The sequence below is a fragment of the Bradyrhizobium sp. BR 10289 genome (genome assembly GCF_019455385.1).
Taxonomy (GTDB): Bacteria; Pseudomonadota; Alphaproteobacteria; order Rhizobiales; family Xanthobacteraceae; genus Bradyrhizobium.
Map to the genome: position 1 here is coordinate 1 of NZ_JACOFR010000043.1, position 43207 is coordinate 43207.

At 64.6% G+C, this 43207-nt stretch carries 43 protein-coding genes; 27 read left to right on the top strand and 16 right to left on the bottom strand.

Annotation, left to right across the window (positions count from 1 at the left end):
- The 7 genes from HYH08_RS36765 to kaiC form a co-directional block, all read right to left on the bottom strand.
- Positions 1–796: branched-chain amino acid ABC transporter permease (locus tag HYH08_RS36765; protein ID WP_220014711.1), on the bottom strand; the 796-nt coding region annotated here is incomplete at its 3' end.
- A gap of 181 nt (positions 797–977) precedes the next feature.
- A complete protein-coding gene (locus tag HYH08_RS36770) occupies positions 978–2108 on the bottom strand; it encodes an ABC transporter substrate-binding protein (protein ID WP_220014712.1) in 1131 nt (376 codons plus the stop codon).
- A gap of 55 nt (positions 2109–2163) precedes the next feature.
- On the bottom strand, positions 2164–3042 hold the full coding sequence (locus HYH08_RS36775) for a shikimate dehydrogenase (RefSeq protein ID WP_220014713.1): 879 nt from the start codon (positions 3040–3042) through the stop codon (positions 2164–2166).
- Positions 3043–3174: 132 nt separating this feature from the next.
- Entirely contained in the window at positions 3175–4113 is a 939-nt protein-coding gene (locus tag HYH08_RS36780; protein WP_220014714.1) for a LysR family transcriptional regulator, read from the bottom strand.
- Between the two features lie 69 nt (positions 4114–4182).
- The gene (locus HYH08_RS36785) at positions 4183–5661 is read right to left on the bottom strand and encodes a sensor histidine kinase (RefSeq protein WP_220014715.1); all 1479 of its coding nucleotides are present in this window, start codon (positions 5659–5661) and stop codon (positions 4183–4185) included.
- A 5-nt stretch (positions 5662–5666) separates the two neighbouring features.
- A complete protein-coding gene (locus HYH08_RS36790; protein ID WP_220014716.1) occupies positions 5667–5954 on the bottom strand; it encodes a circadian clock KaiB family protein in 288 nt (95 codons plus the stop codon).
- Positions 5955–5957: 3 nt separating this feature from the next.
- Complete coding sequence (gene kaiC / locus HYH08_RS36795; RefSeq protein ID WP_220014717.1) at positions 5958–7655, bottom strand: circadian clock protein KaiC; 1698 nt, start codon at positions 7653–7655, stop codon at positions 5958–5960.
- A gap of 263 nt (positions 7656–7918) precedes the next feature.
- On the opposite strand from kaiC, the gene HYH08_RS36800 reads away from it, so the two are divergent.
- The gene (locus HYH08_RS36800) at positions 7919–8131 is read left to right on the top strand and encodes a hypothetical protein (RefSeq protein ID WP_220014718.1); all 213 of its coding nucleotides are present in this window, start codon (positions 7919–7921) and stop codon (positions 8129–8131) included.
- A gap of 60 nt (positions 8132–8191) precedes the next feature.
- Here the strand turns inward: HYH08_RS36800 and HYH08_RS36805 are convergent, their stop codons facing one another.
- On the bottom strand, positions 8192–8368 hold the full coding sequence (locus tag HYH08_RS36805) for a hypothetical protein (protein ID WP_220014719.1): 177 nt from the start codon (positions 8366–8368) through the stop codon (positions 8192–8194).
- A 167-nt stretch (positions 8369–8535) separates the two neighbouring features.
- Here HYH08_RS36805 and HYH08_RS36810 point away from each other — a divergent pair, with 167 nt between their 5' ends.
- The 7 genes from HYH08_RS36810 (at position 8536) to HYH08_RS36840 (ending at position 13976) form a co-directional block, all read left to right on the top strand.
- Positions 8536–9264 (top strand): helix-turn-helix transcriptional regulator, encoded by a 729-nt coding sequence (locus HYH08_RS36810; RefSeq protein ID WP_220014720.1) that lies wholly within the window; start codon positions 8536–8538, stop codon positions 9262–9264.
- A gap of 83 nt (positions 9265–9347) precedes the next feature.
- A complete protein-coding gene (locus tag HYH08_RS36815; protein ID WP_220014721.1) occupies positions 9348–10004 on the top strand; it encodes an acyl-homoserine-lactone synthase in 657 nt (218 codons plus the stop codon).
- Position 10005: 1 nt separating this feature from the next.
- The gene (locus HYH08_RS36820) at positions 10006–10224 is read left to right on the top strand and encodes a hypothetical protein (RefSeq protein ID WP_220014722.1); all 219 of its coding nucleotides are present in this window, start codon (positions 10006–10008) and stop codon (positions 10222–10224) included.
- A gap of 395 nt (positions 10225–10619) precedes the next feature.
- A complete protein-coding gene (locus HYH08_RS36825) occupies positions 10620–11537 on the top strand; it encodes a branched-chain amino acid ABC transporter permease (RefSeq protein WP_220014723.1) in 918 nt (305 codons plus the stop codon).
- Between the two features lie 13 nt (positions 11538–11550).
- Positions 11551–12495, top strand: a complete 945-nt coding sequence (locus HYH08_RS36830) for a branched-chain amino acid ABC transporter permease (RefSeq protein ID WP_220014724.1) — start codon at positions 11551–11553, stop codon at positions 12493–12495.
- Positions 12488–13255: an ABC transporter ATP-binding protein gene (locus tag HYH08_RS36835; protein ID WP_220014725.1), complete on the top strand. Its 768-nt coding sequence runs from the start codon at positions 12488–12490 to the stop codon at positions 13253–13255. Before HYH08_RS36830 ends, HYH08_RS36835 begins: the two co-directional genes overlap by 8 nt.
- Positions 13248–13976 (top strand): ABC transporter ATP-binding protein, encoded by a 729-nt coding sequence (locus HYH08_RS36840; protein ID WP_228748314.1) that lies wholly within the window; start codon positions 13248–13250, stop codon positions 13974–13976. The genes HYH08_RS36835 and HYH08_RS36840 overlap by 8 nt, the downstream gene beginning before the upstream one ends.
- 191 nt (positions 13977–14167) lie before the next feature.
- Here the strand turns inward: HYH08_RS36840 and HYH08_RS36845 are convergent, their stop codons facing one another.
- Positions 14168–15604, bottom strand: a complete 1437-nt coding sequence (locus HYH08_RS36845; RefSeq protein WP_220014726.1) for a glutamine synthetase family protein — start codon at positions 15602–15604, stop codon at positions 14168–14170.
- 193 nt (positions 15605–15797) lie between these two features.
- Positions 15798–17156, bottom strand: a complete 1359-nt coding sequence (locus HYH08_RS36850) for an aromatic ring-hydroxylating dioxygenase subunit alpha (RefSeq protein ID WP_220014727.1) — start codon at positions 17154–17156, stop codon at positions 15798–15800.
- A gap of 111 nt (positions 17157–17267) precedes the next feature.
- On the opposite strand from HYH08_RS36850, the gene HYH08_RS36855 reads away from it, so the two are divergent.
- A complete protein-coding gene (locus HYH08_RS36855) occupies positions 17268–18053 on the top strand; it encodes an IclR family transcriptional regulator domain-containing protein (RefSeq protein WP_220014728.1) in 786 nt (261 codons plus the stop codon).
- A gap of 6 nt (positions 18054–18059) precedes the next feature.
- Here HYH08_RS36855 and HYH08_RS36860 read toward each other — a convergent pair whose 3' ends face one another.
- Both HYH08_RS36860 and HYH08_RS36865 read right to left on the bottom strand, forming a co-directional pair.
- On the bottom strand, positions 18060–18452 hold the full coding sequence (locus HYH08_RS36860) for a group II truncated hemoglobin (protein ID WP_220014729.1): 393 nt from the start codon (positions 18450–18452) through the stop codon (positions 18060–18062).
- Between the two features lie 57 nt (positions 18453–18509).
- Positions 18510–19418: a helix-turn-helix transcriptional regulator gene (locus HYH08_RS36865; RefSeq protein WP_220014730.1), complete on the bottom strand. Its 909-nt coding sequence runs from the start codon at positions 19416–19418 to the stop codon at positions 18510–18512.
- 120 nt (positions 19419–19538) lie between these two features.
- On the opposite strand from HYH08_RS36865, the gene HYH08_RS36870 reads away from it, so the two are divergent.
- From HYH08_RS36870 to boxB, 5 genes are all read left to right on the top strand, one after another.
- Positions 19539–21080: a benzoate-CoA ligase family protein gene (locus tag HYH08_RS36870; RefSeq protein WP_220014731.1), complete on the top strand. Its 1542-nt coding sequence runs from the start codon at positions 19539–19541 to the stop codon at positions 21078–21080.
- Positions 21081–21110: 30 nt separating this feature from the next.
- Positions 21111–21929, top strand: a complete 819-nt coding sequence (locus tag HYH08_RS36875) for an alpha/beta fold hydrolase (RefSeq protein ID WP_220014732.1) — start codon at positions 21111–21113, stop codon at positions 21927–21929.
- Positions 21930–21947: 18 nt separating this feature from the next.
- Complete coding sequence (locus HYH08_RS36880) at positions 21948–22475, top strand: DUF309 domain-containing protein (RefSeq protein WP_220014733.1); 528 nt, start codon at positions 21948–21950, stop codon at positions 22473–22475.
- Between the two features lie 110 nt (positions 22476–22585).
- A complete protein-coding gene (gene boxC / locus HYH08_RS36885) occupies positions 22586–24274 on the top strand; it encodes a 2,3-epoxybenzoyl-CoA dihydrolase (RefSeq protein ID WP_220014734.1) in 1689 nt (562 codons plus the stop codon).
- A 101-nt stretch (positions 24275–24375) separates the two neighbouring features.
- On the top strand, positions 24376–25827 hold the full coding sequence (gene boxB, locus HYH08_RS36890) for a benzoyl-CoA 2,3-epoxidase subunit BoxB (RefSeq protein WP_220014735.1): 1452 nt from the start codon (positions 24376–24378) through the stop codon (positions 25825–25827).
- Positions 25828–26021: 194 nt separating this feature from the next.
- On the opposite strand, the gene HYH08_RS36895 is transcribed toward boxB, so the two are convergent.
- Positions 26022–26822 carry an SDR family oxidoreductase gene (locus HYH08_RS36895; RefSeq protein ID WP_220014736.1) on the bottom strand — a complete coding sequence of 267 codons (801 nt, stop codon included), beginning with the start codon at positions 26820–26822 and terminating at the stop codon, positions 26022–26024.
- A 53-nt stretch (positions 26823–26875) separates the two neighbouring features.
- Entirely contained in the window at positions 26876–27934 is a 1059-nt protein-coding gene (locus HYH08_RS36900) for a polysaccharide deacetylase family protein (protein ID WP_220014737.1), read from the bottom strand.
- Between the two features lie 165 nt (positions 27935–28099).
- Here HYH08_RS36900 and HYH08_RS36905 point away from each other — a divergent pair, with 165 nt between their 5' ends.
- Positions 28100–29494 (top strand): OmpA family protein, encoded by a 1395-nt coding sequence (locus tag HYH08_RS36905; protein ID WP_220014738.1) that lies wholly within the window; start codon positions 28100–28102, stop codon positions 29492–29494.
- A 2-nt stretch (positions 29495–29496) separates the two neighbouring features.
- Positions 29497–29793, top strand: coding sequence for a hypothetical protein (locus tag HYH08_RS36910; protein ID WP_220014739.1), 297 nt, complete (start codon positions 29497–29499; stop codon positions 29791–29793).
- Positions 29794–29843: 50 nt separating this feature from the next.
- On the opposite strand, the gene HYH08_RS36915 is transcribed toward HYH08_RS36910, so the two are convergent.
- Positions 29844–30101, bottom strand: a complete 258-nt coding sequence (locus HYH08_RS36915) for a hypothetical protein (RefSeq protein WP_220014740.1) — start codon at positions 30099–30101, stop codon at positions 29844–29846.
- Between the two features lie 579 nt (positions 30102–30680).
- Between HYH08_RS36915 and HYH08_RS36920 the strand changes: the two genes are divergently transcribed.
- The 8 genes from HYH08_RS36920 to phoB all read left to right on the top strand — a co-directional run bounded on the left by HYH08_RS36920 (position 30681) and on the right by phoB (position 38518).
- Positions 30681–31736 carry a lysylphosphatidylglycerol synthase domain-containing protein gene (locus tag HYH08_RS36920; RefSeq protein WP_220014741.1) on the top strand — a complete coding sequence of 352 codons (1056 nt, stop codon included), beginning with the start codon at positions 30681–30683 and terminating at the stop codon, positions 31734–31736.
- A gap of 45 nt (positions 31737–31781) precedes the next feature.
- Positions 31782–33068 carry an ATP-binding protein gene (locus tag HYH08_RS36925; RefSeq protein ID WP_220014742.1) on the top strand — a complete coding sequence of 429 codons (1287 nt, stop codon included), beginning with the start codon at positions 31782–31784 and terminating at the stop codon, positions 33066–33068.
- Positions 33069–33212: 144 nt separating this feature from the next.
- On the top strand, positions 33213–34226 hold the full coding sequence (gene pstS / locus HYH08_RS36930) for a phosphate ABC transporter substrate-binding protein PstS (protein WP_220014743.1): 1014 nt from the start codon (positions 33213–33215) through the stop codon (positions 34224–34226).
- A 179-nt stretch (positions 34227–34405) separates the two neighbouring features.
- Positions 34406–35395: a phosphate ABC transporter permease subunit PstC gene (pstC, locus tag HYH08_RS36935; RefSeq protein ID WP_220014750.1), complete on the top strand. Its 990-nt coding sequence runs from the start codon at positions 34406–34408 to the stop codon at positions 35393–35395.
- Between the two features lies 1 nt (position 35396).
- Positions 35397–36242 (top strand): phosphate ABC transporter permease PstA, encoded by an 846-nt coding sequence (pstA, locus tag HYH08_RS36940; protein WP_220014744.1) that lies wholly within the window; start codon positions 35397–35399, stop codon positions 36240–36242.
- Positions 36239–37060: a phosphate ABC transporter ATP-binding protein PstB gene (gene pstB / locus HYH08_RS36945; protein ID WP_220014745.1), complete on the top strand. Its 822-nt coding sequence runs from the start codon at positions 36239–36241 to the stop codon at positions 37058–37060. The genes pstA and pstB overlap by 4 nt, the downstream gene beginning before the upstream one ends.
- Positions 37061–37071: 11 nt before the next feature.
- A complete protein-coding gene (gene phoU / locus HYH08_RS36950) occupies positions 37072–37788 on the top strand; it encodes a phosphate signaling complex protein PhoU (protein ID WP_080133536.1) in 717 nt (238 codons plus the stop codon).
- A gap of 22 nt (positions 37789–37810) precedes the next feature.
- Positions 37811–38518, top strand: coding sequence for a phosphate regulon transcriptional regulator PhoB (gene phoB / locus HYH08_RS36955; RefSeq protein WP_008143479.1), 708 nt, complete (start codon positions 37811–37813; stop codon positions 38516–38518).
- 238 nt (positions 38519–38756) lie between these two features.
- On the opposite strand, the gene HYH08_RS36960 is transcribed toward phoB, so the two are convergent.
- On the bottom strand, positions 38757–39269 hold the full coding sequence (locus tag HYH08_RS36960; protein ID WP_080133535.1) for a GcrA family cell cycle regulator: 513 nt from the start codon (positions 39267–39269) through the stop codon (positions 38757–38759).
- Between the two features lie 455 nt (positions 39270–39724).
- Between HYH08_RS36960 and HYH08_RS36965 the strand changes: the two genes are divergently transcribed.
- From HYH08_RS36965 to HYH08_RS36975, 3 genes are all read left to right on the top strand, one after another.
- Entirely contained in the window at positions 39725–40933 is a 1209-nt protein-coding gene (locus HYH08_RS36965; protein WP_220014746.1) for an aspartate aminotransferase family protein, read from the top strand.
- Positions 40933–41856 carry an ornithine carbamoyltransferase gene (gene argF / locus HYH08_RS36970; RefSeq protein ID WP_220014747.1) on the top strand — a complete coding sequence of 308 codons (924 nt, stop codon included), beginning with the start codon at positions 40933–40935 and terminating at the stop codon, positions 41854–41856. Before HYH08_RS36965 ends, argF begins: the two co-directional genes overlap by 1 nt.
- A 167-nt stretch (positions 41857–42023) precedes the next feature.
- On the top strand, positions 42024–43031 hold the full coding sequence (locus HYH08_RS36975; RefSeq protein ID WP_220014748.1) for an Hsp33 family molecular chaperone: 1008 nt from the start codon (positions 42024–42026) through the stop codon (positions 43029–43031).
- The last annotated feature ends 176 nt before the right edge of the window (positions 43032–43207 follow it).

The following is a 43207-nucleotide window of genomic DNA, read 5'->3' on the forward strand; positions in this document are numbered from 1 at the left end:
CGGCGGCGCGGTACTGCGTCGAGACATAGGCGGCCGCGAGGTTGTCGAGCACGCCGATCAAGAGGCCTCCTGCAATGGCGCCGCGTACCTGGTTGAAGCCGCCGACGATCGCGGCGATGAAAGCGGCCTGGCCCAGCACCTCGCCGGAAGAGAACTTCGCGAGATAAATCGGCGTGATCAGCAGCGAGGCCAGCGCGACCAGGAAGGCGTTGATCAGGAAGGTCAGCAGGATCATGCGCTCGACGGGAACGCCGATGATGCGCGCCACCGTCGGATTCTGCGCCGCCGCCTGCATCTGGTGGCCGAGCGAGGTGCGGTTGAGCAGCGTCGTCAGGCCGACGACGGCCAGAATGGCGACAATGAGGACGCCGATGCTTTGCAGCGAGACGGCGTGACCGAGGATTGAGACGTCGCCAGTCGGCACGATCGAGGGGAAGGGCGAGGCTTCTGCGCTGAAGAACTGCTTGACCGCTTCCTTGATGCCGATCGCCAGCGCCATGGTCGCGATCGCCAGCGGCAGCACGCCGTGGCGCAGCATCGGATCGACCAGCAGCAGCTTGAAGCCGAGGCCGAGCAGGATCATCGAGAGCAGGATGCCGAGGATGATCGCGAGCCAGAACGGGGCGCCGGCATGCATCGCCGCCAGCATCAAAAACGCCGGCAGCATCACGAACTCGCCTTGCGCGAAATTGATGGTCTGCGAGGTCTGCCACAGCAGCGTGAAGCCGACCGCGACCAGCGCATAGATCGCGCCGGTGGCGAGGCCCGCGACTAGAAGATCGAATAGATTCGACATGTTCCGCTCTCGCCTATCCCTCGTCCGGCTCTATCGTCTCCCTCGCCCCGCCCTTGCGGGGAGAGGGCGGGGTGAGGGGCTCTCTTCGAGAACTCATCGCCCACCATTTTCGTGGACGCAGCCCCTCACCCCAACCCTCTCCCCGTAAGAACGGGGAGAGGGAGAAGAAGGGCGAAGCGCTTCACTTCACCTTCGGCAGCACCTGCTTCACCACCTGCTTGCCTTCGACCACCTGGACCAGAAAGCTCTGGCGGTCGATGTCGCCGGTCTCGTTGAAGGTGACGTCCATCAGAATGCCCGGCTCCTCGGTCGCCTTGATCGTCAGGCCATGCAGCGTGTCGGCGAAGGCCTTGGAATCGACCTTGCCCATCTTCTCGGTGGTGGCCTTCACCATGTAGATGGCGAGATAGCCCTTCAGGCCGTTATGGTCGGGGACGTAATTGTACTTCTTCGAAAACTTCTCGCGGAACGTCTTGATCAGATCGACCGGCGCATCGGTGGTGAGGCCGACATGGCCGCGCGCGCCGTTGGCGGCATCGCCGGCCAGCTCGATCACCTTCTGGCCGATCAGCGTGGTCTCGCCCATCAGCGGCGCGGTGACGCCCTGGCGCTTCAGCTCCTTCAGGATGCGCGCGCTCTCTTCCTCGTTGAGATAGACGAACACCGCGTCCGGATTAGCGGCCTTGATCTTGCCGACGTCGGCGGCGAAATCGGCCTGGCCCGCTTCCGTCGAGAGGTCGGCGACGACCTTGGAGCCGAGCCGCTCGAGCTCCTTCACCACGACGTCACGCCCGCCGCGGCCAAAATCGTTGTTGACCCAGACCACCGCGACCGTCTTGGCCTTCATCTCATCGTGGATGTATTTTGCCACCTTCGGCATCGAGGATTGCTGGCCGAACGAGGTGCGGAACAGGAACTTGTTGCCACCTTGCGTCAGCTCGGCGGCTTCGCCGCCCATGATCTGCGCGATGCCCGCTTCCGCCGCGAGCGGCGCCGTCACCTTCACCGAGCCGGAATAGCCGGGTCCGAGCAGCACGTAAGGTTCGGCATCGAGCGCCTTCTGCACCTGGGCGCGGGCGACGCCGGGGTTGGACTGCGAGTCGGCGTGGGTGATCTCGAGCTTACGGCCGAGCACCCCGCCCTTGGCGTTGATCTCCTCGATCGCGAGATCGATGCCGTTCTTCCAGTTGGTGCCGACCGTGGCGCCGCCCCCCGAGAGCTCGGCGACGTCGGCGAGCTTGATCGCCTGGGCGAAGGCGCCCGTGGTCGTGATTGCGGCGAGCAGCGCGCCCACCAACAGTGTCGATTTCATTGTCCTGTCCTCCCATTTCGATTTTGCCAGCGGCCTTGTGTCCGGCCGCTTCACCTCAAGCTGACTGATAGGCTGCGCTCCGTGCCGCCATCACCTCGTCGAATGCCTCTCCCATGATCTCGGTCGATGGGGCAAGGCCAGTGAACAGTTCGAATGCGTCGGCGGCCTGGTAGATCGCAAGCTCGCGCCCGGTCATGATCCGCGCACCCTTGGCGCGCCCCGCCGCCAGCAGCGGCGTGATCAGCGGCGAATAGACGGCGTCGGCGACCCACAGGTCTTCGCGCAACAGTGCTGGCGGGACAGGCGTATCCCGGTTCGGCAGCATGCCGACCGGCGTGCCGTTGACGAGGCCGGTTGCGCCATCGACCGCGTCTTCCACGCTTCGCGCCACCCGCGCGCCGCCGTGCGGGGCCAGCAGTACGGCGAGCTTTTCCGCCCGAGCCGGTTCGCTGTCGAAGATGCGCAGATCGGTCACATCAAGGCTCGCCAGCGCAAAGGCGATCGCCTTGCCGACGCCGCCGGTGCCGATCACGGCAACTGCATTTCCTGAAGGGGCCAGCAGCGGCTTGACCGCCCGCGCGAAGCCGGTCGTGTCGGTGTTGTGGCCGATCAGCCGGCCGTTCTTGACGACGATAGTGTTGACCGCCGCCATGGTCGCGGCCGTTGGCGCCAGCTCGTCGAGCAGCGGGACCACGGCTTCCTTGTAGGGGAAGGTGACGTTGGTGCCGGCAAAGCCGAGGCGCCGCAGGCCTTCGAGCATCATGGCGAGCTCGGCTGCGTCGGCGCCGGCCACCTCGATCAGCTGATAATGGCCGCGCAGGCCCAGCGCCTCGGCGGCGCGCTCATGCATGGCAGGGGAGGCGGAGTGGGCGATCGGCGCGCCGATCAGGCCGGTGAGGAGCTTCTTGCTGGCGGCATATCCGCGCTTCGACATGGTTCGCTATCGTCCCGTTGGCAGCCTTCGGTCCCGGCCATTAGCGGGGAAATCCGTGCCATTCCAAGGGGGACGATAGCCTTTCCATTGCCTAACACAATTACCCTTTTATCCTGCAAACCTAACATCATGTTATTTCTTGCGTCCGCGCCCCGGCGCCGCCCTGCCGTTGCCGCGGGCCGGCTCGACCGCGCGCATCTCGGCGCGCAGGGACTCGATGAAATACTCGACGTGCAGCGACAGCGGTGCGCCACGCTTCACCGCGATATAGGTGTCGAACCGCGTCGGCTCGGCGATCCTGATCAGTTCGATGCCGGGATAGCCGCCATGGGCCACCGTGAACTGGTCGATGATGGCGATGCCGAGCCCCGCCTTCACCAGCGCGCAGACCGTGGTGCCGAAGCGCGCGCGGATGGTGATGTTGTAGTCGAGCCGATGGCGCGCGAAGATCTCGGCCATGATGCGGCCGTAGGGGTCGTTCGGATCGATGCCGATCAGCGGATAGCGGGTGATCTCGGCCGCCGTGACCTGCTTGCGGCCGGCCAGCTCGTGGCCCGGCGGCACGATGCAATAGAGCTCGCCCGAGGCCAGCGGCATGAAGTCGAGCCCGGAATGCTCGAGACGATAGCTCATCGCGACGCACTCGCCGCGGCCGAGCATGAGATAGTCGATGGCTTCCTCGAGCTTGAGGATGTTGATGTCGATGCCGAGGTCCGGATAGCGTCGCCGCACCCGCTCGATCGCGCGCGGCACCATCACCTGCGAGATGCTGGGCACCGAGCCGATGCGCAGCTCCGACAGGCCGCCACGGCCGATCTTGGAGATGATCTCGGAGAGATCGTCGACCTTCTTGTAAACCCCGTTGATCTGCTCGAAAATGGTCTCGGCTTCCGGCGTCGGGAAATAACGCCCGTTCTGGCGCTGGAAGAAGCGGATGCCGAGCGAGCGCTCGGTGTATTTGACGAGCCGGCTGATCCCCGGCGCCGACACGTTGAGCAGCTTGGCCGCGCCGGCAATGGTCCCCGTCACCATCACGGCACGGATCACTTCAACCTGGCGCAACGTCATCATCCCTGAGATGTCCCGGATTGTCTTGCGGGATCATCTCACGGATGCGGCAATCTCATCCAGCGGCAAATGTCAGGAATGGAAATGACCGTATTTCGGGATCGAGATCTGGCAGACCACACCGGTCGGCAGGAATTCGAGCTTCGTCCCGCCGCCCGGTCCGCTGCCGAGGCTACGGGAAATCAGCGTCTGGCCGAAGCCTGACTTGGTCGGCGCGGTGACCAGCGGGCCGTCGCGCTCCTCCCATTCGATCAGCAGTGCGCCGTCTTCGGCAAGACCGACCCGGCGAACCGACAATTTGCCGGATCGGGTCGAGAGGGCGCCGTACTTCACGGCGTTGGTCGTCAGTTCATGAAAGACAAGGCCGAGCGAGACTGCCGTTTTGGAATCAACGGCGATATCGAGGCCTTCCATCGTGATACGACCGCCCGAGAGTGTCGTGTAAGGCGCGAGCTCGACGCTGAGCACGTCCTTGATCTGGAGATTTTCCCAGGACGCGTTCGACAGCAGCGTGTGGGTCGCCGCGAGTGCCTGAATGCGGCCCGCGAAGGATTTTTGAAAATCCTCGATCGTGCGGACGTGCGAGGCCGTGCGTGCCGAGATGGCAAGCACCATCGCCAGGGTATTCTTGACGCGGTGGTCGAGCTCGCCCATCAGCAATGCCTGCCGTCGTTCCGCCGCCTTGCGTTGCGACAGGTTGATCAGCGTCACGACACAGCCTTGTGTCCTGTCTCCGGAGACGATCAGCGGCGCCGCGCTGATCAGGACGTCGGTCACGTCGGCTGACGACGTCTTCACCGCCGCCTCCAGCCCCTGAACGGGGGTGCCGCTGGCCGCCATGGCAACGATGTCTGCGCCGGACATCAGTTCGGTGGCGTCGGCGAAGGTCAGCTCAATCGCATCCTCGAAGCTCTTGCCGATTGGCGCCTCGGCGCAGATCCGCTCGGCGGCAGCGTTGATGTGGGTGACGTTGCCGGCGCGGTCGCAGACGATGACGGCTTCATTTGCAGATGCCAGGATGGATCGTGCCAGCCGTTCTGATTCCTTCGCGGCGGCGCTCTGCTCGCGTTCGCTGATGTCGGTAAAGGTGATCGCGACGCCGCTCACGATACCGAAATCGATCGGCGTTCCCGTGAGCAGGAAACTTCGGTCGGCATTGCCGATGCGCACGTGGATCTCGGCGGATTGGCGCTCCTTAAGCGCCTGTGTCAGCAGGCGGCGGAACGTGGTCTGGTTCACCGGGTCGAACAGGCCGAGCAGCGCCTGGCCCGAGAGCGCGTCGGCCGGGCGGTCCAGCAAGGTGCAAAGCGCCTGGTTGGCATAGATCAGCTGGCCTTCGCGGTCGAAAGCAGCCGCACCGATGTCCATCGCTTCCATGAAAGTGCGGTAGGATTGCTCGCCGCCTTCCAGGGTGAAGACCTGCTCGGTTGCTCCGCCCTTGATGACCACGGCATCGATCTCGCCTTCGCGAATGGCCCGGAGCGTCTCCTCGGCCTCGTAAAGCCGAGCTTCGAGTTCGTCCCGGGTCAACGCGGATACGAGCGACACCACCGTCATCATTCCTCAACCGACAGATGCACTAGAACCTTTTGGGTGTCGGAAAGGTCCCCGATGATCTTGCGAATCGGCACCGGGAGCGCCTTCACCAGGGTCGGGATCGCGACGATGCCGTGCTCGCGCGCAAGCTGCGGCTGCTTCTTGAGGTCGATGACCTCGACCCTGTACTTGCCGGCGAGGTGCTCGGAGCAGATCTTTTCGAGATTGCGGATCGCGGCGAGCGATTTCGGCGTCTCGCCGGCGACGTAGAGAACGAGCTTCACGGGCTCGCTGGGTGCTTCGGCCATAACTCAGTCCTGCTTCGTCGTGCCGGCAGGGAGCTCCACCCCCCGTCCACGCGCCATTGCAGTGGCATCGTCCCGGCTTTGTTTGAGATAGAGGTCTTCGGCCTTGACGAGCCGCTTGAGCTCGGCCTCGTCCGCCTCGATATCGGCGTTCAGCGCCTCGATCTGCGCGAGTGCGCGCCGCCGCCGCTGGGTCACCTGGCCTTGCAGGCGATCGACTTCGGCGCGTCGCTCGGCTTCCGCGCGGCGGGCGCGCGCTTCCTCGCTGCGCCGGGCCGAGCCGGTCAATGCGCCGCCATCGCCGAGATAGGGCTCCAGCAGGTGGATGCCGCTGCTCGACATGACGAACTCGCGGACCTGGTTGGAATGGGCGATGCCGCGCGCCTTCAGCAGATAAAGCTCGCGGTTGAATTCGCCGTTGGCCTCGCGATTGAGCAGCAGGATCCAGCCATCCATCAACGAGGACAGGCCCGCATCGGTCGCGGCCTGCTCGACGCTGGCCAGATGCGTGAAGACAGCGGTGATGCCGTTGGACTTGAGGTAGTCCACGACGCGCAGCAGCATCGCCTGGATCTCGGCGATGTCGGCCGAGCCGGTGAAGGCGGAGATCGGATCGAGCACGACGAGCTGCGGCTTGAACCTGTTGATCTCGCGCAGCATGATCGCGAGGTGCATTTCCAGCGAGTAGAACGTCGGCCGTGCCGCGATATACCGCATCTGGCCCGACTTCAGCCATCTGCCGAGATCCGTACCGATCGACCTCATGTTGCGCACCGTCTGCGCCTCGGACTCCTCGAATGAGAGATAGAGCACGCGCTCGCCGCGCTTGCAGGCGGCATCGGCCATCATGCAGGCGAGCGAGCTCTTGCCGGAGCCGGCGACACCGGTGAGCAGGATGCTGCTGCCGCGATAGAAGCCGCCACCGGTCAGCATGGCATCGAGGTCGGGCACGCCGGTCGAGATGCGCTCGTCGAACACCTTGTGGCCGAGGCCGAGCGAGGAGACCGGCAAAACGGAGAAACCGTCCTCGTCGATCAGGAACGGATACTCGTTGGTGCCGTGGGCGGTGCCGCGATACTTGACGATGCGCAGCCGCCGCGTCGAGATCTGGTTGTCGACCCGGTGATCCAGCAGGATCACGCAATCGGAGACATATTCCTCGAGGCCCTGCCGGGTCAGGCTGCCGTCGCCGCGTTCGCCGGTGATGACCGCGGTCAGGCCCTTCTGCTTGAGCCAGTCGAACAGGCGCCGGATCTCGGCGCGCAGGATGGCCGGGTTGGAGAAGGCCGAGAACAGACTCTCGATCGTATCGAGCACGATGCGCTTGGCGCCGATCGTGTCGACGGCGAATTCGAGACGCAGAAACAAGGCTTCGAGGTCGTAATCGCCGATCTCGGCGACTTCCGATGGATCGATCGCGATGTGCTCGATATGGATCTTCGACTGATCGATCAGGCCCTGGAGGTCAAAACCGAGCGACTCCACATTGGCGACGATGTCGACCGGGCGCTCCTCGAACGTCACGAAGACGCCGGGCTCATCGTGAAGCCGGGCGCCGTTGAAGAGAAAGGTCGACGCGAACAAAGTCTTGCCGCAGCCGGCCGAACCGCAGACGAGGGTCGGCCGTCCGGTGGGAAGGCCTCCCAATGTCAGATCGTCAAAGCCTTCGATGCCGGTGGGAGATTTCCCGATACCCTCAGTCATGCCCTATCCTGGTTCCCGCCGCATTTTCTAAGCAAAGAACGTTGGGACGCCTAGGGGGCAGCGGGGAAATTTGTCCGCGTCAAATTGGGAACAAATCGCCTGGACCGATGTTGTCGCTTTCCTTCGATGTCGGCAGCAATTGACCGCAGGAAATCGAGGCCGCGTGCTCGGCCGGCGCGGGCGTTCAAAAGTGAACATACAATCCTACCGCCATGTAGCATCAGCGGCCAGATCCCGCCGCCGGTGCGGCTCGAGAGGGCGAGATGAGCGAGTTTGAAGGTCGGCTCCTAACCGTGCTGGACACTGCGCTGGAAGCTGCATTCAGTCACGTCAGGCATGGCGGCGATCACGAGACGCGCAAGCTCATCGCGGCACGTCTCGCAGACGCGGCTCGCTCCGGCATCACGGCGCTGGACGAATTGACATCCCTCGGACGTCGCGCGCTCGTTGATCTCCAGAACCGATCGTCGGCTTAGGTCACACGGTTTGCTGCCGGTGGAGAGGACCATCGGTGCGGCGTTTGCTGCGACAGCGTTCTAGCTGGCCGGGCCCTCGGGCGATGCGGCGTCCGCGAGCGCGCTGCGTTCGCTTCGCAGCACCTCGCGCGCATACTCGATGATCTTCTGCTTGTTTGCCGTTTCGTGGACGGCGAAAAACACGCGGTTCAATTCCAGGCCGAGCACGCTGTTGAGCGCGATGTCCTCGTCTTCCATCGTGGTTTTCCCGCTATAGACGCCTTTAGGTGTATCTTGACGGCACTTCTTCCACAAGTAGATTAAGGCTTCGGAGCAGGCGGGCACCGCAATACTACGGGAGCAGCGAATTGAGGCAGCCCCCCAATACGTGCTATACCGAACGGCGAAGGGCAGGAAACGCACCGATGTCCGCCGTCGATTATGGCCGGGAAGCGCTCGACTTCATCGAAAGCCTGGATACCTATCGTAAGGTTCCAGACGCCATGCAGGCGCTTGAAACGGCCTTCGGCCGCTTCGGCTTCGAGACCATTATCGTGACGGGCTTGCCGAATCCCGAGCAGCGCTTTGCGCAGATGGTGCTCGCCAAGCGCTGGCCGGCGGGATGGTTCAGCCTCTACACCCAGAACAATTACGATCGCTTCGATCCCGTGGTGCGGCTGTGCCGGCAATCGGTCAATCCGTTCGAATGGTCGGAAGCACCCTACAATGCCGAGCTCGAGCCGAACGCGGCCGAGGTGATGAACCGCGCCACCGATTTCCGCATGTCGCGCGGCTTCATCGTGCCGATCCACGGGCTCACCGGCTACGAGGCCGCAGTGTCGCTCGGCGGCGTTCATCTGGACCTCAACGCCCGCAGCAAGCCGGCATTGCACCTGATGGCGATGTACGGCTTCGACCATATTCGGCGCCTGCTCGAGCCGACGCAGCATCCGTCGACACGTCTCACACCGCGCGAGCGCGAGGTGATCTCGTGGGCCTCGCAGGGCAAGTCGGCCTGGGAGATCGGCGAGATCCTGCACATCACGCAGCGCACCGCCGAAGAGCATCTTGCAACCGCCGCGCGCAAGCTCGGTGCCGTCAACCGTACGCATGCGGTTGCACTGGCGATTCGGAACAAGATCATCAATCCTTAAGCGCCGTACTGGGAAATTTCCCAATACCGACGCCCGCTCTTTTCGAAGATTCTTCTCCCCATTGAGGCTCAATGGGGGTTTTCATGATTCACGCAATTTCCTCGGTCAATCGCCACCTTTACGAAGACGTACTCGAGCAGCACTTCCGCATACGCCACGATATCTTCGTCGAGGAGCGGCGCTGGGAGACGCTCCGCCGGCCCGATGGTCGTGAGATCGATTCCTACGACAATGAGGATACCGTCTATCTGCTCGCGCTGGAGGGGCGGCGCGTCGTCGGCGGTCACCGGCTCTATCCGACCACCAAGCCCTCGATGATGAGCGAGGTGTTCCCGCATCTGGCCTCGGTTCGCGGCTGCCCCGCCGATCCGCTGGTCTGGGAATGGTCACGCTACTTCGTTGTGCGCGATCGCCGCGATGGCACCCTCAACCTGCAACTGATGGCGGCGGTGCAGGAGTTCTGCCTCGGCCAAGGTATCGCGCAGGTCAGCGCGATCATGGAAACCTGGTGGCTGCCGCGCTTCCATGAAGCCGGCTTCGTCGTCACCCCGCTCGGCCTGCCGGCCCTGGTGGAGAATGCCTGGACCATGGCGGCGACGATCGACATTCGCCGGCAGACGCTCGACGCGCTGCATGATCGCATCGGCACCGCTTCGATCGTGCAACAGGACGGCCCGCGTCTGGACGCCGTCGCCCGTGCCAACCTCTGCGGCCTTGCCGCGCAACGAAAGAGCGCCTGAGATGTCGAACATGATGCGGGACAGCCAGATCATGGCGCAAACCAAGGACGAGAATCTCGGCTACATGTCCGACATGGCCCTCGAACTCGCTCAGATGGCGGAGGACTCCGGCCTGACCACGCTCGCTTACCTCTTCCGGATGGCGGCACTGGAGGCCTCGACGGCCAACAGCATGCTCGCCGAGCCGGACGAGATTCCCCAGCAGATGACGTCGCACTAGACGTAGCCTGCTTTCATTCCTGACCACCTTCAAACCCTCCCCCGGCTCGCCGCGGGGAGGGTGATCGTTTGGGTGCGGCAGGTCGCCTCATGCCGCGCCGCAGCCTTTTTGCATCGCGAGGCGCATATCGGCGCCCCCTTGCTGCAGGAAGAAGCGCGGGATGCCTAAAATCCCGTATTGCCCCGAATTGTTTTAAGCCTAAAATGTTTTCTCGATCGTGCTGCCGCATGCACCCGCATGCAACAAAGTGCATTTCTGGTGTCAAATCGCTCTTGCCTCGGAACGATACTGCCATTACCCATTTTTCGGCCTTGATGAGGCAGGGGGAGCTCTTTCACTGATGGCGAACGTGTTCGAACATCGGCGCGATTCCGCGTGCGCCTGAAAGAGTTCTGATGCTGCTCGTCGTCGAACAGTTCTTGAACGGATTGCAGTTCGGCCTGCTGCTGTTCTTGCTCGCCGCCGGCCTGACGCTGGTGTTCGGGATCATGGATCTCGTCAACCTCGCGCACGGCTCGCTCTACATGATGGGCGCCTATTTCGCCGCGACCTTTGCCGCCTGGACCGGCAGCTTCTTAGCTGGTGCGCTGATGGCGCTGGGCGCGACGCTGGTGCTCGGCATCGTGCTCGAAATGTCGGCGCTGCGGCATCTCTATGGGCGCGACCATCTCGACCACGTGCTCGCGACCTTCGGCCTGATCCTGTTCTTCAATGAAGCCGTGCGGCTGATCTGGGGCCCCGCGGGCCTCGCACTGCCGCTGCCGGCATGGCTCACGGTGCCGGTGCCGATCCTGCCCGGCATTCATTATCCTGCCTATCGCCTCGCCATCATCATCGTCGCGCTGCTGGTGGCGCTATTGCTCTATCTCGGCGTGATGCGCACCCGCATCGGCATGCTGATCCGGGCCGGTGCCTCCAACCGCGAGATGATCGGTGCGCTCGGCATCAACATCAAGCTGCTCTACACGCTGGTGTTCGGCCTTGGCGCCGCGCTTGCCGGTCTCGCCGGCCTGATGCAGGCGCCGATCCTCACCGTGCAGATCGGCATGGGCGAGAACATCCTCATTCTCGCCTTCGTCATCATCGTGATCGGTGGCATCGGCTCGATCCGCGGCGCATTCCTGGCTGCGATCTTCGTCGGCATGATCGACACGCTCGGCCGCGCCTTCCTGCCCAATCTTCTGCGGCAGGTGCTGAGTGGCGCCGCCGCCTCCACCGCCGCGCCCGCGCTGTCCTCCATGCTGATCTACCTCTTGATGGCGATCGTGCTGGTGGTGCGGCCGGAGGGGCTGTTTCCGGCCAATCGCCGATGAAGAGCTTGCGTCGATGAAGGCTTCCACGTTGAGCAAGGCCGTCACGGCCGTGATGCTGGTCGGCCTCGTGCTGCTGCCGCTGTATTCGTCTCTCGCCGGCAACGTCTTCATCCTGACGCTGTTCACCCGCATCGTCATCCTCGCCCTGGCGGCGGCGAGCCTCAATCTCATCATGGGCTTTGGCGGCATGATGAGCTTCGGCCACGCCGCCTATCTCGGCATCGGCGGCTATGCCGTCGGCATGCTCGCGCAGGAGGGCATAGGCTCCGGCTGGATCCAGTTCCCGGTCGCGCTCGCGGCCTCCGCGATCTACGCGCTCGTGATCGGCTCGCTGTCGCTTCGTACGCGCGGCGTCTATTTCATCATGATCACGCTGGCCTTTGCGCAGATGGCCTATTACGTCGCCTCGGGGCTGGCCCGCTACGGCGGCGATGACGGCCTCACCGTCTATAAGCGCAGCGATTTCTCCGGGCTGATCAACCTTGGTAACCGCACGCAGTTCTATTATCTCTGCCTCGCCTGCCTTTTCGGCGTCATGCTGCTGATCTGGCGCATCGTCAATTCGCGTTTCGGCCTCGTCGTCCAGGGCCTGCGCTCCAACGAGCAGCGCATGCAGGCGATCGGCTTTCCGGCGAAACGCTACCAGCTGGTCTGCTTCGTCATCTCGGGCATGATGTGCGGCCTTGCCGGCGCGCTGCTCGCCAACAACACCGATTTCATCAGCCCGGCCGTGATGTACTGGACCCGCTCCGGCGATCTCATGGTGATGGTGATCCTGGGCGGCATGGGCACGCTGTTCGGCCCGGTCATGGGCGCGGTGGTGTTCCTGCTGCTGGAAGAATTCCTGTCGCAGATCACCGAATATTGGGCGCTGATCATGGGCCCGCTGCTGCTGCTGATCGTGCTGTTCGGCCGCGGCGGCATCATGGGCATGCTGGGGAGGGCCAGCCGTGGCTGAACCGCTGCTCCGCGTCGAAAAGCTGGTACGCCGCTTCGGCGGCATTGTCGCGACGGACAACGTCTCGCTCGACGTTGCCAGCGGCGAGCTGCACGCCATCATCGGCCCGAACGGCGCCGGCAAGACCACGCTGATCAGCCAGCTCACCGGCCATCTCGAACCGCATTCCGGCAGCGTCTCGCTGGCCGGGCGCGACATCACCTATCTGCCCGCCTATCGCCGCTGCGCGCTGGGCCTCGCCCGCTCGTTCCAGATCACCTCGCTGCTGCTGGATTTCACCGCCGCCGACAACGTCGCGCTGGCCGCGCAGGCGCATGCCGGCACCTCGTTCCGCTTCTTCGCCAATGCGCGCAAGGAGCGATCCTTGCGCGATGCCGCGCACGCCGCGCTCGACCGCGTCGGGCTGTTGCACCGTGCCGACGTCCTGGTGTCCAGGCTCAGCCATGGCGAACGGCGCCAGATCGAGCTTGCTGTCGCACTCGCCAGCAAGCCGAAACTGCTGCTGCTCGACGAACCGATGGCCGGTCTCGGCGTCACCGAGTCCCAGGGCATGGTGAAGCTGCTCCAGGAGCTGCGCAAGGAAGTTTCGATTGTGCTGGTCGAGCACGACATGCCCGCGGTGTTCGCGCTCGCCGACCGCATCTCGGTGCTGGTCTATGGCCGCGTCATCGCCTCCGGCGATCCCGACGCGATCCGCGCCAATGAGGATGTCAAGCGCGCCTATCTCGGCGATCAGCATGTGGTGACGCACCATGGCTGAAAAGATGATGGCTGACACCCTGCTCGACGTCGACGGCATCGAGACCTGCTACGGCCTCTCTCAGGTTTTGTTCGGCTTGTCGCTGTCGATCAAGCCGGGCGAGATGGTCTCGCTGATGGGCCGCAACGGCATGGGCAAGACCACGACGATCCGCTCCATCATGGGCCTGACGCCGGCGCGCGCCGGCACGATCCGCTTTGCAGGCACTGACGTGCGCCAGCTTCCGCCGTACCGGATCGCAAAACTCGGAATCGGCCTGGTCCCCGAGGGCCGCCAGATTTTTCCGAACCTCACCGTGCGCGAAAACCTCGTCGCCGCCGCCGCCGATCGCTTCAATAGCCCTAATCCCTGGACCCTCGCCGCGATCTACTCGCTGTTTCCGCGGCTCGCCGAGCGCGCCGTCAACATGGGCAACCAGCTCTCCGGCGGTGAGCAGCAGATGCTCGCGATCGGCCGCGCGCTGATGACCAATCCGAAGCTTCTCATTTTGGATGAAGCCACCGAAGGCCTCGCGCCGCTGATCCGCGACGAGATCTGGAATTGCCTGTCGCTGCTCAAGAGCCGCGGGCAGTCGATCCTGGTCGTCGACAAGAACGTCGACCACCTCGCCCGCATCTGCGACCGCCACACCATCATCGAGCGCGGCAAAACGGTGTGGAGCGGCACGTCCGACCAGCTGATGGCCGAGCCGGATCTGCAGCATAAGTATTTGGGGATTTGAGGAGCGGTCAGAGGCAGGGCCGCGCGGGCCTCATGCGGCCTGTCGTCCCTGCGAACGCAGGGACCCATACCGCGGAATCCATCGAGAGCGGATATTCGAAGTCCCGAATGACCAGTCTTCGCCAAACTACTCCCTGAGGTTATGGGTCCCCGCGTTCGCGGGGACGACAGCGGAGAGAGACGTCGCCTTACTCAGAACACCTCGAAATATTCGCGGTGCTCCCAGTCCGTCACCTCGCCCAGGAAGCGGTCGATCTCGGCGTTCTTGATGTGCGTGTAATAGTCCACGAACTCCGCACCCAGCTTTTCGCGGAAGAACGGATCGTCCTTCAACGCGCTGACCGCATCGCGCAGGCTCTTCGGCAGGAGTGGAGCCTTGGTCTCGTAGGGCGTATCGGCCGACGGGCCGGGATCGAGCTTGCGATCGACGCCGTCGAGGCCTGAGAGCACCTGCGAGGCCATATAGAGATAGGGATTGGCGGCGGGCTCGCCGATGCGGTTTTCCAGACGCGTTGCGGCATCGCCCGGGCCGCCGAGCACGCGGATCATCACGCCGCGATTGTCGCGGCCCCAGATCGCGCGGTCCGGCGCCAGCGAATAGGAGCGATAGCGCTTGTAGCCGTTGATGGTCGGCGTCGTGAAGACGGTCGAGGCGCGGGCGTGGTCGAGCAGGCCGGCGAGATACGACCTGCCGAACGCGCTGAGCGGCTCGGTGCCGTCCTTCGTCATGAACAGGTTCTCAGCCGTAGCGCGCGAGACGATCGACTGGTGAAGATGCCAGCCGCTGGCGAACACGTTCGGCAGCTTCGGCCGGCACATGAAGGTGGCATGATAGCCGTGGCGCCGCGCGATCTGCTTCACGGCGCTCCGAAACAGCACCATGTTGTCGGCGGGCTCGATGCCCTTCCTCGGCGCGAAGGTGAACTCGCATTGGCTGGGGCCGAACTCGACCTCGACCGAGCGCAGCGGCAGCCCCAGCGCGACGATGTCGCGGCGCAAAATCTCCAGCACCGGCTCCATCTGATCGAAGCGCTGCTCGGTGAGATATTGATAGCCGTGGCTGAGCAGGCTCACCGAAGGGGGCGTACCGGGCTGTCCCGCATCCTCCGCACGCATATGCGCGTCGTCGAGCTTGAAGATGTGGAATTCGACCTCTAACCCGGCGACGAAATCGTGGCCGCGGCCAGCGAGCTCGTCGAGCACCTTGCGATAGAGCGAGCGCGTCGCGAATGGCACGGGACGGCCGTCCTGGAAATGGAGGTCGCACAGCACCCAGCCCGTTGCCGGCGCCCAGGGCAGCACGCGAAACGTGGTGGTATCAGGCACCATCAGCACGTCCGCCGCGCCCTCCATCTCCTTCATGCCGAACCCGCCCCCCGCGGTGAAGACCGGAAACACCGTGCGGTGCGAGGTGTCTTTCGCAAGCATGGTGGTGGTGATGGAGCAGCCGCTTTCCAGCGAGGCGATCGCCTCGGCGGCGATGATGGTCTTGCCGCGCAGGATGCCGTGCTGGTCGGGGAAGGCGAGGCGGATGACTTCGAGGTTCTTCTCCTCGACGATGCGACGCATGCGCGCTGCGGCGTCTTTCTGCTCATCCGACCACAGCGCATGACGCGCGACGAAAGTCACTGCTATCTCTCCTTGATACTCTGCGCGAGCATAGTCCACACTGTCATCGTCCGCGAAGGCGGACGATCCAGTATTCCAGAGACGGTCGTGTATCCACGAGGGGCCGCGGCGTACTGGATGCCCCGCCTTCGCGGGGCACGACAGCGGAGAACGTAGAGCCGCCGTCGCGGCCCGCCCGCAGCGAATGGCATCGTCACTCCGCTGCCGTCAGCCGGTGCACGTTGTCCGCGATCTCCTTCGGGACCGGTGCCGTCCACGGCGCACCGCGGCGGCGCTTGACGTCGACTTCCATCCAGTAGGTCTCCCAGCCCCGCGTCGGCCCGATGCCGTCCATGGTCGCCGGACCCTGGATCGAGCGCGCATTGGCCTCGTCTAGGAACAGCATCGGCTTCTCGCCGCCGCCGACCTTCTCGATCTCGGCCCGCAGCAGGCGGCGATATTGCACGATCGCCTTGTCGCTCGAACCGAGATGCTCCTTGGTGCGGTCCTGGATCGCGCCCATCGATTCCACCGCCCATTGGTCGTGGACGTTGATGTCGTTGCCCATGCCGGTATAGGTCGCGGTCTGCTGCTCGTGCGGATCGAAGCCGTAATCGTTGCTGCGGTTCTTGCGCGAGGTGTAGTCGGGCAGTTCGTAGAGTTCGAGCCGCTGGTCGCGCATCTTCTGCTTGTCGACCGGGTTCGAATAGCTGGTGAAGATGGCGTACCAGTAGCAGTTCTCGTCGTCGACCGGTACGTGCCATTGCGTGATCGTCATCTCCGTGCTCATGGGAATGACGAAGCCGTGCGGGAAGAGCTGGTTGGTGACGCGCACATGGGTGCGCTCCTCGTCGATCTCGCGCAGCGCAATCAGCCGCAGACCGTATTCGGTGTGCTCGACATTGATGATCGGGCGGTCGTATTCGCGCAAAATCTTCGTCATCGGCAGATCCGAGCCGGCCGAGGCGCCGCGGAACTGCTTGCCGTAAGCGGTGGAGGTGTCCTCGTCCTCGAAGAAGCGATGCAGATAGGAGGCGTGCGCGGGATCGATGCCGACCTCCAGCGCCTGCAGCCAGTTGCAGGCCATATGGCCTTTGAATGCGAAGGTGTGCGTGCCGGGCGCAACGAAGCAGTCGATCTCCGGGAATGCGGGCGGGGCGCCTTCGCCGAGATAGGCCCAAAGGATGCCGCTCTTCTCCACCACCGGATAGGAGCGCTGGCGGATGTTTTGGCAGAGCTTCGAATCCTTCGGCTCGGCCGGCGTCTCGATGCACTGGCCGGTGGCGTCGAACAGCCAGCCGTGGAAGGCGCAGCGCAGGCCGCCATGCTCGAGTCGTCCGAAGGCGAGGTCGGCGCCGCGATGGGCGCAATGGCGATCGATCAGGCCATAGCGCCCGATTTCGTCGCGAAACAGCACCAGGTTTTCGCCAAGCAGCCGCACGGGGCGGATCGGCCGCTCGCCCTGGAGTTCGTCGACCAGCGCAGCCGGCTGCCAGTAGCTCCGCATCAGCTTGCCGCACGGATCCCTAGGCCCGGTGCGGGTGATCAGGTCGTTCTGCTCCTGGCTCATCATGGCAGTAGCATCCTTTGTGGAGTGGCGTGTGTTCGCCTATTGAACGAATGGGCGAATTATGACATGCCTTCAAAAGGCGGCAAGCACTATTTTGCAGGACCATCCCGACCCATGCCCAAGCTGAAGCGGACTGAGAGCGACGAGCGTGCGACGGATTTCGTCGAAGCCCTCGATCGCGGGTTGCGCCTGCTTCAGTGCTTTGCCACGACGACGGGACCGATGACCCTGAGCGATCTCGCCCGTGCCGCCGCACTGCCGCGCGCGACCACGCGGCGCATGCTGTTCACGCTTCAGCGCGGCGGCTACGTCTCCGGTGACGGAAAACTGTTCTCGCTGACGCCTCATGTGCTGACGCTGGCGGCGTCGTATCTGCGCTCCAACCAGCTGGTCGCCGTCCTGCAACCGGTGCTCGATCGCGTCGCCAGCGCGGCGAACGAGATCTCCTCGCTCGCGGTGCTCGACGGTGACGACGTCGTGTTCGTCGCGCGCAGCAGTCCGGCGCGGATGTTCTCGGGTGGCCTGGAGATCGGTTATCGGCTTCCGGCCTTCTGCACCTCGGTCGGCCGCGCCATGCTCGGCCAGCTCGACGATGCCGATCTCGCCGCGCGCCTCAAGGCGGTGAATCGCGAGGCACTGACGCCGCAGACCGAAACCGATCCCAAGGCGCTGCTCGCGCGCATCGCCGCTGACCGGGCGCAGGGCTACTCGCTGGTCGACCGCGAAGCCGAGCCGCATTTTCGCTCGATCTCGGTGCCGGTGCGCCGTTACGACGACGTGATCGTCGCGGCCATCAACATGGGCGCGCACGTCGATCGCGTGCCCGCACAGGAATTGATCGAGCGATTTTTACCGCTGCTGCGCGAGGGCGCGGAATCGGTGCGGTCGCAGCTGCTGTAAGCCGAATTATCGATTGCGCATCCAGTCGGCGAGCCCCGATATCGCCTTGTCGAGGTCCTGCCGTGCAGCGGCGTCCGTTACCGTCTCTTCCATCGCGCCGCGCATGCAAAGCAGCCAGGCGTCGCGTTCGGCATCGCCGATGGCAAAGCCGATGTGCCGCTGCCGCAGCCGCGGATGGCCCTTCTCGGGGGTATAGAGTTTGGGACCGCCGGTCCATTCGGTGAGATAGCGCTTCAGCACGTCCCTGATCAGGCCGAGGTCGTGCGCGTGCATGGCGCGGATCACTTGCGCCTCCGGCAGCGTGTCCATGCGATCGTAGAAGCGGTCGACCAGAAGATCGATCGTGGCACGGCCGCCGATCCGCTCGAACATGGAGATGGCGACGTCACTGTCGGTCATGACTCAATCCTAAGCTTGTGGGCTCGGATATATTGTCATTCCAGCAATAGGCCAACCCTACAGCGCCACGCTCCGCAGGCCGAAGTTGCGGGCTTCGTTCTGCAGCACCGGGCGCACGGCATCGATCAGCCTTGCAGCGGCCGCGTCGACCGACAGCCCTGCCGTATCCACCACCGCCGCCGCGCGCGAATAGAGCGGCTCCCGGCTCAGCAAAATGTTGCGCAACTCGGCCATGGCGGAGCGGTCGTCGGCCATCGGGCGCAGATCGCCCTGGCGGCGCACGCGGGCCATGTGCTCTTCGGGCTCGGCCTTCAGCCAGATCGTGTAGAACGAGGTCAGGATCTGGTCGAAGGTCAGGGGCTCCGAGACGATGCCGCCGCCGGTCGCCAGCACCATCAGCTCGTTGCGCGCGAGCAGTTGCTGCAGCGCGGCCTGCTCCATGCGCCTGAAACCTTCCTGGCCGTAGAGCGCGATGATCTCGGCAACCGAAAGGCCGTTCTGCTGCTCGATCTCCTTGTTGAGCTCGACAAAGCTCCAGCCGATCTTCTTCGCCAGCATTCGCCCCAGCGTCGACTTGCCGGCGCCGCGAAGGCCGATCAGCGCGATGCCGCAGAACGGCGCGCGTCGCGGCGCCGATGCGTTGCCCCCGGCGAGCAGATCCTTGGCTTGCGCGATCTGCGCCGGCGTCGCCTTACGCAGGAGATCGCGGAACATCTGCCAGTCCGGCGTCGGATCGGCTGAGGGCAGCAGATCTTCGAGATGCGCGCCCATCGCGTCGGAGACGCGGCGGAGCAGCACGATGGAGACATTGCCCTTGCCGCTCTCGAGCTGCGCGATGTAGCGCTCCGAAATCCCTGATACCTTGGCGAGCACTTTGCGCGACATGCCGCGCAGCGCGCGCATGGTTCGCACGCGCTGGCCGAGCTGTTCGAGAAAGCGGGATTCGGCGTCCGGACTGTCGGTCATGAGCCTTCTTTACAGGGTCCTGCGGCGCGTTGTAATGAAACATAGTGCGTGCTGGCATTGACAGCAAGCCGTCACAGTGTCTTTCTATGAATTATAATTCTAAATTCGGGGGAGACGACCGTGAGCGAGGGATCCTACAACGCGGTGACCTGGCTGCTCGACCGTAACGTCGAGGAGGGGCGCGGCAACAAGCTCGCCTTCGACGACACCGTCTCGCGGCTGACCTATGGCGAGCTCCAGCAGCAGACCCGGCGCGCCGCCAACATGCTGCGCCGGCTCGGCGTCCGCCGCGAGGAGCGCGTGGCAATGATCATGCTCGACACGATCGATTTCCCGATTGTGTTTTTGGGTGCGATCCGCGCCGGCATCGTGCCGGTGCCGCTCAATACGCTGCTGACCGCGGACCAATATGCCTACATCCTTGCGGATTGCCGCGCACGCGTGCTGTTCGTGTCCGAGGCGCTCTATCCCGTCATCAAGGACGTGGTCGGCCGCATGCCGGATCTCGAGCACGTCGTGGTCTCCGGCGCCAAGCAGAACGGCCACAAGCAGCTCGCGGAAGAAATCTCCGGCGAGAGCGACCAGTTCACCACCGCCGCGACGCATCCCGACGAACCGGCGTTCTGGCTCTATTCGTCCGGCTCGACCGGCATGCCCAAGGGCGTGCGCCACATCCATTCGAACTTGCAGGCGACCGCGGATACCTATGCGAAGCAGGTGCTCGGCATCCGCGAGAGCGACGTTTGTCTCTCCGCCGCAAAGCTGTTCTTCGCCTACGGCCTCGGCAATGCATTGACCTTCCCGATGTCGGTCGGCGCCAGCGTGATCCTCAACAGCGAGCGCCCGACGCCGGCGCGCATGTTCGATTTGATGAACCGCTACGAGCCGACGATCTTCTACGGCGTACCGACCTTGTTCGCGGCCATGCTCAACGACGAGACGATGAAGAGCGAGCGCGGCGGCGGCGCCTTGCGCATCTGCACTTCGGCCGGCGAGGCGCTGCCGGAATCCGTCGGCAACAGCTGGAAATCGCGGTTCGGCGTCGACATCCTCGACGGCGTCGGCTCGACCGAGCTGCTGCACATTTTTCTCTCGAACGCGCCGGGCGACATCAAGTACGGCTCCTCCGGCAAGCCGGTGCCGGGCTATGCGGTGCGGCTCGTCAACGAAGCCGGGCAGGACGTTGCCGACGGCGAGGTTGGCGAACTGCTGGTCGATGCGCCCTCCGCCGGCGAGGGCTACTGGAACCAGCGCCACAAGAGCCGCCGCACCTTCGAGGGCCCGTGGACCCGCACCGGCGACAAATATGTCCGCGACGCCGAGGGCCGCTACACCTTCTGCGGCCGCGCCGACGACATGTTCAAGGTCTCCGGCATCTGGGTCTCGCCCTTCGAGGTCGAGAGCGCACTCATCACGCATCCCGCCGTGCTGGAAGCCGCCGTCGTGCCCGAAGCCGATCCGGAAGGGTTGCTCAAGCCCAAGGCCTTCGTCGTGCTGCGGCCGGGCGCAAAGACGAGCGATTTGCAGGAGATGCTGAAGGAGCACGTCAAGCAGAAGATCGGCCCCTGGAAATATCCGCGCTGGATCGACGTAGTGGACTCCCTGCCGAAAACGGCAACGGGAAAGATCCAGCGGTTCAAATTGCGCGAGGGCGCGAACTGAGCGCCCGCGTGAACGAACGAGAGTGACAGCATGACCAAGCTCACCCCCACCGGCTTCCTCAGCATCGGCACGGCCAGCCTCGAATACAAATGGCTCGCGCCGCAATCGGCCGATGCGCCCACCATCGTCATGCTGCACGAAGGGCTCGGCTCGGTCGGCCTGTGGAACGATTTTCCGGAGAAAGTGCAGCAAGCCACCGGTGCCGGCGTCTTCGTCTATTCGCGCGCAGGTTACGGCCAGTCGAGCCCGATCGCGCTGCCGCGTCCGCTCGATTACATGCAGCGCGAGGCGTTCGACGTGCTGCCGAAGATCCTTGACGCGATCTCCTTCAAGCGCGGCCTGCTGCTCGGCCATTCCGACGGTGCCTCGATTGCGACGATCTATGCCGGGGCGCATCAGGATCACCGCCTGCAAGGCCTCGTGCTGATCGCGCCGCATTTCATCGTCGAGGACATCTCGGTCAAATCGATCGCCGCGATCAAGACCACGTTCGAAACCACCGACCTCAAGGCAAAACTGGCGCGCTGGCACAAGGACGTGGACAACGCCTTCTACGGCTGGAACGGCGCCTGGCTCGATCCGAAATTCCGCGATTGGGACATCTCGGAATACCTCGCCTATATCCGCGTACCCATCCTGGTCGTGCAAGGACGGGACGACCAATATGGGACGCTGCGACAGCTCGAAATCGCGCGGGAAGAGTGTTACTGTCCGGTAGATTTGAAAATTATTTCAGAGGCGGGCCATTCCCCGCATCGTGAAGCGCCGGGGGCGACGCTTGACGCGATTGAGCAATTTGCAAGAGCGGCCCTGCGCGACGATCAGGGACTTCAAGGACACGCCGCATGATCATGCGGAGGCACATCCATGAATGTGCCTTCACATGCAGGCGGTCCGTTGCCATGGCCACGATGGGCCTATGTGCCGGGCGAGACCGGCGGTGTCGATGCGGATTCCGAGACGCTTGACCTCGCCAAGGCGCTGGTGCCGCCGGCCTTCCGCGGCTATGTGCCGGCGCGCCATCCGGCGCTGCGCTACGGCTTGTCCCTCAACGACCGCGGCTATTTCTGGGAAGCGCAGGAGGTGCTGGAGGCGGTGTGGGCCGCAGCACCGCAAGGCGGCCGCGAGCGCATTCTGCTGCGCGCCTGCATTCTCGTCTCCAATGCGAATCTGCGTCTGCGGATGCAACGGTCGCATTCGGCCGCGCGCCTGTTCGGCGATGCGCTGGCGGAGCTGCGCGCCCTCAGCACGCGCAAGGCGGCGGTGGGCGGCGATGGCTTCGTCGAGAGCTTTCCAATTCCCGCTCTGACCGCGCTGCTCCAGGCCAAGCTCGGCCGACCCCAGCTCTCCAAGGCCGACTGGATCGCGCTCAGCGCCGTCGTGCGGTCCCAATAGCCCACATGCAACAAAGTGCATGCATCGAGTGTTGAGGGCTAGACGTGTCCGGAAAGATGCACTATTGTGCATCTAACGGTAAACGTCAGAAACAAGCTCAAGGGTGGCCCATGGCCGGGGAAGATCGGCGCCTCGCAGGCGGCGCGACATTCATCGATTTCCAGACCGAACCGTCCCGCTACAAGCACTGGAAGCTGGCGGTCGATGGTGACGTCGCGACGCTGACCATGGACGTCGACGAGAACGGCGGCCTGTTCGAGGGCTATCTGCTCAAGCTCAATTCCTACGACCTCGGCGTCGATATCGAGCTTGCCGACGCGATCCAGCGCCTGCGCTTCGAGCATCCCGAGGTGAAGGTGGTGGTGATGCGCTCGGCCAAGAACCGCGTGTTCTGCGCCGGCGCCAATATCCGCATGCTCGCGGGCTCGACCCATGCCCACAAGGTGAACTTCTGCAAATTCACCAACGAGACCCGCAACGGCATGGAGGACTCGTCCGAGAATTCCGGCCAGCGCTACATCACCGTGGTGAACGGCTCCGCCGCCGGCGGCGGCTATGAGCTGGCGCTTGCGACCGATCACATCATCCTCGCCGACGACGGCTCGTCGGCCGTGGCGTTGCCCGAAGTGCCGCTGCTCGCGGTGCTGCCCGGTACCGGCGGTCTCACCCGCGTCGTCGACAAGCGCAAGGTGCGCCGCGACCACGCCGATTTCTTCTGCACCATCGAGGAAGGCGTGAAGGGCAAGCGCGCCGTGCAGTGGCGCCTCGTCGACGAGATCGCGCCGAATTCCAAGCTGGAAGCCAGGATCGCCGAGCGCGCCAGGGAGTTCGCCGGCAAGTCGAAACGCGCCGGCAGCGGCAAGGGCGTGGCACTGACCCCGCTCAAGCGCGTCATCGACGAGACCAGTATTCAATACGGCTTCGTCACCGTCGATATCGACCGGACCGCGCGCATCGCCACCATCTCGATCAAGGCGCCGGAGACCGCGCCGCCGGCTGACATCGACGGCATGATGGCGCAGGGCGCATCGTTCTGGCCGCTGCAAGTGGCGCGCGAGCTCGACGACGCCATCCTGCATCTACGCATCAACGAGCTCGAGATTGCGATGCTCGTCTTCAAGAGCCATGGCGACCGTGCCCATGTGCTCGCCAGCGACGCCTTCCTTGAAGCCAACAAGGCGCATTGGCTGGTCAACGAGATCAGGCATTACTGGAAGCGCGTTCTCAAGCGCATCGACGTCACCTCGCGCACGCTGGTGACGCTGGTCGAGCCCGGATCCTGCTTTGCGGGCACCTTGGCCGAACTCGTCTTCGCCGCCGACCGCTCCTACATGCTGATCGGCACGCGCCAGGGCGACAACCGCCCGCCGCCGTCGATCGAACTCTCCGCGATGAATTTCGGCCCCTATCCGATGAGCCATGGCCTGACCCGGCTGGAGTCGCGCTTCCAGGCTGACCCTGCGGATGTGGAGCGCGCGGAAGCAACCCTCGGCACCGCGCTCGATGCCGAGCAGGCCGAAGAGCTCGGCCTCGTCACCTTCGCGCTCGACGACATCGATTGGGACGACGAGGTTCGCGTGTTCCTCGAGGAGCGCGCCAGCTTCTCGCCCGACAGCCTCACCGGCATGGAAGCCAGCCTGCGCTTCGTCGGCCCCGAGACGATGGAATCAAAGATCTTCGCGCGCCTCACCGCCTGGCAGAACTGGATCTTCCAGCGCCCCAATGCCGTCGGCGAGGAAGGCGCGCTGCGCCGCTACGGCAGCGGTCAGAAGCCGAAATTCGATATGACGCGAGTCTAGCGAATGGGGAGTTGCGAATGGCGAATAGGGATTTCCATTCGCTACTCGCCATTCGCTACTCGCGCCCTTCAAACGAGTAAGTCCCACACGGGAGGTACCCCATGAACATGAACATCATGAACGTCGACTACTCGACTAAGATTCCGAATAACGTGAATCTCGCTGAAGACCGCCAGGTGCTGAAGGCGCTGGAAGGCTGGCATCCCGGCTACATGGATTGGTGGAGCGACATGGGTCCCGAGGGCTTCCAGGAGTCGCTGGTCTATTTGCGCACTGCCTATTCCGTCGACCCGCGTGGCTGGGCCAAGTTCGACTATGTCCGCATGCCCGAATATCGCTGGGGCATTCTCCTGGCGCCCCAGGAAGAGAACCGCGTCATTCCCTTCGGCGAGCATTATGGCGAGCCTGCCTGGCAGGAAGTCCCGGGTGAGTATCGCGCCATGCTGCGCCGCCTGATCGTGATCCAGGGCGACACCGAGCCGGCTTCGGTGGAGCAGCAGCGCCATCTCGGCAAGACCGCGCCCTCGCTCTACGACATGCGCAACCTGTTCCAGGTCAATGTCGAGGAAGGCCGCCATCTCTGGGCGATGGTCTACCTGCTCCAGAAATATTTCGGCCGCGACGGCCGCGAGGAGGCCGATGATCTGCTGCGCCGCCGTTCCGGCGATGCCGATGCGCCGCGCATGCTGGGCGCCTTCAACGAGGCGACGCCAGACTGGCTGTCCTTCTTCATGTTCACCTACTTTACCGACCGCGACGGCAAGATGCAGCTGCACTCGCTCGCGCAGTCGGGCTTCGATCCGCTGTCGCGCACCTGCCGCTTCATGCTGACCGAGGAAGCGCACCACATGTTCGTCGGCGAGACCGGCATCACCCGCGTCGTGCAGCGCACCTGCGAGGCGATGCGGCAGGCCGGCATCACCGATCCCACCGACATCGCCAAGGTGCGCGCGCTCGGCGTGATCGACCTGCCGACGATCCAGAAGAAGCTGAACCTGCACTACACGCTGTCGCTCGACCTGTTCGGTTCGGAAGTCTCCACCAACGCGGCCAACGCCTTCAACACCGGCATCAAGGGCCGCTATCACGAGACCCAGATCGAGGACGATCACCAGCTCAAGAATTCGACGTATCCGGTGCTCAAGCTGATCAACGGCGAGATCAAGCTGGTCGACGAGCCGGCGCTGACCGCGCTCAACATGCGCCTGCGCGACGACTACAGCCAGGATTGCGTCAAGGGCATGCTGCGCTGGAACAAGGTGATCTCGACCGCCGGCTACGATTTCAAGCTGACGCTGCCCAACGTCGCCTTCCACCGCCACATCGGCGAGTTCAAGGACGTGCACGCCACGCCCGACGGCATTCTGATCGACGATGCCACCTGGGCCAAGCGCAAGGACGAATGGCTGCCCTCGACCGCCGATGGCGACTTCATCACGTCCTTGATGCAGCCCGTCACCGAGACCGGCAAGTTCGCCTCGTGGATCTCGTCGCCGAAGGTCGGCATCGACAACAAGCCGGGCGACTTCGAGTACGTGAAGATCGAGTCGTAGGGGCTTTTCTTAACCTCTCCCCGCTTGCGGGGAGAGGTCGGATTGCGAAGCAATCCGGGTGAGGGGGTACAGGTGCGGCGACAGTCTTCCGTGGCGAGAGAGGCCCCTCACCCCAACCCTCTCCCCGCAAGAGCGGGGCGAGGGAGCGCACCGTCCGTGCCGTAAGCAGCGCGGCTTTGCAGTAAGCAGCCCACCTACCCCGCAATCTCCAGCCCCGCATTCGCGTACACCACGCCGCCATCGACCGCGATGGTGTTGCCGACCACGTAGTCGCCGGCGCGCGAGGCGAGATAGATTGCAATACCTGCCATATCCTCGTCGGTGCCGATCCGCTTGGCCGGAATGCGTTTTGCCACCTCGTCCGAGTGGTCGCGCGCGGCGCGGTTCATGTCGGACTTGAACGCGCCCGGCGCGATCGCGGTGACGTTGATGCTGTCCTTGATCAGCTTAGTCGCCAGGCGCCGCGTCAGATGGATCACCGCGGCCTTGCTGGCGGCGTAGGAATAGGTCTCGCCCGGATTGACGAAGATGCCGTCGACCGAGGCGATGTTGATCACCTTGGCCGGCCGCTCATGCGAGGCCGCTGCACGCAACGGCTTGGCCAGCGCCTTGGTCAGGAAGAACAGCGACTTGACGTTGAGGTCCATCACCTTGTCCCAGCCGCTTTCGGGGAATTCGTCGAACTCCGCGCCCCAGGCTGCGCCCGCATTGTTGACGAGGATATCGAGTTTGGGCTCCAGCTTGATGATCTCGCCGGCCAGCCGCTCGCAGCCCTCGACGGTCGAGATGTCGATCGGCAGTGCGATGCACTCGCCGTCATATTGCGCCGAGAGCTCCTTCGCCGTCGCTTCGCACGGGCCCGCCTTGCGCGCCGTGATGTAGACCTTCGCCGCGCCGGCGCCGAGGAAACCCGCCGCAATCATCTTGCCGATGCCGCGCGAGCCGCCGGTCACGAGTGCGATGCGGCCTTTGAGCGAGAACAGATCGTTGAGCATGGTGCCTCCCTTGGTGTTGGCGACGTTTTGGGCGCCGCGGGGAGGGGAGTCAACTATGCCGCCGCGATCCGGCGGAAGCCGTTCCACATCGCGGTTGCCGCGCCCGAGGTCAGCACCGGCAGGATCCGCGTGTCCTGATAGTTGCCGTTGAGCGAGACGCGCGGCAGCGCGGTCATGTGGCGGCCGTTCTCGGCGAACAGCATGCCGGGCCGCGTCGTCACCGCGGTCTTGAAACCGGCTGTGGCGGCCAAGGCAAATTCTCGCTCGCCGGCTGCTTCGCGGTCGCCGTAGGGATAGGCGAAATGCTGCACCGGACGCTCCAGCGCCTCTTCAATTCGCGCCCGGCTGATGGCCATCTCCTGCGCGGCGATCTCCTCGCTCTGCTTGGCGAGATTGCAATGGCTGATACTGTGCGCGCCGATCGTGACCAGGGGATCTGCGGCGAGCTGCCTCACGCCGTCCCAGGACAGGCACAGGCTGCGGCACAGCGCGTCCATGTCGACGCCGTGCCTCAAGCAGAGCGCGGCGATCTCGCGCGCCAGATCATGCTGGCCCGGCAGCGCGCGCAGCCAGTCATGCAGGCGGTCGAACGCGGCCTGCTTTGCCGCCGGCGTCGTCGCATCGAGCCGCAGTGCGGAACGACCGATTTGCACCTCGATCTGCTCGGCCTTTGCGATCACGGCTTCCAGCGCCGCCCACCACAGGCGTCCGGTGCCTTGGGCGAAATCGCTGGCGACATACACCGCCAGTGGCGCGTCAAATTCGCGCAGCACCGGGACTGCGAATTCGAGATTGTCGCGGTAGCCGTCGTCGAGCGTGAAGGCGGCGAAGCGGCGCTCGAACCGGCCCCGCACCAGCCGCTCATGCAGCTCGTCCATGCTGACGATGTCGATGTCGCGCGCGCGCAGATGGCTCAAGGTGGCGCGAAGGAAATCGGGGGTGACTTCGAGATGCCGGTTCGGCTGGAACGCGCCCTCGCGGGCCGGCCGCACGCGATGCAGCATGAAAATGGCGCCGACGCCCGACAAAAGCGGGCGCAGCAGATGGTGCGCCCCGCTGAAATAGAGTGCTCCCAGCCCGGCGCGGATGACGTTGTTACGGAGTTGTTTCATGACCGGCTGGCCGACCCCTGGCATTCCGCCCTCAACTTAAGGACCGACCCTTGAAGAAAAAGTTATTCCAATTGTTCACGTGAGCGGCCCGGAAGGGCCCCATTTCCGGTTTGACAGCCTGCCAAGGGTTTGTTTTGTCTCCGGTTCCAGAGTTCGGGTCGTCGAATGCAGAAGCTTTTCAGGTGGGCCAGCAAATGGTGGCCGGGGTTGATCCCCCTGGCCGTCATGTGGGGATTTGCGGCCTGGAATAACACCTTGCCGGTCGAGGCCGACCTGTCCGCGCGCAGCTCGGCCGCCCTCAAGGACACCGTCCTGGACAAGACCCGGATCGCCGTGGACGGCCGTGACGTCAGCCTTGCCGCCGAAGCCTTCTCCGAGGAGGGTCGCCGCGACGCCGTGACGACGGTCGAGCTGGTCCCCGGCGTGCGCCTCGTCGACGACCGAACCCGGCTGGTTCCCGAGGCAAAACCCTTCGTCTGGAACGCCGAGCGCGACGTCGTCCGGGTTACCCTGTCGGGCTCCGCGCCCCTGCCGTCGATGAAGGCCCGCCTGACAGAGGTGGCCCGCAAGGAGGTCGGTGGCGTCGAGGTGGCTGATCAGATGGGGCTGGCGCGTGGTGCGCCCGCGCGATTCGAGGCGGCCGCGACGCTGCTGCTCGACCAGATCGGCAAGCTCAAGGACGGCAAGATCACGATCACGGACACCCAGGTCAACCTGTCGGGCATGGCGCGCGATCTCGGCGGCCGCGAAGCGATTGCCGCCGCGCTGAAGAACCTGCCCGAGGGGTTCTCGATCGCCGCCAACGAGATCAAGGCGCCGCCGTACATCTTCCAGGCCTACAAGGATCCGGTCGCCGCGACGGTAACGCTGACCGGCTATGTGCCCGACAACAACGTGCACGCCGCGATCGCCACGAGCGCCTCGCGAAAATTCTTCACCGAGAAGGTCGTGGACAATCTCAAGGCAAGCATTGGCGCACCAAGCTCTTTCAACACTGCCGTGGTCGCAGCGCTTGGCGCATTGTCGCGGCTGTCGACCGGCACGCTCGTGGTGTCCGACCGCGAAGTGAAGCTGTCGGGCGATGCGCTCTATGAAGGCGCCGCCAACGACATCCGCGCCGGCCTCGGCAAGGATTTTCCCAAGAACTGGCAGTACAAGCCCGAGATCACGGTGAAGCCTGCGGCAGGCCCGGTCGACGGCTCGGTCTGCCAGCAATTGTTCACGGAGCTCCTCAACAAGGGCAAGATCCGCTTCGCCACCAGGCGCGCCGACATCGATCCCGACTCCGCCGGCATTCTCGATCATCTGATCGAGACGGCGCTGCGCTGCCCCACCACCAATATCGAGGTCGCAGGCCACACCGATGCGGATGGCGAAGACTCCTTCAACCAGGCGCTCTCGGAGAAGCGCGCACAGGCCGTGATCGACTATCTGGTCAAGGCTGGGCTGCCCGCCAGCCGATTCACCGCCATCGGCTACGGCGCCACGCAGCCGGTTGCCGGCAACGACACCGATGACGGCAAGGCGCAGAACCGCCGCATCGAGTTTTTGGTGAGGTGACGATGCCCTATCTCGTCTCGTTTCATATGGGCTGGCTGATCGGCTCGGTGCTGCTGGGCTTTTGCATGGGCTGGATCTCGGTGGTCCAGCGCGGTAACGGCACCTCGAAGGTGACCGCATACTGGCTCGCGGCACTCGCCGTCGCCCTGGTCGCGGCCTCCTTGGCGCATGTGGTGCCCGGCCGGTTCGGCTATTGGCTCGACCTCGGCCTCATCATGTTCGCCTGCTATCTCGTCGGCTGCACCATCGGCGCCTGGCTGCGTTATTGGGTGGTCTCGCGGAGCCAGCCGGCGGCCTGACGACGAGATGTCCCAGAAATCGCAGCGGGACATCTCATCGTGCGTTGGGCTCAGCGGAAGCCGGCGCTGAAATTATGGTCGCGAATGCCAATGGCTTTCGCCTGTGCCGCGGATACGCCGTCCCGGCACTGGATATAGCGCAGCACCTGCGCGTCAGTGCCCGCGGAGTGCGCGCGCCACATCTCGAGATTGAAGCCGTTCTTGGCCATGCAGGCCTGGGAATGAGGGCTGTCGTTGCGCTCTCTGGCGCTGGCAGGAGCGGCGGCGAGAACGATCGCCGCGATGACGGCGCCACTGAGAAGCTTCATAGTATTCTCCATTCCAAAGTTTCTTGGTCGACGCGACGGCCGCCGAAACCGGCGACAGACGGCCAATTGCCGAGCGTTGCCGATTGCGAGGCGGGTTGTCATGGGGGCGCGAGAGATAACCACAGGCCGTTGTGGCAGGCCGCTCGATGCTCCGGCCGGTCATCGCGTTGCATCATTGGACTGGGTGGCTGGGGATCGGGCGCCGGCCCGTGGCCGCCCCCTCTTTCAACCGGCGACCGCCGCCCATAGATTGATTTGGGCTTAAGGCGTGACGGAACATTGTGCGGCCGAAATCATCAAAACTTCACGGCGGCTGCGCAGGATTGCCATGGAGATTCGCGTCAAGGCGTGCCGCCGAAAGCGTCAAACCGTGCTTCAGGAGCCTGCAACCTGCCTAAAACATTGAAGGCACGAGTTTTTGTTCGAATTGGCGAATTCCACTCGGCCGCAAAACGCGCTAGTGGAGGTGCAGGGGGCATGCGCGATGCCGGGACCGGCGGCGAAGATTCGTTGAGTGCCAGTGCGTCGTCCGCCTGTTCGCCGGCCACCCCGGCCGCTGAAGCGTTGTTCGAGGTCTAGATGCTGGAAGCCATACGCAGGGCGATGACGTTTCTGCGCCAGAAGCAAATCCTGCATAAGCTTGGAGTTGTGATCAGCGTCGCGGTCATCGGCATCGCTTGCTACGTGCTCTACCACATGCTGCGCGGCATCGACATGAACGAGGTGATCGAGGCGATCAAGAGCACCGAGCCGAGCCAGATTGCGATGGCCGCGCTGTTCGTCGCCGCGGGCTATTTCACGCTGACCTTCTACGACCTGTTCGCCGTGCGTGCGATCGGCCATTCCCATGTGCCCTACCGCATCAACGCGCTCGCCGCCTTCACCTCCTATTCGATCGGCCACAATGTCGGCGCCAGCGTCTTCACCGGCGGCGCGGTGCGCTACCGCATCTATTCGGCTTACGGGCTGAACGCGATCGACGTCGCCAAGATCTGTTTCCTTGCCGGCCTCACCTTCTGGCTCGGCAATGCCGCGGTGCTTGGTCTCGGCATCTCCTACCACCCGGAAGCCGCCGCCTCGATCGACCAGCTGCCGCCCTGGCTGAACCGGACCCTAGCGCTGATGATCATCGTGGCGCTGGTCGGCTATGTGGTCTGGGTCTGGACCCAGCCGCGCGTGGTCGGTCGTGGACCCTGGACCGTGGTGCTGCCGGGCGGGCCGCTGACGCTGCTCCAGATCGCGATCGGCATCATCGATCTCGGCTTCTGCGCGCTGGCGATGTACGTGCTGGTGCCGGACGAGCCCAATCTCGGCTTCGTCGTGGTCGCCGTGATCTTCGTCTCGGCGACCCTGCTCGGCTTTGCCAGCCACTCGCCCGGAGGTCTCGGGGTGTTCGACGCCGCCATGCTGGTCGGCCTCTGGCAGATGGACCGGGAAGAGCTGCTGGGCGGTATGTTGTTGTTCCGCGTCCTCTATTATCTGTCCCCCTTCGTCATTTCTGTAATCTTGCTGACGTTTCGCGAAGTTATCATCGGCGCCCGATCGAAGCGTTTGCAGCAGGCGGCGCTCAAGCTCGACCCCGGCCCGGCGCCCGAAGCCGCCTATGTGAGAGAGCGCAGCGACGGCGGCGCCTGACCGCACAAGTCTTTGGGTAAAGTCCCCTAGGAGAAGCCCGCCCCGATGGCGATCGACGCCCCTTCTTCTGCCGCCGCCCAGCCCTGGTCCGACCGGCTGCGGCACTCGACGATCATCCTGATCGTCGCGGCGCTGGCGCTGTCGGTCGTGGTCTCGCTCGGCGAATTGTCGGTCCTGCACGCCGTCGCCGTGTTTCTCTGCATTGCAGTTGCGGCGTTGATCCCGTGGCGCCTGCACGATGCGGCCGCCTCGCGCGACGAGACGCGCCGTATCAACCCGGTCGAGAGCGCGGCGGTGGCCGCGGTCGTCGCCGGGATGCCGGATCCGGCCGTGCTGCTCGACCGCGCCGGCCGCGTCATCCATCTCAATGCCGCCGCCGCGCAGCTCGCGCCGGCGCTGCGCCGGAACGAGCTTGCCCAGTTCGCGCTGCGCTCGCCGGAGATCATCACGGCGCTGCGCGAGTCCATTGCGACCACGGAACCGCGGCGCGCCACCTATCTCGACCATGTGCCGGTCGATCGCTGGATGGAACTGATCATCACGCCGGTGCCGGTGCCGACCAGCTTCGGCGGCGCCGACAAATGCATGCTGATGACGTTCCACGACCAGACGCCGCTGCGCCGGGTCGAGGAGATGCGCGCCGACTTCGTCGCCAATGCCAGCCACGAACTGCGCACGCCGCTGGCGGCGCTCTCCGGCTTCATCGACACGCTGCAGGGCCAGGCCAAGGACGATCCCAAGGCGCGCGAGCGCTTTCTCGGCATCATGCACAATCAGGCCACCCGCATGGCGCGCCTGATCGACGATCTCCTGTCGCTGTCGCGGGTGGAACTGTCGGCCCACGTCCGGCCGGATACCCTGGTGGACCTGCTGCCGATCATCCGCCAGGTCGCCGACGGGCTGGAACCGCTGGCGCGCGAGCGCCAAGTCGAGGTCGAGATCAATCTGCCCGATACGCCGGTTATGATCGCGGGCGACCGCGAGGAGCTGCTCCGCCTGTTCGAGAACCTGATCGAGAACGCGCTCAAATACGGCGCCTCCGGCGGTCGCGTCATCGTGTCGCTGACCTCCGACGGAACTCAGGAAGTCCGGGTCATGGTCCGGGATTTCGGCCCCGGCATCGCCCCGGAGCACCTGCCGCGGCTGACCGAGCGGTTCTATCGGGTGGACGTTGGCGACAGCCGCTCGCAGGGCGGCACGGGCCTCGGATTATCGCTGGTGAAACATATTCTTAACCGTCATCGCGGCCGGCTTTTGATCGAAAGCGTCCCCAGGCAGGGCGCCACCTTCATCGCCTGTTTTCCCCAGGTGAAGACCCTGACGCAGAGCTGAATCTCAAGCGATTTCAGTCGCTTGTCTGTGTCATCCAGCTGTCACGAAACCTTCGTAAAAGCACAGCCGACCGCTCCTAAAGGGGCGGCGCGGGGAGCGCGATCGGGCGCTGATGGCGCTTCGTTCCCCTGTATGGAGACCAGCATGAATTTCATCAAAACGATCGTCGCTGCCGGCTTGGTCGCCGCAACGACGACGGCGGCCTTCGCCGCCGACATCACGGGTGCAGGCGCGACCTTCCCGTTCCCGATCTATTCGAAATGGGCTGACGCCTACAAGAAGGAGACCGGCAACGGTCTGAACTACCAGTCGATCGGCTCGGGCGGCGGCATCAAGCAGATCCAGGCCAAGACCGTGACCTTCGGCGCCAGCGATGCGCCGCTCAAGGCCGAGCAGCTCGAGAAGGACGGCCTCGTCCAGTGGCCGATGGTGATGGGCGCCATCGTTCCCGTCGTCAACATCGAGGGCGTCAAGGCCGGCGAGCTCGTGTTCGACGGCGAGACCCTCGCCAACATCTATCTCGGCAAGATCACCAAGTGGGACGACGCCGCGATCAAGAAGCTGAACCCCAACGCCAAGCTGCCCTCGGAAGCCATCACTGTGGTCCGCCGCTCGGACGGTTCGGGCACCACCTTCAACTTCACCAACTATCTCTCCAAGGCCTCCGCGGACTGGAAGAGCAAGGTCGGTGAGGGCACCGCGGTCGAGTGGCCGGTCGGCGTCGGCGCCAAGGGCAACGAAGGCGTGTCGGGCAACATCAGCCAGACCAAGAACTCGATCGGTTACGTCGAGTATGCCTATGCCAAGCAGAACAAGCTGACCTACACCGGTCTCGTCAACAAGGCTGGCAAGACCGTGCAGCCGACCGTCGAGGCCTTCCAGGCGGCCGCCTCCAACGCCGACTGGGCCAAGGCTCCCGGCTACTACGTGATCCTGACCGACCAGCCCGGCGACAAGTCCTGGCCGATCACGGCGGCGACCTTCATCCTCATGCACAAGGACGCCACCGACAAGGCGGCCTCGCAGGAAGCCATCAAGTTCTTCCGCTGGGCCTTCAAGAACGGCGGCAAGGCGGCTGAAGAGCTCGACTACATCCCGATGCCCGAGGGCGTCGTGACCCTGATCGAGAAGACCTGGGCTGCCGAGATCAAGAGCTAAGCGCTCTCTCGTGTCCCGGACGCGGTGCAGCCCTGGCGATGCGAAGCATCGTCCAGACGCTGCTCCGCAGAGCCGGGACCCACAAGAACTGGGCCCCGGATCAGCGTCGCACCGCCTCCGGGGCATCAGGCCGAAAACAAGCGTATATAAAACGGGTACAGGGGATCGGCGTGGCTGAGATGGCTGTCGAGAGCAATGTAATTGATGCCGCCGGACCGTATGACCGCGCCAAGGCGTTGAGCGCGTTCAAGCTCGGTGACCTCACCTTCTACTGGATCACGCGGCTGTCCGCGATCTCGGTGCTGCTCATCCTCGGCGGCATCATCATCTCGCTGATCGTCGGCGCCTTCCCGGCGATGAAGGAATACGGATTCGCCTTCCTGTGGACGCAGCGTTGGGCGCCGTCGGCGGATCCGCCCGTGCTCGGCGCGCTCGGCCCGATGTACGGCACGCTCGTCACCTCCTTCATCGCGATGCTGATTGCCATTCCGGTCGGTCTCGGCATCGCCATCTTCCTCACCGAGCTCTGCCCGCAATGGCTGCGCCGCCCGATCGGCATGGCGGTCGAGCTGCTCGCCGGCATTCCCTCGATCATCTACGGCATGTGGGGCTTCTTCGTGCTTGGCCCGTTCCTGGCCAACACCTTCCAGCCCTTCATGATCAAGATCTTCGACGGCGTTCCCGTGCTGGGCGCGATCTTCGCAGGTCCCCCGTCCTATCTCAGCCTGTTCAACGCCGCGCTGATCCTCGCCATCATGGTGCTGCCCTTCATCACCTCGATTTCGGTCGACGTGTTCAAGACGGTGCCGCCGGTGCTGAAGGAAGCCGCCTACGGCGTCGGCTGCACCACCTGGGAGGTCGTGCGCAGCGTGGTGATCCCCTACACCCGCGTCGGCATCATCGGCGGCGTCATGCTGGCGCTGGGCCGCGCGCTCGGCGAGACCATGGCGGTGACCTTCATCATCGGCAACTCGTTCCGGATCTCCTCCTCGATCTTCGCGCCGGGCACCACGATCTCGGCGGCGATCGCCTCCGAATTCGCCGAGAGCGACGGTCTGCACCAGTCCGGCCTGATCCTGCTCGGCCTCCTGCTGTTCGTGCTGACGTTCTTCGTGCTGGCAGGCGCGCGGCTGATGCTGCTGCGCCTCGAACAGAAGGCGGGGAAGTGACATGAACCCGATTTACGCACGCCGCCGCCGCAAGGACATCGTCATCCGCGGGCTCTGCTTTGCGGCCGCCGCGTTTGGCGTCACCTGGCTCGCGCTGATCCTGGTCACGCTGCTCTACAACGGCATCGCCGGCCTGAACCTTCAGCTCTTTACCGAGAATACGCCGCCGCCGGGCTCGACCGAAGGCGGCCTGCGCAACGCCATCGTCGGCTCGATCATCATGACCGTGATCGGCGTCGGCATCGGCGCGCCGCTCGGCCTGTTCGCCGGCACCTATCTCGCCGAGTACGGCCGCAACGACAAGCTGACCTCGGTGATCCGCTTCATCAACGACATCCTGCTGTCGGCACCCTCGATCATCATCGGCCTGTTCATCTACGGCGCGGTGGTCGTGCCGATGCGCGGCTTCTCGGCGATCGCAGGCTCGCTCGCGCTCGCCGTCATCGTCATCCCGGTGGTGTTGCGGACGACCGAGGACATGCTGCTCTTGGTGCCGAACGCGCTGCGTGAAGCTGCCTCCGCGCTCGGCCTGCCGCGCTCGCTGGTGATCAAGCGCATCGCCTATCGGGCGGCGCGCTCGGGTCTCATCACCGGCGTGCTGCTCGCCACCGCCCGCGTCGCCGGCGAGACCGCGCCGCTGCTCTTCACCGCGCTGTCGAACCAGTTCTTCAGCCTCGGCCTGAACAAGACGATGGCGAACCTGCCGGTCACCATCAACAACTTCGTGCAGAGCCCCTACGCCTATTGGAAGCAGCTCGCCTGGAGCGGCGCGCTGCTGATCACGTTGACCGTGCTTGCCCTGAACATTGGCGCGCGCATCCTCGGCGCCGAGAGGACTGCAAAATGACCGATCTGTCCGTATCCGTGAGTTCCAACGCCCATCTGGCCTCGCAGCAGCCGCTGCCGGAAGCGCCCGCCAAGGTGACGGTGCGCAACCTCAACTTCTATTATGGTGAGCACCACGCGCTGAAGAACATCAACCTGACGCTCGGCACCAACCGCGTCACGGCGTTCATCGGCCCGTCCGGCTGCGGCAAGTCGACCCTGCTGCGCATCTTCAACCGGATGTACGACCTCTATCCGGGCCAGCGCGTCACCGGCCAGCTGATGCTCGACCAGACCAACATCCTCGACCCCAAGCTGGACCTCAATCTGCTGCGCGCCCGCGTCGGCATGGTGTTCCAGAAGCCGACGCCGTTCCCGATGACGATCTACGAGAACATCGCCTTCGGCATCCGCCTCTACGAGAAGATCTCGAAGTCCGAGATGGACGACCGCGTCGAGAAGGCGCTGCGCGGCGGCGCGCTGTGGAACGAGGTCAAGGACAAGCTCAACGCCTCCGGCCTGTCGCTCTCCGGCGGCCAGCAGCAGCGCCTCTGCATCGCCCGCACCGTCGCGGTGCGGCCTGAAGTGATTTTGTTCGACGAGCCCTGCTCGGCGCTCGACCCGATCTCGACCGCCAAGGTCGAGGAGCTGATCCAGGAGCTGTCCGAGAACTACACGATTGCGATCGTGACGCATAACATGCAGCAGGCGGCGCGCGTCTCCGACAAGACCGCCTTCATGTATCTCGGCGAGCTGATCGAGTTCGACGACACCAGCAAGATCTTCACGTCGCCGACCGACCGGCGCACGCAGGATTACATCACCGGCCGGTTCGGCTGAGGAGACAGGACATGGGTTCTGAACATACCGCAAAGGCCTTCGACACCGACCTCCAGGAGCTCACCCGCCTGGTCGCCGAGATGGGCGGCATCGCCGAGCGCATGATCGTCGATTCCGTCGACGCGCTGATCCGCCGTGACGTCGCGCTCGGCCAGCGCGTCGTCACCACCGACGCCGAGCTCGACGCGCTGCAGAAGAAGATCGAGGAGCGCGCCGTCCTCACCATCGCGCGCCGCCAGCCGATGGCGGTGGACCTGCGCGAGATCGTCGGCGCCATGCGCGTCGCCACCGATCTCGAGCGCATCGGCGACCTCGCCAAGAACATGGGCAAGCGCGTCGCGGCGCTGGAGACGGATTTCCATCCGCTCAAACTGTTCCGCGGCCTCGAGCACATGACCGACCTCGTGCAGCAGCAGGTCAAGTCGGTGCTGGACGCCTATGCCGCGCACGATCTGCCGGCGGCGATGGCGGTGTGGAAGGGCGACGAGGAGGTCGACGCCATCTGCACCTCGCTGTTCCGCGAGCTCCTCACCTACATGATGGAGGATCCGCGCAACATCTCGTTCTGCATCCATCTAATGTTCTGCGCCAAGAACATCGAGCGGATCGGCGACCACGCCACCAACATCGCCGAGACCGTGTTCTACATGATCGAGGGCCAGGCGATCACCGACAAGCGGCCGAAGGGCGACATGACGACCTTCGCCACCACGGTCCCGAATACCTGAAGACTTAAGGAGCGACGACCTAATGGGCGCACGCATCATGGTGGTTGAAGACGAGGAAGCTCTCACCGAGCTCCTCCGTTACAACCTCGAAGGCGACGGCTATGACGTCGAGACGGTGATGCGCGGCGACGACGCCGACACCCGCCTCAAGGAGCACATCCCCGACCTGATCGTGCTCGACTGGATGCTGCCGGGGCTATCAGGCATCGAGCTGTGCCGGCGGCTTCGTACCCGGCCCGAGACCAAGCAGCTGCCGATCATCATGCTCACCGCGCGCGGCGAGGAGAGCGAGCGGGTGCGCGGTCTTGCCACGGGCGCCGACGACTACATCGTCAAGCCGTTCTCGGTGCCGGAACTCCTGGCCCGCGTGAAGGGCCTCCTGCGCCGCGCCAGCCCGGAGCGGCTCGCCACCGTGCTGGCCTACGGCGACATCGAACTCGACCGCGACAAGCGCCGCGTCGCGCGCTCGGGCCGCCCGATCGATCTCGGCCCGACCGAATATCGCCTCTTGGAGTTCTTCCTGGAGCATCCCGGCCGCGTGTTCTCGCGCGAGCAACTGCTCGACAGCGTCTGGGGCCGCGACATCTATATCGACGAACGCACCGTCGACGTGCACATCGGCCGCCTGCGCAAGCTGCTCAATCTCGGCCGCGAGCAGGACCCGATCCGCACCGTTCGCGGCGCCGGCTATGCGCTCGACGATCGGTTCGCGAAGGCCGAGCAGACGTAAGGCCAAGCTGCGTCGACAATCACAGCCGTCATCCCGGACAAGCGTCAGCGCAGATCCGGGATCCATGACCACAGGGCGTGATTGTTTACGAAGAGGGTAACTCCGAGTCCCCGTAACCACGCCTTGCGGTGGCTATGGGTCCCGGATCTGCGCGCGCTTTTGGCGCGCTTGTCCGGGACGACATCGGATGTGTTGAGCCGTCGTCGTCCGACGGCCGCAATCAGCTAGATCAATGAGCTCAGCGCGTACCCGGCTTCGCCGGCGCACGCCGCCGGTCCGCTGCGGGCTGGTACGCCACGCGCGAGTGCTGGGCGCAGTAGGGCAGGCCCGAGAGCGCCTTGCCGCCGCAGAAGAAGAAATCCGGGCTCGAGGGATCGCCGACCGGCCAGTGGCAGGTCGCCTCGTTCAATTCCAGCAGCGACAGCCGCTGGCTCATCGGCACCACGTTGTCGTAGGTCACGGGTTCAGCCTCGACCTCGACCTCGAAGGCCTGCGCCAGCGCGGTGTTGCCGCGGGCAATGGGCCGGGTGACGCGCATCATGTGCTGCGCGGGACGCGCCTTGCGCGGCCGGGGCGCCGCCGATGAGGGGCTCTTGGCGCGGCCGGACAGGCCGAGCCTGTGCACCTTGCCGATCACGGCATTGCGGGTGACATTGCCAAGCTCAGCGGCGATCTGGCTGGCCGACAATCCGGCCTCCCAGAGCTTTTTCAGCTGCTCGACGCGATCGTCGGACCAGGTCAAAACCGTCATTGCACCCTTTCCCTCGCTGCGCGGCTGCCATCCTGGCGCCCTTGCGGCGAATGCCTAAGCTTCGAAAAACCCGTGCCGCCAGAATCCCTTAAGGCTCGCCGGGCGCAATCAGACGCCCGAACGTTTACGCCGGTACATGAGGACTTAAGGGATCAGAAACACTGCACGAGATGTCGTATCTGACAAGCCAAACGCTACAATATGGCGTGACTCACGCGCAAGAGTCAGCCGACTCGCTTCCACATGTTCCGTGGCAAAAACCCCGCAAATCCGGCACCGCAAGACTACGGATTTAGCGTTTCGCGAGGCTTTCGGGTGGCATTGACACATGTTTTACCAGGCCTAAGATGGTGTCACGTGCCGCCCTTAAAAGGCGGCACGTTTCGTTTTCCGGGCCGGTTGATGGTGCGTTGCGCAATGCACGCTCACGCCGTCCGCAACATCAAGTGACCGTCATGACTAACAGCGCAGCGCCGCATTTGCTCCCGGTTTTCGCCAGGTCCGACCTCGGTTTCGAGCGCGGCGAAGGCTGCTGGCTGATTGCAACCAATGGCGATCGCTATCTCGATTTTACCTCCGGCGTCGCCGTGAACGCGCTCGGCCATGCCCATCCCGCGCTGGTCAAGGCGTTGCAGGAACAGGCGACCAAGCTCTGGCACATGTCGAACCTGTTCCAGAGTCCTGACGGCGAGAAGCTCGCCGCACGCCTTTGCAACGAGAGCTTCGCGGACTTCGTGTTCTTCTGCAATTCCGGCGCGGAGGCCCTGGAGGGCGTGATCAAGCTGGTCCGCCATCATCACTTCTCGAAGGGCCATCCGGAGCGCTATCGCATCATCACTTTCGAAGGCGCCTTCCACGGCCGCACGTTGGCAACGCTCGCTGCGACCGGCTCGGCGAAATATCTCGAAGGTTTTGGCCCGCCGATGGACGGTTTCGACCAAGTCCCGCACGGCGATATCGAAGCGGTCAAGAAGGCGATCGGCCCGCAGACCGCGGGCATCCTGATCGAGCCGATCCAGGGCGAAGGCGGCGTGCGTTCGGCGCCGGCCGGCTTCCTCAAGGCGTTGCGCCAGCTCTGTGACGAGAAGGGCCTGCTGCTCGCCTTCGACGAGGTGCAGACCGGCATGGGCCGCACCGGCGATCTGTTCGCGCATCGCCGCTCCGGCGTCACGCCCGACGTGATGTCGCTGGCGAAGGCGCTCGGCGGCGGTTTCCCGATCGGCGCGATCCTGGCGACTGCGGATGCGGCGAAGGGCATGGGCCCCGGCTCGCACGGCTCGACCTTTGGCGGCAATCCGCTGGCGATCGCGGCGGCCAACGCCGTGCTCGACGTCATGCTCAAGCCCGGCTTCTTCGACCACGTGCAGAAGATGTCGCTGCTGCTCAAGCAGAAGCTCGCCTCGGTGATCGACCGCTACCCCGATGTCGTGAGCGAAGTGCGCGGCGAGGGCCTCTTGATCGGCATCAAGGCCGTGGTGCCCTCAGCCGATCTTGGCGCGGCGCTGCGCAACGAAAAGCTGCTGACGGTCGGTGCCGGCGACAATGTCGTGCGCTTCCTGCCGCCCTTGATCGTCACCGAAGCCGAGATCGAGGATAGCGTCGGGCGGCTCGAGCGCGCCTGCGCCGCGATCTCATCCAGCCAGACCAAGCGGGCGGCAAGCTGATGAGCAAGTCCCCGAAGCACTTTCTGGACATCAACGAGCTCCCGTTGTCGGAGCTCAAGAGCATGCTCGACGCCTCCACCGCGATGAAGGCGAAGCAGAAGGCGCATCAGCCGGTCAGGCCGCTCGAAGGCAAGACGCTGGCGATGATTTTCGAGCGTCCCTCGACGCGCACCCGCGTCTCGTTCGACGTCGCCATGCGCCAGCTCGGCGGCGAGCCCATCATGCTCACCGGCGCGGAGATGCAGCTCGGCCGCGGCGAGACCATCGCCGACACCGCGCGCGTGCTGTCGCGCTATGTCGATGCCATCATGATCCGCATCCTCAACCACGATGCGCTGCTCGAGCTTGCGGCCAACGCCACCGTGCCCGTCATCAACGGGCTGACGCGGCGCTCGCATCCCTGCCAGGTGATGGCCGACCTCATGACCTATCAGGAGCATCGCGGCCCGATCGAGGGCCGGACGGTGGCCTGGACCGGCGATGACAACAACGTTTTGGCATCGTGGGCCCACGCGGCCGAGCGCTTCAAGTTCCAGCTCAATGTCGCAACGCCGCCGGAACTCGCCCCGAAGAAGGCGATGCGCGACTTCATCAAGGCGACCGGCGCGTCGATCGTGCTCGGCACCGATCCGGAGGCCGCCGTGAAGGGCGCCGACTGCGTCGTCACCGACACCTGGGTGTCGATGGGCGACAAGGAAGGCGAGCACCGCCACAACGTGCTCAAACCCTACCAGGTCAATGCCAAGCTGATGTCGCTGGCCAAGCCCGACGCGCTGTTCATGCACTGCCTGCCCGCCCATCGCGGCGAGGAAGTCACGGACGAGGTGATCGACGGCCCCCAATCGGTCGTGTTCGACGAGGCCGAAAACCGCCTGCATGCGCAGAAGGGCATTCTGGCCTGGTGCTTTGACGCGGTGAAGTAGCCTTTTCTCGTAGCCTGGATGAAGCGCAGCGAAATCCGGGTTTTTCGACGCGCGGGAAGATCCCCGGATTGCGCTGCGCTCCATCCGGGCTACGCAGGCCTCATCCCAGCGATGGGATGCGGGCGCGCCTCTTTCATTTTGCATCGACCGACCCCAGATAACGCCCCATGGTTTCCCAATCCCCTGACATGAAAACCGGGCCTGAAGGCCCGGTTCGCGCGCCATCCGCGGTTCCGATCGACGATGCGGTGTTGCCCTACGAGGTCGACGCGCTCGACGTGCGCGGCCGCCTGGTGCGGCTCGGGCCGGCGCTCGACGACATCCTGACGAAGCATGATTATCCCGCGCCCGTCGGCAAGCTGCTCGGCGAGGCCATCGTGCTGACGACACTGCTCGGCTCGGCGCTGAAGTTCGAGGGCCGCTTCATTCTCCAGGCCCAGACCGACGGCCCAGTGTCGTTCCTGGTGGTGGACTATCAGGCGCCCGATCGCCTGCGCGCCTATGCCCGTTTCGACGCCGCGCGCCTCGGCGACGCGAAAGATTCCGGCACGCTGCTCGGCCGCGGCCATCTCGCCATGACCATCGACCAGGGGCCGGACATGAGCCGCTACCAGGGCCTGGTCGCGCTCGAGGGCGGCAGCCTGGAAGATGCCGCTCACGAATATTTCCTGCGCTCCGAGCAGATCCCGACCAAGGTGCGTCTCGCGGTCGGCGAGGAATGGCGCTCGAGCGACGGCGGCAAGCACCGCTGGCGCGCCGGCGGCATGCTGATGCAGTTCCTGCCGAAGGCACCCGAGCGCGCGCGGCAGGCGGACCTGCATCCCGGCGATGCGCCTGAAGGCGTCGAAGTGCACGCTGTTGCGGAAGACGACGCCTGGGTCGAGGCGCGCTCGCTGATCGAGACCGTCGAAGACGTCGAGTTGATCGATCCCGAGTTGTCCGGCGAGCGGCTGCTCTACCGCCTCTTCCACGAGCGCGGCGTGCGCGTGTTCAATCCGCTCTCGCTGAAGGCGCAATGCTCCTGCTCGCGCGACGCCGTCGCCTCGATGCTGAAGAGCTTCTCGCCCGACGACCGCGCCGCCATGGTCAAGGACGACAAGGTCGTCGTGACCTGCGAGTTCTGTAGCTCGGTGTATCAGTTCACGCCGCACGAAGCGGGCGTGGAGGACGCGTAAATCTATTCTTCGTCATTGCGAGCGCAGCGAAGCAATCCAGAATCCCTCTGCGCAAAGACTCTGGATTGTTTCGCTGCGCTCGCAATGACGACTGTAGAGGCAGCGTCCGCCCCATCTCTCCCCGTCACCCTGAGGTGCTCGCCTCTTCGGCGAGCCTCGAAGGGCGACGGCCCCGC

Bases quoted from the DNA above. Each gene is read 5' to 3' on its own strand.
- HYH08_RS36770 (WP_220014712.1), bottom strand. From the start codon at position 2,108: ATGAAATCGACACTGTTGGTGGGCGCGCTGCTCGCCGCAATCACGACC.
- HYH08_RS36775 (WP_220014713.1), bottom strand. From the start codon at position 3,042: ATGTCGAAGCGCGGATATGCCGCCAGCAAGAAGCTCCTCACCGGCCTG.
- HYH08_RS36780 (WP_220014714.1), bottom strand. From the start codon at position 4,113: ATGATGACGTTGCGCCAGGTTGAAGTGATCCGTGCCGTGATGGTGACG.
- HYH08_RS36790 (WP_220014716.1), bottom strand. From the start codon at position 5,954: ATGGCCGAAGCACCCAGCGAGCCCGTGAAGCTCGTTCTCTACGTCGCC.
- kaiC (WP_220014717.1), bottom strand. From the start codon at position 7,655: ATGACTGAGGGTATCGGGAAATCTCCCACCGGCATCGAAGGCTTTGAC.
- HYH08_RS36800 (WP_220014718.1), top strand. From the start codon at position 7,919: ATGAGCGAGTTTGAAGGTCGGCTCCTAACCGTGCTGGACACTGCGCTG.
- HYH08_RS36805 (WP_220014719.1), bottom strand. From the start codon at position 8,368: ATGGAAGACGAGGACATCGCGCTCAACAGCGTGCTCGGCCTGGAATTG.
- HYH08_RS36810 (WP_220014720.1), top strand. From the start codon at position 8,536: ATGTCCGCCGTCGATTATGGCCGGGAAGCGCTCGACTTCATCGAAAGC.
- HYH08_RS36815 (WP_220014721.1), top strand. From the start codon at position 9,348: ATGATTCACGCAATTTCCTCGGTCAATCGCCACCTTTACGAAGACGTA.
- HYH08_RS36820 (WP_220014722.1), top strand. From the start codon at position 10,006: ATGTCGAACATGATGCGGGACAGCCAGATCATGGCGCAAACCAAGGAC.
- HYH08_RS36825 (WP_220014723.1), top strand. From the start codon at position 10,620: ATGCTGCTCGTCGTCGAACAGTTCTTGAACGGATTGCAGTTCGGCCTG.
- HYH08_RS36830 (WP_220014724.1), top strand. From the start codon at position 11,551: ATGAAGGCTTCCACGTTGAGCAAGGCCGTCACGGCCGTGATGCTGGTC.
- HYH08_RS36840 (WP_228748314.1), top strand. From the start codon at position 13,248: ATGGCTGAAAAGATGATGGCTGACACCCTGCTCGACGTCGACGGCATC.
- HYH08_RS36850 (WP_220014727.1), bottom strand. From the start codon at position 17,156: ATGATGAGCCAGGAGCAGAACGACCTGATCACCCGCACCGGGCCTAGG.
- HYH08_RS36855 (WP_220014728.1), top strand. From the start codon at position 17,268: ATGCCCAAGCTGAAGCGGACTGAGAGCGACGAGCGTGCGACGGATTTC.
- HYH08_RS36860 (WP_220014729.1), bottom strand. From the start codon at position 18,452: ATGACCGACAGTGACGTCGCCATCTCCATGTTCGAGCGGATCGGCGGC.
- HYH08_RS36865 (WP_220014730.1), bottom strand. From the start codon at position 19,418: ATGACCGACAGTCCGGACGCCGAATCCCGCTTTCTCGAACAGCTCGGC.
- HYH08_RS36875 (WP_220014732.1), top strand. From the start codon at position 21,111: ATGACCAAGCTCACCCCCACCGGCTTCCTCAGCATCGGCACGGCCAGC.
- HYH08_RS36880 (WP_220014733.1), top strand. From the start codon at position 21,948: ATGAATGTGCCTTCACATGCAGGCGGTCCGTTGCCATGGCCACGATGG.
- boxC (WP_220014734.1), top strand. From the start codon at position 22,586: ATGGCCGGGGAAGATCGGCGCCTCGCAGGCGGCGCGACATTCATCGAT.
- boxB (WP_220014735.1), top strand. From the start codon at position 24,376: ATGAACATGAACATCATGAACGTCGACTACTCGACTAAGATTCCGAAT.
- HYH08_RS36895 (WP_220014736.1), bottom strand. From the start codon at position 26,822: ATGCTCAACGATCTGTTCTCGCTCAAAGGCCGCATCGCACTCGTGACC.
- HYH08_RS36900 (WP_220014737.1), bottom strand. From the start codon at position 27,934: ATGAAACAACTCCGTAACAACGTCATCCGCGCCGGGCTGGGAGCACTC.
- HYH08_RS36905 (WP_220014738.1), top strand. From the start codon at position 28,100: ATGCAGAAGCTTTTCAGGTGGGCCAGCAAATGGTGGCCGGGGTTGATC.
- HYH08_RS36910 (WP_220014739.1), top strand. From the start codon at position 29,497: ATGCCCTATCTCGTCTCGTTTCATATGGGCTGGCTGATCGGCTCGGTG.
- HYH08_RS36915 (WP_220014740.1), bottom strand. From the start codon at position 30,101: ATGAAGCTTCTCAGTGGCGCCGTCATCGCGGCGATCGTTCTCGCCGCC.
- HYH08_RS36920 (WP_220014741.1), top strand. From the start codon at position 30,681: ATGCTGGAAGCCATACGCAGGGCGATGACGTTTCTGCGCCAGAAGCAA.
- HYH08_RS36925 (WP_220014742.1), top strand. From the start codon at position 31,782: ATGGCGATCGACGCCCCTTCTTCTGCCGCCGCCCAGCCCTGGTCCGAC.
- pstS (WP_220014743.1), top strand. From the start codon at position 33,213: ATGAATTTCATCAAAACGATCGTCGCTGCCGGCTTGGTCGCCGCAACG.
- pstC (WP_220014750.1), top strand. From the start codon at position 34,406: ATGGCTGTCGAGAGCAATGTAATTGATGCCGCCGGACCGTATGACCGC.
- pstA (WP_220014744.1), top strand. From the start codon at position 35,397: ATGAACCCGATTTACGCACGCCGCCGCCGCAAGGACATCGTCATCCGC.
- pstB (WP_220014745.1), top strand. From the start codon at position 36,239: ATGACCGATCTGTCCGTATCCGTGAGTTCCAACGCCCATCTGGCCTCG.
- phoU (WP_080133536.1), top strand. From the start codon at position 37,072: ATGGGTTCTGAACATACCGCAAAGGCCTTCGACACCGACCTCCAGGAG.
- phoB (WP_008143479.1), top strand. From the start codon at position 37,811: ATGGGCGCACGCATCATGGTGGTTGAAGACGAGGAAGCTCTCACCGAG.
- HYH08_RS36960 (WP_080133535.1), bottom strand. From the start codon at position 39,269: ATGACGGTTTTGACCTGGTCCGACGATCGCGTCGAGCAGCTGAAAAAG.
- HYH08_RS36965 (WP_220014746.1), top strand. From the start codon at position 39,725: ATGACTAACAGCGCAGCGCCGCATTTGCTCCCGGTTTTCGCCAGGTCC.
- argF (WP_220014747.1), top strand. From the start codon at position 40,933: ATGAGCAAGTCCCCGAAGCACTTTCTGGACATCAACGAGCTCCCGTTG.
- HYH08_RS36975 (WP_220014748.1), top strand. From the start codon at position 42,024: ATGGTTTCCCAATCCCCTGACATGAAAACCGGGCCTGAAGGCCCGGTT.